The 50,160-nt window shown below is 63.1% G+C and carries 42 protein-coding genes and 3 pseudogenes; 25 read left to right on the top strand and 20 right to left on the bottom strand.

All coding sequences use genetic code 11. The features are described from left to right. Positions 1–267: 267 nt before the first annotated feature. The 7 genes from rpmG to V5B39_RS10045 form a co-directional block, all read right to left on the bottom strand. Positions 268–423, bottom strand: a complete 156-nt coding sequence (gene rpmG, locus V5B39_RS10075; RefSeq protein ID WP_034928807.1) for a 50S ribosomal protein L33 — start codon at positions 421–423, stop codon at positions 268–270. A 14-nt stretch (positions 424–437) separates the two neighbouring features. Continuing rightward, positions 438–671, bottom strand: coding sequence for a 50S ribosomal protein L28 (gene rpmB, locus V5B39_RS10070; RefSeq protein ID WP_332342760.1), 234 nt, complete (start codon positions 669–671; stop codon positions 438–440). 667 nt (positions 672–1,338) lie between these two features. Beyond that, the gene (locus V5B39_RS10065) at positions 1,339–2,196 is read right to left on the bottom strand and encodes a sulfurtransferase (protein ID WP_332342758.1); all 858 of its coding nucleotides are present in this window, start codon (positions 2,194–2,196) and stop codon (positions 1,339–1,341) included. Beyond that, a complete protein-coding gene (locus tag V5B39_RS10060) occupies positions 2,193–2,552 on the bottom strand; it encodes an STAS/SEC14 domain-containing protein (protein WP_332342757.1) in 360 nt (119 codons plus the stop codon). The genes V5B39_RS10065 and V5B39_RS10060 overlap by 4 nt, the downstream gene beginning before the upstream one ends. Positions 2,553–2,880: 328 nt before the next feature. Beyond that, entirely contained in the window at positions 2,881–4,269 is a 1,389-nt protein-coding gene (locus V5B39_RS10055) for a serine/threonine-protein kinase (RefSeq protein WP_332342756.1), read from the bottom strand. Positions 4,270–4,287: 18 nt separating this feature from the next. After that, positions 4,288–5,160 (bottom strand): Tll0287-like domain-containing protein, encoded by an 873-nt coding sequence (locus V5B39_RS10050; RefSeq protein ID WP_332342755.1) that lies wholly within the window; start codon positions 5,158–5,160, stop codon positions 4,288–4,290. 194 nt (positions 5,161–5,354) lie between these two features. Continuing rightward, positions 5,355–5,807, bottom strand: coding sequence for a hypothetical protein (locus V5B39_RS10045; RefSeq protein ID WP_332342754.1), 453 nt, complete (start codon positions 5,805–5,807; stop codon positions 5,355–5,357). A gap of 174 nt (positions 5,808–5,981) precedes the next feature. On the opposite strand from V5B39_RS10045, the gene V5B39_RS10040 reads away from it, so the two are divergent. From V5B39_RS10040 to V5B39_RS10010, 8 genes and pseudogenes are all read left to right on the top strand, one after another. Then, entirely contained in the window at positions 5,982–6,233 is a 252-nt protein-coding gene (locus V5B39_RS10040) for an acyl carrier protein (RefSeq protein WP_332342753.1), read from the top strand. Between the two features lie 242 nt (positions 6,234–6,475). Further along, entirely contained in the window at positions 6,476–7,660 is a 1,185-nt protein-coding gene (locus V5B39_RS10035; RefSeq protein WP_332342752.1) for a lipocalin family protein, read from the top strand. A 231-nt stretch (positions 7,661–7,891) separates the two neighbouring features. Beyond that, on the top strand, positions 7,892–10,264 hold the full coding sequence (locus tag V5B39_RS10030) for a site-specific DNA-methyltransferase (RefSeq protein ID WP_332342751.1): 2,373 nt from the start codon (positions 7,892–7,894) through the stop codon (positions 10,262–10,264). An 842-nt stretch (positions 10,265–11,106) separates the two neighbouring features. Continuing rightward, positions 11,107–14,166, top strand: a pseudogene (locus V5B39_RS10025) (DEAD/DEAH box helicase); the annotation flags it as partial. A 609-nt stretch (positions 14,167–14,775) separates the two neighbouring features. Continuing rightward, a complete protein-coding gene (locus tag V5B39_RS10020; protein WP_332342749.1) occupies positions 14,776–15,672 on the top strand; it encodes an IS982 family transposase in 897 nt (298 codons plus the stop codon). Positions 15,673–15,929: 257 nt separating this feature from the next. After that, positions 15,930–16,169 (top strand): transposase, encoded by a 240-nt coding sequence (locus V5B39_RS22175; RefSeq protein ID WP_434735679.1) that lies wholly within the window; start codon positions 15,930–15,932, stop codon positions 16,167–16,169. A gap of 72 nt (positions 16,170–16,241) precedes the next feature. Next, entirely contained in the window at positions 16,242–16,487 is a 246-nt protein-coding gene (locus V5B39_RS10015; protein ID WP_332342748.1) for a FitA-like ribbon-helix-helix domain-containing protein, read from the top strand. Beyond that, positions 16,484–16,879, top strand: coding sequence for a type II toxin-antitoxin system VapC family toxin (locus V5B39_RS10010; RefSeq protein WP_332342747.1), 396 nt, complete (start codon positions 16,484–16,486; stop codon positions 16,877–16,879). Before V5B39_RS10015 ends, V5B39_RS10010 begins: the two co-directional genes overlap by 4 nt. 225 nt (positions 16,880–17,104) lie before the next feature. Here the strand turns inward: V5B39_RS10010 and V5B39_RS10005 are convergent, their stop codons facing one another. Together V5B39_RS10005 and V5B39_RS10000 are read right to left on the bottom strand one after the other, a co-directional pair. Further along, positions 17,105–17,368 carry a hypothetical protein gene (locus tag V5B39_RS10005; protein ID WP_332342746.1) on the bottom strand — a complete coding sequence of 88 codons (264 nt, stop codon included), beginning with the start codon at positions 17,366–17,368 and terminating at the stop codon, positions 17,105–17,107. Between the two features lie 219 nt (positions 17,369–17,587). Beyond that, positions 17,588–18,112, bottom strand: a complete 525-nt coding sequence (locus tag V5B39_RS10000) for a periplasmic heavy metal sensor (protein ID WP_332342745.1) — start codon at positions 18,110–18,112, stop codon at positions 17,588–17,590. 199 nt (positions 18,113–18,311) lie between these two features. Here V5B39_RS10000 and V5B39_RS09995 point away from each other — a divergent pair, with 199 nt between their 5' ends. From V5B39_RS09995 to V5B39_RS09975, 5 genes and pseudogenes are all read left to right on the top strand, one after another. Continuing rightward, on the top strand, positions 18,312–19,034 hold the full coding sequence (locus tag V5B39_RS09995; protein WP_332342744.1) for a response regulator: 723 nt from the start codon (positions 18,312–18,314) through the stop codon (positions 19,032–19,034). Continuing rightward, complete coding sequence (locus V5B39_RS09990; RefSeq protein ID WP_332342743.1) at positions 19,031–20,356, top strand: ATP-binding protein; 1,326 nt, start codon at positions 19,031–19,033, stop codon at positions 20,354–20,356. Before V5B39_RS09995 ends, V5B39_RS09990 begins: the two co-directional genes overlap by 4 nt. 97 nt (positions 20,357–20,453) lie before the next feature. Continuing rightward, a pseudogene (locus V5B39_RS09985) lies at positions 20,454–21,434 on the top strand (DUF533 domain-containing protein); the annotation flags it as partial. Between the two features lie 78 nt (positions 21,435–21,512). Beyond that, entirely contained in the window at positions 21,513–23,069 is a 1,557-nt protein-coding gene (locus V5B39_RS09980; protein WP_332342742.1) for a protein adenylyltransferase SelO, read from the top strand. Positions 23,070–23,096: 27 nt separating this feature from the next. Beyond that, positions 23,097–26,000, top strand: coding sequence for a VIT domain-containing protein (locus tag V5B39_RS09975; RefSeq protein WP_332342741.1), 2,904 nt, complete (start codon positions 23,097–23,099; stop codon positions 25,998–26,000). On the opposite strand, the gene V5B39_RS09970 is transcribed toward V5B39_RS09975, so the two are convergent. Continuing rightward, positions 25,994–26,314: a hypothetical protein gene (locus tag V5B39_RS09970; protein ID WP_332342740.1), complete on the bottom strand. Its 321-nt coding sequence runs from the start codon at positions 26,312–26,314 to the stop codon at positions 25,994–25,996. The genes V5B39_RS09975 and V5B39_RS09970 overlap by 7 nt on opposite strands. 136 nt (positions 26,315–26,450) lie before the next feature. Further along, on the bottom strand, positions 26,451–27,494 hold the full coding sequence (purM, locus tag V5B39_RS09965) for a phosphoribosylformylglycinamidine cyclo-ligase (RefSeq protein WP_332342739.1): 1,044 nt from the start codon (positions 27,492–27,494) through the stop codon (positions 26,451–26,453). 144 nt (positions 27,495–27,638) lie between these two features. Between purM and hda the strand changes: the two genes are divergently transcribed. The 7 genes from hda (at position 27,639) to panD (ending at position 33,850) form a co-directional block, all read left to right on the top strand. Beyond that, the gene (gene hda / locus V5B39_RS09960; protein WP_332342738.1) at positions 27,639–28,295 is read left to right on the top strand and encodes a DnaA regulatory inactivator Hda; all 657 of its coding nucleotides are present in this window, start codon (positions 27,639–27,641) and stop codon (positions 28,293–28,295) included. An 18-nt stretch (positions 28,296–28,313) separates the two neighbouring features. Beyond that, entirely contained in the window at positions 28,314–29,042 is a 729-nt protein-coding gene (locus V5B39_RS09955; protein WP_332342737.1) for an HAD family hydrolase, read from the top strand. Positions 29,043–29,190: 148 nt separating this feature from the next. Then, positions 29,191–30,546, top strand: coding sequence for a polynucleotide adenylyltransferase PcnB (pcnB, locus tag V5B39_RS09950; protein ID WP_332342759.1), 1,356 nt, complete (start codon positions 29,191–29,193; stop codon positions 30,544–30,546). A 118-nt stretch (positions 30,547–30,664) separates the two neighbouring features. After that, on the top strand, positions 30,665–31,156 hold the full coding sequence (gene folK / locus V5B39_RS09945) for a 2-amino-4-hydroxy-6-hydroxymethyldihydropteridine diphosphokinase (protein WP_332342736.1): 492 nt from the start codon (positions 30,665–30,667) through the stop codon (positions 31,154–31,156). A 497-nt stretch (positions 31,157–31,653) separates the two neighbouring features. Then, positions 31,654–32,466: a 3-methyl-2-oxobutanoate hydroxymethyltransferase gene (panB, locus tag V5B39_RS09940; protein WP_332342735.1), complete on the top strand. Its 813-nt coding sequence runs from the start codon at positions 31,654–31,656 to the stop codon at positions 32,464–32,466. Positions 32,467–32,560: 94 nt separating this feature from the next. Next, the gene (gene panC / locus V5B39_RS09935; protein WP_332342734.1) at positions 32,561–33,406 is read left to right on the top strand and encodes a pantoate--beta-alanine ligase; all 846 of its coding nucleotides are present in this window, start codon (positions 32,561–32,563) and stop codon (positions 33,404–33,406) included. Positions 33,407–33,466: 60 nt separating this feature from the next. Further along, positions 33,467–33,850 carry an aspartate 1-decarboxylase gene (panD, locus tag V5B39_RS09930; RefSeq protein WP_332342733.1) on the top strand — a complete coding sequence of 128 codons (384 nt, stop codon included), beginning with the start codon at positions 33,467–33,469 and terminating at the stop codon, positions 33,848–33,850. Between the two features lie 101 nt (positions 33,851–33,951). On the opposite strand, the gene V5B39_RS09925 is transcribed toward panD, so the two are convergent. Continuing rightward, complete coding sequence (locus V5B39_RS09925; protein ID WP_332342732.1) at positions 33,952–35,346, bottom strand: NYN domain-containing protein; 1,395 nt, start codon at positions 35,344–35,346, stop codon at positions 33,952–33,954. Between the two features lie 65 nt (positions 35,347–35,411). Beyond that, positions 35,412–36,194 carry a peroxide stress protein YaaA gene (gene yaaA / locus V5B39_RS09920; protein ID WP_332342731.1) on the bottom strand — a complete coding sequence of 261 codons (783 nt, stop codon included), beginning with the start codon at positions 36,192–36,194 and terminating at the stop codon, positions 35,412–35,414. 149 nt (positions 36,195–36,343) lie between these two features. Between yaaA and V5B39_RS09915 the strand changes: the two genes are divergently transcribed. The 5 genes and pseudogenes from V5B39_RS09915 (at position 36,344) to V5B39_RS09895 (ending at position 41,332) form a co-directional block, all read left to right on the top strand. Beyond that, positions 36,344–38,329: a site-specific recombinase gene (locus V5B39_RS09915; RefSeq protein ID WP_332342730.1), complete on the top strand. Its 1,986-nt coding sequence runs from the start codon at positions 36,344–36,346 to the stop codon at positions 38,327–38,329. A gap of 190 nt (positions 38,330–38,519) precedes the next feature. After that, complete coding sequence (locus V5B39_RS09910) at positions 38,520–38,924, top strand: DUF2934 domain-containing protein (RefSeq protein WP_332342729.1); 405 nt, start codon at positions 38,520–38,522, stop codon at positions 38,922–38,924. Positions 38,925–38,982: 58 nt separating this feature from the next. Further along, positions 38,983–39,453, top strand: coding sequence for a carbohydrate-binding protein (locus V5B39_RS09905; RefSeq protein ID WP_332342728.1), 471 nt, complete (start codon positions 38,983–38,985; stop codon positions 39,451–39,453). A 144-nt stretch (positions 39,454–39,597) separates the two neighbouring features. Further along, a pseudogene (locus V5B39_RS09900) lies at positions 39,598–40,774 on the top strand (IS3 family transposase). 270 nt (positions 40,775–41,044) lie between these two features. Next, complete coding sequence (locus V5B39_RS09895) at positions 41,045–41,332, top strand: hypothetical protein (protein WP_332342727.1); 288 nt, start codon at positions 41,045–41,047, stop codon at positions 41,330–41,332. A gap of 82 nt (positions 41,333–41,414) precedes the next feature. Here V5B39_RS09895 and V5B39_RS09890 read toward each other — a convergent pair whose 3' ends face one another. The 7 genes from V5B39_RS09890 to V5B39_RS09860 all read right to left on the bottom strand — a co-directional run. Beyond that, the gene (locus tag V5B39_RS09890; RefSeq protein WP_332342726.1) at positions 41,415–41,672 is read right to left on the bottom strand and encodes a hypothetical protein; all 258 of its coding nucleotides are present in this window, start codon (positions 41,670–41,672) and stop codon (positions 41,415–41,417) included. A gap of 1,217 nt (positions 41,673–42,889) precedes the next feature. Then, on the bottom strand, positions 42,890–43,468 hold the full coding sequence (locus tag V5B39_RS09885) for a hypothetical protein (RefSeq protein ID WP_332342725.1): 579 nt from the start codon (positions 43,466–43,468) through the stop codon (positions 42,890–42,892). Positions 43,469–43,473: 5 nt separating this feature from the next. Next, positions 43,474–44,478 (bottom strand): hypothetical protein, encoded by a 1,005-nt coding sequence (locus tag V5B39_RS09880; protein WP_332342724.1) that lies wholly within the window; start codon positions 44,476–44,478, stop codon positions 43,474–43,476. Between the two features lie 113 nt (positions 44,479–44,591). Beyond that, on the bottom strand, positions 44,592–44,747 hold the full coding sequence (locus V5B39_RS09875) for a hypothetical protein (RefSeq protein ID WP_332342723.1): 156 nt from the start codon (positions 44,745–44,747) through the stop codon (positions 44,592–44,594). 301 nt (positions 44,748–45,048) lie between these two features. After that, positions 45,049–46,704 carry a hypothetical protein gene (locus tag V5B39_RS09870; protein ID WP_332342722.1) on the bottom strand — a complete coding sequence of 552 codons (1,656 nt, stop codon included), beginning with the start codon at positions 46,702–46,704 and terminating at the stop codon, positions 45,049–45,051. 74 nt (positions 46,705–46,778) lie between these two features. Then, the gene (locus tag V5B39_RS09865; protein WP_332342721.1) at positions 46,779–48,728 is read right to left on the bottom strand and encodes a CHAT domain-containing protein; all 1,950 of its coding nucleotides are present in this window, start codon (positions 48,726–48,728) and stop codon (positions 46,779–46,781) included. 358 nt (positions 48,729–49,086) lie between these two features. Next, a partial coding sequence (locus tag V5B39_RS09860; protein ID WP_434735678.1) for a hypothetical protein occupies positions 49,087–50,160 on the bottom strand: 1,074 nt, incomplete at its 5' end.

Below are 50,160 nucleotides of genomic sequence, written 5' to 3'. Positions count from 1 at the left end.
CTGTCGCCGTCGCGGAGCATCCGCCTGGCAGTACCTCGGCACCGTCATCGCAGCCGCTCGCAAAGGCTTGCAGCTCCCCGCCATCCCCGCCATCCCGGCAACCGTGTAGGGGGAGTGAATGATTACCCCGATCATGAAAGTCATGACCGTTTCCCTCTCCCCCGGCCCTCCCCCGCGAGTGGGGATGGGAGATTCGTGAGTCGCTGACGCGACTTTCACATTAACAACGGTCATGACTTTTCCGCCATAACCGCCCCACAGAACCGCTTAACGCAGCTTGATTTCCTTGTAGATCACGTGCTTGCGGGCTTTGGGATCGTATTTCTTGATCTCCATCTTGCCGGGCATCGTGCGCTTGTTCTTGGTCGTGGTGTAAAAGTGGCCGGTACCGGCGGTCGACTCAAGCTTGATCTTGTCACGCATGGCTGCTCTCCTTGTCAGATCTCGCCGCGGGCACGCAAGTCGGCGAGCACGACGTCGATGCCATTCTTGTCAATCGTGCGCAAACCGGCGTTCGATACGCGCAAGCGCAGCCAGCGGTTCTCGCTCTCAATCCAGAAACGGCGATACTGTAAGTTCGGAAGGAAGCGGCGCTTCGTTCTATTGTTGGCATGGGAAACATGGTTCCCTGCCATCGGGCCCTTGCCCGTAACCTGGCAAACACGCGCCATGATGTTGCTCCAATTGATTTTTGGGAAGAAAGCCCGCGATTCTAGCCCATGCAGGCGGTCGATTTCAAGCAATTTTCTGCCCGTGGGATTCTGCTCGGTAATCTGGATGCGAACGATCCGCCCATAGGCGCCGGGATGGACATCGCCTGCGGCACGGCAGGTCTCGGCGCCTGGGCACATACTCCCGACGTAAGCCGCCGTGCAACGGGACTTCAGCGTGTCTCGATCGGCTTCGCACCCCTGAAAGACTGGGTTCTGCACTTTGCCTGTCTGCGACGTGGAGTGGGGTGAAAGTTCATGGCCAGTGAATAAACGACCGCTGACGGGCGGAAAACAGGCCCGAAACTGGGGTCAGCAATTTCTGCTCCCATCTGAAACCCAGTCATGACAAGGGTGCAAGGAGCGAAAAGGCTTCAATTAATGTGACAGTCGCGTCAGCGACTCACGAATCTCCCTCCCCCTCGCGGGGGCGCAGGCGGGGTTTCGCGGAGCACTGCTCCGTGCCGCCGTAGCCGGCCCGCGATGCCGCGCGGGCCGTGGAAGGGGCCGAGGGGTGAGAGGGGGAATTTGCAGAGCCTGCTCTGCGCCCATCGAACGATTCCGGCGTGCAAGGAAGGGAAACGGTCATGACTTTCATGATCGGGGGTGCCTGGAAAAGTCATGACCGTTAGATTGCGGAAGCCTGGCAGGCCACCGGCCGCGCCGGGTCACTGCACCATTCGCTCCACGAGCCGGCATAGAGGCGCGCGCCCGGCAATCCGGCGACTTCCATCGCCAGCAGGTTGTGACAGGCGGTGACGCCGGAACCGCAAGACATCACCGCCTGCGCCGGCGAACGATCGGCCAGCAGGGCCAGAAACTCGCGACGCAGTTCACCGGCCGGGCGAAAGCAGCCGTCGGCGTCGAGATTGTCGCGGAAGAAGCGGTTGCGCGCGCCTGGAATATGCCCGCCGACCGGATCGAGGGTTTCATTCTCGCCACGAAAACGGTCAGGAGAGCGCGCATCGATCAGGCAGAAACCGCTTTGCCCAAGACGGGCGAGTACTGCGTCGCTGCTGGCCAGCAAGTCGTCACGCAGATCGACTTCCAGCCCCCCCGGCGGCGAACACGGCGAATCGGTGGCCAGCGGCCGTCCCTCTGCCCGCCAGCGATCGATGCCACCGTCGAGAACCGCGACGCGATCATGGCCAAGCCAGCGCAGCAACCACCACAGCCGGCAGGCAAAGGCGCCGCCGGCGTCGTCATAGGCGACCACCTGCGTGTCCATGGCGACGCCCGCAGCGCCCAGCTTGTCGACAAGCAGGCGCGGATCGGGCAAGGGATGACGGCCGTTGCGACCATTCATCGGTCCCGACAGATCCTGATCGAGATGCAGGAAGAAGGCGCCCGGCAGATGAGCATGCGCGTAGGCCCGACGGCCCGCAGCCGGATCGCTCAACTGATGACGGCAATCGAAGACACGCCAGCCGGGGTCGATGAGATGATCGGCAAGGACTGCGCTGCTGACCAGCGTCGTATAGCTCACGCCAGTCCCTCTTCTTCACCCAGCCAGGTACGTGCCTCGACTTCCTCATCGAAGACGCGCATCTCGGCATCAACGAAAATCTGTGACAACCAGGCGCTCCATGCTACCCACTGGCTATGCGTCAGGACGGCAATACGGCTAAAATCGTTGGCGTGCGCACGCGCAAAGACGATATCTTCCCAGGCCACGTCGAGCGTGAAGTCGGCCATTTCGCGCAGATCGAACCACAGGTCGACCGGCCCCTCGAACTGGATCGCGAAATTGACGGCATTCTCGAACTCCTTGTAGTCGGCAAGCGTGAATTCCGCATACACCGTGACTTCGACCCGCTTCGGCTGTTGTTCGATGACAATCATGGCAGACTCCATTTTGCGATGCGTCAGTTTAATGTGAAAGTCGCGCATGCGACTCATGAATCTTCCCTCCCCCTCGCGGGGGCGAAGGCGGGGTTTCGCGGAGCACTGCTCCGCGCCGCCGCAGCCGGCCCGCGATGCCGCGCGGGCCGTGGAACGAAGGCGGGGTTTCGCGGAGCACTGCTCCGCGCCCATCGAACGATTCCGGCGTGCAAGCCGGAATGCGCCCGGCAAGGGAGGAAAACGGTTATGACTTTCATGATCGGGGGTGCCTGAAAAAGTCATGACCGTTAGCACCAGTCCCGCCCGGCGAGTCCGTGCAACCGACCGGTCAGGCCAAACCATGGAGAAAGGCCGCACGCTCGGGTTCGGAGTCGATATGCTCGGCGAGCTTTCGGTAGAGTTCCTGGACGTTGCCTGAATCGTTGGTTGCCCGCTTGACAAGCACTCGAGCGAGCGGTCCAACGTACTGCGCGAGGCGTTTCTCGACCGCGGCAAGTGTCGCAGGATCGAAAACCACCGATGTTGCCGATGTCGGTTCGGGTGGTTTGGGCGACCTGGACGGCAGCGATGCGGAAGCGGCCTTTTTCAATCGCTCGATACGCTTCAGGAAATCGGCACGTTCAACGCCTTCGGGAACGTTTTCGGCGAGCGTGGCGCAGAATTCCTCGATACTCCTGGCCTCGATCATCCCCTTGCGCACCAGGTGTTTGGCGACCGGACCGATCGACCTGATCAGCGAAGACTCGATTTCTTCCAGTGTTTCCTGGGGCAGCGGCAGAGGCGTTGATGCGCCCGTGGAGCGCGTGCCGGCGCTGCCACTCCTGGCGCCACCGGCGACCGGTTCGGGCGGCAGGCCGTCGGTGTTGCTGCCAGAGGGCTTGGGCACCGGCTTGCTCCGGATGAAGGCTGCCAATAACGCATTGTTGAATTCGCGTGCGCTCTGGAACCGTTTGTCAGGTTTCTTCGCCAGCGCGCGCGCCAGCAGGGTGTCGAAAACCGGTGGCAGCGAAGGTACGATTGCCGACGGGGGGACCGGCTCGACGTTCATGACCTTGTGCATCACCGCGACCGGCGTCTCGGCGAGAAATGGCCCATGCCCGGTCAGCATTTCGTAGAGGATGACCCCGGCCGACCATAGATCGGCACGGTGGTCTGCAGGCAAACCCAGCAATTGCTCGGGAGAGATGTGCGTCGGCGTACCGATCACGGTGCCCACCTGCGTGAGCGACGAGCTTTCGATCTTGGCGATCCCGAAGTCCATGATCTTGATCTTCATCCCGCCCAGTACCATGACGTTGGTCGGCTTGATGTCACGATGGATGACGTCGTGCTGGTGCGAATAGTCGAGTGCTGCGAACAGTTGCTTCATCACCTCGAAAACGTCGATCGGATCGAAGCAACCGCGCTCACGCATGCACTGGCGCAACAACTTTCCCTGCACGTACTCCATGACGATAAATGCCCCTGTTTCGTCCTCTCCGTATTCGTATACACCGACAATGCCTGGATGCTGCAGTCTTCCTCCGGCCTGCGCCTCCTGCTTGAAGCGTGCCACTGCGGCATCCGATTCAACGTTGGCCAGGTACTCGGTGAGAATCGTCTTGATCGCCACCGGACGTTTGATGACCGGGTCGAAACCTTCGTAAACTGCGCCCATCGCACCCTTGCCAAGTTCGCGGCGGATCTCGTACTTGCCGATGAATTCAGGGAGGGGCATGGCGTGGTCGCTCCGCTCTCAGCTCTCGATCAGCTTGATCGCCTTTTGCAGGCTGCGGCGCATGCGGTTGAAGGAGTTCGCCAGAACGTCGATCTCATCCCCGGTGTGCGACGGGAATTCCGGTACCGAAAAGTCGCCGGTGGAAATCCTGTCGGCGGCTGCCGACATGCTCGAGATGGGTCGGATGATGAGCATCGACAACATGATGTTGAGGACCACGAAAGTCGCCAGGAAGATGCCGCCGAGCGAGAGCATGAAGCTGTTGAAGGTGCGCCGCGCATTGGCCAGCGGCACGGACATCGGCACTGAAACCACCTGTGCGCCCACCGTCTCCAGGTGTTTCCAGCCGAAGCCGTTATTCGGGCCGTAGATTCTGATCATCGATTCCGGTGCGGCGTCGGGAACACTGTGGCAGACCAGGCACGCCGGGTCGGTGATGGTAATCGGCCGCGCCAGGTAGAGCATGCGGCCGGTCGGTGTTTCTCGCTCGCCGGCAAGCTCTCTGGCACTGCCGTCGGCGCGAAATTTCTGCACCAGATCACTTTCCCATTCCACCGCGCGATCGCGCGGGTTAGTAGGATTGAGCGTCGCCTCCTTGTAGGTGAAATCCGGATACTTGACGGCCAGGTTGCTGAATACCTCTGTGGCAGCATAAGCAGGCACCGTCTGTGGCAGGAAAGTCTGTTCCAACTGGGAATCGAGAAGCGGTTTCACCTGCCTGACCGTGTAGCTGCGCATCGAGAGCGCGGACTCCATCATCAAGCCGGCATTGCGCAGCGTCTCCTGCTTGGCGTTCTCGTCGAGCAGGCGGTGCGAAACATACGCCGACATGCCCATGCCGGCGCCAAAGACCAGCAGGAGCACCAGGTTGAATTTCAGTCGCAGACCCATGAGCACGGTCCCTAGCAAGGATGGGGATGAAAAACGCAATGGCAGCGCCAGAGTATATGTTCCCCCATCAACTGTGGTCAATTCATGGATTTTTTTCTGGGCGCCTGCCGGCGATGCCCCGACCCGTGAGCAGAACCGGGTCAAACAGGCTTCCTTGGCGCGAGCCTCCCGCTACTGGGAGGCTCCTGTTTCCATCAACCGAGGATCATGATTCTCAAGCGTTGAAGGAAGCCAAGGCTCTTCCACCAGAGCAGGCCGTTCTCCAGAAGCCGAGTGCCGGACTCGGTCAAGGCGAGTTTTCGGGCCCCCAATTCGGTCACCCCGGTATCGGCGATAAAGCCAGCATTCATCAGGTACTTGGCGATCACCGGCTGAATCTGTTGACCATCGAGCAACCAACGGCTGCCATAGCCATCGTCGTCACCCGTCAGCATCAGCATGGGCCGACGCTGCCGCAAGAGCCGGAGGACCGCAAGCGTCTGCGCCCGATCGGGAATCAAGTGGGTTGAAGAGGCGTTCATCGAGCGTTCTATTATGAACCCCTGGAGCGTTGTCGTGCAGGGCTGGATCGACCTGGTCGCGGTAACGACGTGACCTATTGCACAAAGTGCCCTCTTTCGACCGGTATAATCGCCGCTAACGGTCATGACTTTTCCAGGCACCCCCGATCATGGAAGTCATGACCGTTTCCCTCTCCCCCGGCCCCGCCCCCGCGAGGAGGAGGGGAGATTCGTGAGTCGCTGACGCGACTTTCACGTTAAATTATCAGCCTTTCTTGCCAAGCGGGCGGCAAGCGGGAAAATCCCCTGACAGGAGCTTGTATGGACATTAAAAACGAAGTGGTCGCCGTTCTTGACGAGGTCCTGAGCCTCAAGGGCCGAGCGAGTGAGTTCGCACTCGACACCCCCTTGCTCGGCGCAATTCCTGAACTTGATTCGATGGCGGTGGTTTCCCTGATTACCACGCTCGAAGAACGTTTCGGGTTTACGGTCGAAGACGACGAAATCGACGGATCGGTGTTCGCTTCGCTGGCGACGCTGATCGACTTCGTTGAGGGAAAACTGGCCGACTGAGCATTCACCCACCAGGCCGTTGCCACTGGCCTCCTCTCGCCGGCGAGTATTGGCGGAAAGATCGGGGGCGATACAGACGCCACACATACCGGTCGAACACCGACGACAGGATCTGTGCATGTGAAAGTCGCGTCAGCGACTCACGAATCTCAACTCCCCACTCGCAGGGGAGATGTCGGAGGAGATGGAAATGATCATGCCGTTCATGATCGGGAGTGCCTGGGAAAGTCATGGCCGTTCGCATGAGCACTGAAACGAATCGCTCGTCTGGAATTCGGCAACACCGCCGTGGCAAGGCCCGTCCCGGTTCGTCGCGCTGGTTCAGGCGTTATCGCTGGCTGGTCATTGCCGGCTGGTTGATCATGATGGCGGCGGTCGGCTGGGTTTTCTTCACCCGCTCCGACAGGATACCTCTGGCGGCAAGTGCCGGTGGGGCGACCGAGCAGCCGGCGACCCTTGTGTCCGCCACGATGCCGCCGGTGAAGCTACCCGCCGACGATGCTGCACATGAAATGCTCACCGAATGGTGGTACTACAGTGGCCACCTGCAGACCGACTCAGGCGAACGTTATTCGTTTCATATCGCCTCCTTCCTGCGCAAAGGGACTCTCACCCACACCGTATTCCACGGATCACTACTCGACCATCAGACCGAGAAGCTGTATACCGAGCAGGCACGCACCGCAGGCAACCCATCAGACGGTCGCCGTGACGGATTTGCTTTCCAGTTCGGTAGCTGGCAATTGCAGGGCGATGGCGCGCAACATGCAGCGAAGATGGCCGGCAAGGATTTTGCGATCGATCTGCAGCTCAATGACAGCCGCCCACCACTCCTGCACCAGGCACCGGGTACGCCGGTTGCCGGCCTGCTGGATTTCGGTGCCGCCGGCAAGAGTTATTACACTTCGCGCCCACGCATGGCTGCACAGGGAACCCTGACCATTGGCGGCACGGCCAGGAAGGTGCATGGCGAAGTCTGGTTCGATCATCAGTGGGGTGATTTCGAAGCGGCGAAGCTGCGCTGGAACTGGTTCGCGCTGCAACTGACGGATGGTGCCGACCTGATGATTTTCGAACTTTTTGATCGCCAGGGCGAGCCAGTACTGCGCATGGGAACCTATAGCAAGGATGGCAAAGTCAGCGCGCTCGGCGCATCCGACTTCGAGGCGACCTCCCGCGGCACCTGGAAAAGCCCCTCTTTAGGAGGGGTCATATATCCGGTCCACTGGACGATCACAGTACCCGCCCAGGGACTCAAACTGAAAGTCGACCCGGTGATCCGCGCCAGTGAGTTCGACGCCCGGACGACGACGCTGAACGTCTACTGGGAAGGGGCGGTCAAGTTGAGTGGCTCGCATCACGGCGTCGGCTTCATGGAGCTGAGCGGCTACCATCCGTCAGTCCAGCAAACGGCGACCAGCCGGTAAGCCGGCAGATGCCGGCTGGCTGCCCGGAAGACATGGGGTGTGAATGAAAGTGTCGGGAGGTCCCGATAGGCTCCCCTCCCCCTCGCGGGGGCGATCACCGATGTCAACGCCTCTCCATCGAACCAGTGACCTCGACCAACACTTTCATTCGCCCCCCAGTGCCGGGTCGAGCGTGACGGCTTTTCTCAGCAAGCGTATCCTGCGAGATCTAACGATGGCGAGGTCCGCACCATGCTGAACAAGAGAGAGACTGACGCTGCTGCGCCGGCACATGCGGGCGATTCCATTGCTTCCCTCAAGTATCCCGCCAAGCGCAAGAACATTCCGCCAGCCGGGCTGGAAGCGCAGGGCGTCGTTCAGCAAGCGCCCAAGCTCCGCTACGAATACAACCCGCACCTGCCGCCGATGCTGCGCTCGGCGACGGACGCCGCAGCGGCGGACAAGCTGCCCGAGTTGCTGGCGATTGCCCGGCAGCGGGCGCTTTCGGCGGACGAGGCGCAGGTGCTCGCGGACGCGCTGCGCCGGCACGAGCCGTGGCTGGAATGGAGCGGCAAGCGCGAGAAGCCGTGGTTCGAGGTCGAGCCGGTCGCCCTGCACATGCACGAGCGCATCTCCACGCAGGCCATCCTGCGCGTGCTGGCACGCGAGGATGTCGAGCGCGATCTCTTTGCCGATCCGCAGCACGACTATGCGAAAGCCGTGCAGTTCTATCAGCACGACGTGGACTGGGCGAACCGCATGATCCTCGGCGATTCGCTGCAGGTCATGGCCAGCCTCGCCCGGCGCGAAGACCTCGCGGGCAAGGTGCAGATGATCTATCTCGACCCGCCCTACGGCATCAAGTTCGCCTCGAACTTCCAGCCGCAGCTCGGCCAGCGTGACGTGAAGGACCGTGAACAGGACCTCACCCGCGAACCGGAAATGGTCAAGGCGTACCGCGACACCTGGACGCTCGGCATCCACTCGTACCTCGCCTACCTGCGCGACCGCCTGGCGATGGCCCGCGAACTCCTCGCCGATTCCGGCAGCATCTTCGTGCAGATCAGCGATGAGAATCTGCATCGGGTGCGGTGCGTGATGGATGAGGTGTTTGGAGAGGACAGGCAAATCATCACGTTCTTGGTGAAAAAGAAAGGGGCACAGAAAAGCGGGATGATGGACCCGGTGAACGACTATCTGCTTTGGTATGGGAAATCGCCGCGTGACTCAGAGAAGGTGAAATTCAGGGAGATCTTCGTAGAGCGAGAGGTTGATGAGGAAACGTTGACGGAATTCCGCACCGTCCAGTTTCCCGATGGTGCTCAGTTTCCAATCAATGCTACTCCAAATGCCGACGGGCAGCCGCACGACTACAGACGGTCGCCAAAGCAGTTGTTCAAAGATCATCCTACCGCCCGGATTTTCCGGGCGTGGCCAATCACGAACGGGGGAATTCGGGCGACGCAGATGGACGAGATTCTGTTGGAAGGTAATGGATTCAAGCCGCCTAGCGGTCGCTGCTGGTCTTTCCGCAGCACCAAGCAGGGACCCGAGCTTACGCCGATGGAACGCCTCCGCGAAGCAGACCGACTCTGCGCCGCAGCGAGCTCGCTAGATGGCAAGCGGTTCCTAAACGATTTTCCTTTCAAGATTCTAACGAACTGGTGGGATGGCCTCGGCGGCGCGAGCGATCCAGTTTATGTCGTCCAGACTAACCCCGAAATCATCGCCCGCTGCCTGCTCATGACCACTGACCCCGGCGACCTGGTGCTCGATCCGACCTGCGGCAGCGGTACCACGGCGTATGTGGCCGAGCAGTGGGGCCGGCGCTGGATCACCTGCGATTCCAGCCGCGTGGCGCTGGCGCTGGCCAAGCACCGGCTATTGACAGCGAAGTTCGATTACCACCAACTGCGACCGTTGAGCGCGGAGGACGTGGCGCGCAATCCGAATGGAACCTGGCTCACCGACCCGACAGGCCAGGTTCCTGACAAGGCCACCTTTGCCTGCAAGACGGTGCCGCATATCACGCTGAAAAGTATCGCCCGCAATACCTCGCTCGATCCCATCTTCGCCCGCCACGAGCCGATTCTTGCCGAGAAGCTGGCGACACTGAACGACGCGCTCACCGGGGTGGACGCCGCGTTGAAAGGAAAGCTGGTCGACAAACTGATCGCCAAGCATCGCCAATCCGGTGCCAACGCTGTCACCGATGCCGACATGCGCCGTTGGTTGGTGCCGGAGACGCAGGCTGCCTTGATCCGCTCGTTCCCGGCGCGTTCGCCCCTCAAGGGCCTGACCACCGAAGCAGGCCGAGGCTTATCGCACCACGATTCCGAAAGGCGGCTGGAAGGAATGGGAAGTGCCCTTCGACACCGACCCGGACTGGCCGCCCGCGCTGCAGGAAGCGCTTGCCGCCTACCGCGCCGCCTGGCGGGCGAAGATGGACGAGGTGAACGCCTGTATCGCCGCCAACGCCGAAATGGAAGAACTGGTGGACAAACCCGAGCCGGCCAAGGGCGTGGTGCGCGTGAGCGGCCCGTTCTCGATGGAGGGGGTCATCGCGGTGGAAGACGGTCCCGACACGCCGATCGGCGGCGCGCCGGACGAGCTGGATGCCTTTGACGGCGCCGCGGCGGTGAGCAACGCCGAGGCGCACCTGGACAGGATCATTCGCCTGCTCAAGGCCAGCGGCGTCGATTTCGCCGGCAACCGGAACATGAAGTTCGGCCGGCTCGATCCGCTGACGGGTGCGGCGCTGCTGCACGCCGAAGGCGAATGGATCAACGGCGACCAGAAGGAACGCCGCGTGGCGGTGAGTGTCGGCCCGGAAATCGGCAGCGTGTCGGCGATGCAGGTGGAAGACGTGATTCGTGACGCCAACCGCAAAGGCTACGACGACGTGGTCTTCGCCGGTTTCGGCTTCGACGCCGCCGCGCAGGACGCCATCGAGAGCGGCAGCCATCCGAAGCTGCGCCTGCACATGGCGCTGATCCGTCCCGACGTGGCGATGGGGGATCTGCTGAAAAGCCAGCCCGGCAGCCAGCTTTTCACCGTCTTCAGCGCACCGCGGGTCAAAGGCCCGACGCCGCAGGCTGCCGGCGAATTCACCATCGAGGTCGAGGGTATGGACGTCTATGACCCGGTAAGCAACACGCTTTTTCCCACCGACAAGGCGCGCATCGCCGCGTGGTTCCTCGATACCGATTACGACGGACGGACGTTCTGCATCTGCCAGGCGTTCTTCCCGGACAAGAGCAAGTGGGCGAAACTGGCCAGGGCCCTCGGCAACGCCGGGGTGATCAAGGAAGAGGCCTTCGCGGCCTTGAGTGGGCTCAAGAGCCTGCCTTTTCCCCGACCGGCGCGGCTGGGCAAGGGCGAAACCTGGCGCGTGGCGGTGAAGGTCATCGATCCGCGCGGTAACGAGGGCATGCGCGTGCTGCAGTTCTCGGAGCGCTACTAGACCCATGGCACAGCCACTGCCGATACCGATTCAGCCGGTCGAGAATCCGATCCTCTGCTCGCCGTACCGGGAGCCGGACCAGCACTGGCTGTACGACACGACGACCGGCGTGCCAACGAAGACACCGGGGCGACGCCCGGCAAGTTACTGGTTCAAGAGCGAACGAACGGGCAGTGCTCAGCAACAGATGTCGTTCCTGGCGGAAGAGGAACGCGACGATCTGCCCTTGGTGAATGCGCTACGCGACGACGTGCGACGCTGGCGGAGCAGTAACTGGGAAAACGCGAGCGAGACAACGAAGAAACTGTTGCGCCATTGGTCGCGCGAAGACCGCGGGCGACGGCTGTTCTTCTGTCAGGTCGAGGCGGTGGAAACGATCATCTACTTGCAGGAGATTCTGGCGCTTGGCAAGAAACCGCGCTGGACGCCGAAGCTGACACTGAACGAGTTCCAGACACTCAGCCAGGGGCTCAATCCCCGCCCGCAGGACTGGAAGGCGAAGGTGGCGCAGCATCCGAAGCTGGCCGACATTCCGAACGAGGCCGGCGCCAGGGCGATCCCCCGCTACGCCTGCAAGATGGCGACCGGCAGCGGCAAAACGGTGGTGATGGCGATGCTCATCGCGTGGGCGTTCTGCAATCGTGGCACCAAGCCGGGCGATCCGCGCTTTTCGCGGCGTGCGCTGGTTCTCTGCCCGAACCTGACGATCAGGGAGCGACTGAACGTGCTGCGGCCGGGTGATCCGCACAACTACTTCGAGCAGTTCGACCTCGTGCCGTCGTCGCTGCGTCCCGAACTGGCAAAGGGCAAGGTCTTGGTGACCAACTGGCATTGGCTGGCACCCGAGGCCGAAGTGCAGAAGGTGGGCGGTTCGCCGATTGTCCAGCTCGGGGTAGAGAGCGCCGAGGCGTTTGCGCGCAACCGGCTGGGCGACCTGTGGGACGACGAGCCGCTGCTGGTGCTCAATGACGAAGGCCACCATGCTTACCGGCCGGCCCCCGTCGGCGCCGAGGTGAAGCTGACCGCCGACGAAAAGGCGGATCGCGAAGAGGCCACGGTGTGGGTCAGCGGGCTGGACAAGATCAACGCCGCCTGCGGCATCGGCCTCTGCGTCGATCTGTCGGCGACGCCATTCTACATCCAGGGCAGCGGCTACCCGGAAGGCTCGCCGTTTCCGTGGATCGTCAGCGATTTCTCGCTGGTCGATGCGATCGAGAGCGGCATCACGAAGATTCCCCGACTGCCGGCGATGGATAACACGGGTCGGCCCGATCCGATCTATTTCAAGCTGTGGGAGCACATCACTCGTGACCTCAAGGCCGGGGAGAAACTCACCGGCGGCAAGCCAAAGCCGTCCGTCGTCTACCGCAAGGCACAGCCCGCTCTACTGACTCTGGCGGGCCAGTGGAAGCAGAAACTCGAACAGGTCACCGCATCGGCACCAGGCTACGACCGAACGCCGCCGGTGATGATCGTTGTTTGCGACAATACCGATATCGCCAAGGAGTTGCACCGGGCGATTTCCGGCGAAGAACTCATCGAGGCGGATGTGCCCGATGAAGACGAAGGTGAAGATGGCGAACAGGGCGCGCCGCAGCAGCGCAGGAGAAAACCCAAGGCTCGGAAACACTATGGAACCGGCTTGCCGGGCTTCCCCGAACTCTGGAATCGAGCAGGCGCGGAAGTCACGCTGCGCATTGACTCCAATCTGCTCGCCGCTGCCGAAAGCGAAGACCCGAATGCGACCAAGAAGGAAGCGGCGGAGGAACTGAGGAAGCTGGTCTCGACGGTGGGCCGACTGGGCGAAGCGGGCGAGCACATCCGCTGCGTCGTCAGCGTGAATATGCTCAACGAAGGCTGGGACGCGAATAACGTGACGCACATCCTCGGCCTGCGAGCGTTTCACAGTCAGTTGCTTTGTGAGCAGGTGGTGGGGCGCGGCTTGCGCCGGATGGATTACACGCCAGACCCGAAAACCGGACTGCTGACGGCCGAATACGTGGACATTTTCGGCATTCCCTTCTCGCTGATCCCGTTCAAGGGGCGCGAGCCGGACAGCAGTGTGCCACCCGATGACCAACCGAAGCACGAGGTGCTGGCGCTGCCCGAGCGGAAGGCCTTCGAGATTCGCTTTCCAGTGGTCGAGGGCTATGTCGTCGCACTGAAACGCAATCGCGTGACCGCCGATGTGGGCAACATCGAGCGCACTGCTCTGGATGCCTGGCGCGTGCCTGTAGCGGCTTTTGTCCGCCCGCAGGTTGGCTATCAGGTCGGCCACCCGAGTGCGCACGGCGGATTCGGTTTCGAGCTGGTTGACCGGCAAGCCTATTACGACTCGATCCATCCGCAGACAATCGAGTTCGAGATCGCCCGCGAGATCGTGCGTGCGCTCACCGAAGCGGCGCATCCGGGCAAGGAACGTCTGCGACGCGAAAGTCGAAGCGCGCTGTTCCCGCAGGTACTGCAGATCGTGCAGCGCTATATTGGCGAGCGGGTGGACTTCAACGGGCTGCATCCGTGCGAGGTGGGTTTGCAGACCTATGCGCAGCGGATCATCGGGCTGCTGATTGCCGCGATCACCCCGGACGACAGCCAGGGCGAGGCGGCATTGCTGCCGAGACTGAATCGCTACAAGCCGATCGACAGCACCGAGCGGGTTCGCTTCAAAACCGTGAAGCCGGTGCAGATCACGGGGGCAAGCCATCTCAACTTCGTAGCCTGTGATACCAACTCATGGGAGCAGGCGGCAACCTTTCAGCTTGAGAAGCTGGCGAAAGAGGGAATCGTTTTCTGCTACGCGCGCAATGACCGACTGGAGTTCAACATTCCCTATGAGCTTTACGGCAACCCGCAAGTCTATGAACCGGACTTCATCGTTCGGCTGACCAACTCGCTCCAGGTGGTGCTTGAAATCAAGGGCAAGCCGCATGAGGACACGGACGCCAAGCATCAGGCGGCGAAGCGCTGGGTGGCGGCGGTGAATCATTGGGGCCGGCTTGGTGAATGGGACTTTCTGGTGTGCCGGGAACCGCAACACCTGGCTCAAGCCCTGACCCAACTGATCGCGGTGCGCAGTAAACACGTCCGTGCCGTCGCTGCTGAGTTGCCGGCGCAGGCGGAGGGCGAAGTGGAGCGCTCCTTCGGCGGGACGCGGGCTGATTTCGCTCGGGCACTCAAGGGACTCCTCGAAACGAGGCGGGCCGACTAACGATCATTGCAGTTGCGGCCCCCCGGGATGATGAAAGAAGATCCGAGTTGGGAAGCGGCGGGAAGAGGTCGCGCCATATTTTGGCGGCTTGGCCCCGCAAGCTCACGGGACCCGCTGAACCGACTCGTACCCCGGATGGCGGCCATCGAGCGCACCCATTAATGATAACGTCAGTTCGGGATAACGAAGCCGGAAAAGTGGCGCTAACCTGTTGATGAGAAACCGATGGGCGTCGCCGCATAGCCTTATACACAACTCATTCAGCATGGGCAAAAAGTGACCTAACGCGTTGATTTGTAGATGAAACATGCTTAAATGAGCGGATTTTTATGCAATTCGGTAACCTGATGTTTTGTATAGGTATTTATGATCCCAGATGAGTTGTGTATAAGGCTATGGCGTCGCCGTTGTCTGGGTAAATTGGGTGCATGACCTAATCACTCCCGTTATACAGAGGGCCTCATCATGGACGAGATGACCGACACTGACTGCCGGATAGACGACTTTTACAAAGCGGCCGAACCCCAACTCAAGGCCCGACTGCTGACCGATGGCAAGCGTCACCGGTCACGGAAAGGCAGTCTTTCCCTACCCGAGTTGATGACGCGGGTGGTGCTGTTCCATCAGATTCGCTACCGGCAGTTCAAGTCCTTCTACCTGATTCATGTGTGCCCACACCTGCGCGCTGAATTTCCCCGGCTACCGACGTATCAGCGGTGTGTCGAGTGGTTGCCGCGCTGCGCGATAGCGCTGGCCGCTCTGTTCGAGGAACTCACGGGCCAGTGCACGGGAGTGTCGATGGCCGATTCGACGCCCCTCACCGTCTGCGAAAACCTGCGGATTTCGTCTCACCGGGTCTTCCAGGGCATGGCGGCGCGGGGCAAGAGTTCTACCGGCTGGTTTTTCGGGTTCAAACTCCATCGGGTCATCAATCACTTGGGCGAACTGCTGGGCGTCAAGCTCACTCCGGGCAATGTCGATGACCGCAAACCCTGGTGCCACTTTGCGGAGCGGCTCTTTGGCAAACTGTATGCCGACAAGGGCTATATCGCCAAATGGCTTACCGCCTTCATGAAGGACCTTGGCATTGATTTTGTGACCAAGGTCAAGAAAAACAGGAAGCCCGTCGCCCTGACTCCCTTTGACGAGGCGATGCTACGGCAGCGATCGCTCGTGGAAACCGTCATCGACGAACTGAAAAACCTCTGTCAGATCGAGCACACCCGCCATCGCTCGCCCATCCATTTCGCCGTCAATCTGCTGGCCGGCCTCATCGCCTATTGCCTCATGCCCAATAAGCCAAAATTGTCGCTACAAGACGTCCGTCGGCTCTCTCAATCCCCCACGCTTATCCCGAACTGACGTTAATGATAGGTCAGTCTACTGGGCAAGACGCCCAACTAATGATGGAGCACGCCATGGCTCAACGCAATCGAAGCCTCCGCCTCAAGCCGGGTCAGTCCCGAGTGGCACTGACGATCCCCCCTCAATGCGGCAAGAATTGACATTGGCAGCGCGGCGCATTTGGTGGTCGTACCACCGAACCGGGACGAGGAACCGGTGCGGGAACCGGTGCGCGAGTTTCCCAGCTTCACGGTTGGCCTCAATGCCATGGCTGATTGGCGCCAAGCCTGCCGGGTGGACTGGCGGTCATCAGCGAGACCGGGGCCGACAGGTCACGCTTTCCCACGGAGGGCCACTTCGCGAGCGGGCTGGGTTTGTGCCCGGGCACCCAGATCATCGGTGGCAAGGGGATGAGCGGCCAGACCAAGCGTTGTGCCAACCGCGCGGCCCAGGCTCTGCGCTTGGCCGCCGCAGCGCTGAGAACCCGCCAGTCCGCGCTCGGCGCGTACTCTTGAGAGGTATCAGCACGTGCTTGCGACGGAACCCAGAAGATACCATAATGGTTTCTGCTGACTCCTGGAGGCACCATGCCAACGACCATTACCCTCAAAGGAATACCCGACGACGTTTACGACCGCCTGAAGTTGTCGGCCGAGGCAAACAGGAGAAGCGTGAACAGCGAGGTGATTGCCTGCCTTGAGACTCTGCTTCTGCCGAAGAAGACTACGGCGCTTCAGCATCTGGCTGCCATTCAGGCTCTTCGCGCGAGGCTGCCGAAGGATGCGTTCAAGCACGAGGACATTGATCGTCTCAAGCGGGAAGGTCGGCCGTGATCGTTGTCGACACGAGCGTGCTGGCGTATCTACTGATTCCGGGCAAGTACACGCCGAGTGCCGAGAGACTGTTGGCGACCGACTCAGACTGGGCAGCCCCTCGCCTGTGGCGCAGTGAGTTGAGGAACATTCTCGCGACGTACGTGCGGAACCAGCTCATGGAAGTCGCGGACGCGGCGGCGCTGCATCATCGAGCGGCAGCGCTCATCGGGACCGAGGAGTACGAGGTGCAGACAATGGACGTGCTCCGTCTGTCCAGAAGTAGCGGTTGCTCAGGCTACGACTGCGAATTCATTGCGCTTGCCGACTTCCTGGACGTCAAACTTGTGACCACCGACGCGAAGTTGGCGAAGGCATTTCCCGCGCGCACGAGTCTTCTTCCTGATGCCTAAGGAATGAAAGGGACGGCCTCGTCCCAAGCCAGCCGTGCGGATTGAGCCTGGAGACGGCCACGAAGTGCCAAGATGGGGTTTCTGACAACGCTCATCAAGCAAATTTTCGTCCCAGCTCTCGCAAGCACGAGCGCATCACAAAGTTTGCAGTGATTCAATTTTCGCAACCACGAAATGCCAGGGCCGGGAAAACCCGGCCCTGAAATTACCCGATCGCTGGCTCGGTTACTTCCAGCCGGCCTGCTTCTCGCAATCCTTCATCGCCTTGGGGTTGGCCTTTTCCCATACCGAGATGGAGCGAGTCTCGTTTTCGTCCATCTTGTCGTTCATGCATACGCAGTACTTGCGGACTACCTCAGCGGTGGCGCCTTCTCCCTTGTTGTCCTTGATACACTGAGAAATCCACTTCCTGTCATCGGCATCGGCAAAAGCTGCTCCGCTGAACAGCATGGACAGCAGGAGGCACGTTGCGCTGATATTCAATTTCATCTGACTCTCCCAAAGTGGGTTGCATGAAAGGAGCCGCCATGCTAATCATTATGATGGCAAAGTCAAGCGGGAGATCCGGATGATTTTATAGGCCTCTTCAATCGCCCCGCAACGATCATCGATGCCGGGGTGGCCGTGCTGGCACACAGCCACCTTCCCCTGCGCCCTCCCCGCGAGAGGACGCGGGGCACCTGTCGGTGGAAGGGGAAGCCTTGTCGCTCAGTCGCCAGCCGGGCCACGGGGACCACGCGGCCCACCTGGTCCGAAGTGGCCGCCCGGCCCCATCCGTTCGATCTTGCTCTTGAAGAACAGGCGCGCTTTTTCCTTCTGCGCGGCGTCGAAGCTGTCGTAGACCGCCAGCCAGCGGTCGCGGCCGGCCTCGCGCTGCTTGCGGCCGGCATCCCTGAGTTCATCCATCTGCCTGACGATGGCGCGCAGGTCGGCACCCGGTTTGCTGACGCTGGCCAGGACTTCTTCGTGGTGCTTGCGCATCTGCTCGCGCATCTCGCGCATGCCGGTCTTGCTGAACTGCTCGGCTTCCTGCCAGAGCGCTTCCTGCTTGGCGTCCAGCTTGAGGTCGTCGTGCAGGCGCGACATTTCCTTCATGTGGTATTGCATCCGTTGTTCCATCCGTCCGCCGGGCGCGCCACAACGTTCGGGGCTCATGGCGAAAGCCGCACCGCCGACGCCGAGCGCCAGGACCAGTGCAGTGACGAGAATACGCGGCGAGAATTTCGATTTCATGGGATGACTCCTGTCAGTGAGGTTGATCGATCGCGGCGGGCGCGGTTGTTGTCTGCCCTCTCGCGATGTCGCCATTGTGCCCTGCCTGGCATTGCAAACGATTTCATCGCCGTGGTGTTGCGTTGCAAATTGTTTCTTCCAGCCAGAGCAAGGCCGACAACAGCATAGAATGCGGGCAATCGCCACAGCCGCCACGATCATGAAAAAAATTCTCCTCATTGACGACGACGCCGAGTTGCGCCAGTTGCTCGCCACCTATCTCGGCCGGCACGGTTTCGACACCCTGCTGTTGCCCGATACGCGCCAGCTCGATGCCTTTCTCGAACGCTACCAGCCGCAATTGCTGATCCTTGACCTGATGCTGCCTGGGGAAGACGGTCTGGCGGCGTGCCGGCGGCTGCGCGCGCGTGGTGAGACGCGACCGGTGATCATGCTGACCGCGCGCGACGAGCCGGTCGACCGGGTGATCGGCCTGGAGATGGGGGCCGACGATTATCTCGGCAAACCTTTCGATCCGCGCGAGCTGGTCGCCCGCATCGAGGCAGTGCTGCGGCGTGGCACGCGCTCGCCGGCGGCAGCACCCGATTCCGCAGGCGGCGTCACACATTTCGGCGAATGGCTCTTCGACCGGGCTGCGCGCCAGTTGTCGAGAAACGGCCAGGCGGTGGCACTGACCAGCGGTGAATTCGCGCTGCTGAACACCCTGATCAATCACGCCAACCAGGCGATGAAGCGTGAACGTCTGCTCGAGTTGACGCGCGGCGACGCCAGCGAGTCCTTCGACCGTGCCATCGACGTTCAGATCCACCGCCTGCGGCGTCTGATCGAGGCCGATCCTACCCACCCGCGCTACCTGCAGACGGTGTGGGGAGTCGGCTATGTCTTCGTTCCGGATGCCGCCAGCGACGCCGACGCAGAATGAGACTTTTTCCCGCTTCGCTGGCCGGACGGACGGTACTGCTGGTGATTGCCGTCATCGCCGTCGCGGAAATCGCCACCTTCTCGTTGCTCGGCCATTTCCGCCGCAGCTCGCACGTCAATCAGACGGTGCAACTGATCGCCGGCCAGGTGCGTCTGTTGCAGGTGGTGCTGCCGGGGCTCGGCGATGATGCTCGCCAGGCCCTGAGTGCTGCTGATGCCGGCGAGCAGGGGCTGCAGGTGCGTCCGGACAGCAGCGGTGTGCCGACTCACCAGCCGCTCTTTCCTTTCGCCCGCCGTCTTGCCAATGACCTCACCGAACGTCTCGGCGAACCGGTATTGCTCCGGCACGGCGGTCCGGGGCAGCGCAGCGGCCTGTGGATCGGTTTCCTGGCCGGCAACGAGCGCTGGTGGCTGCTGCTGCCGCCACCACGCTTCGAGCCGCAAGCGCTGCCCTCCGATCTGTGGTGGTTTCTGGCGCTGACGCTGGCCGCCGTGCTGTTGATCGCCGGCCTCTTCGTGCACGGCATCGTCGGACCACTGGCCCGCCTTGGCGATGCCGTCGCGGCAACCGGCGACGGAGCGGCACGCACGGCAACGCCGGAAGGTCCGCGCGAGGTGCGGCGCCTGGCCGAGCGTCACAACACCATGCTGGGCCAGTTGGCGGCAGCGGCGGCCGAGCGCCGCGAGATGCTCGCCGGCCTGACGCACGATCTGCGCGCACCGCTGACACGCTTGCGCCTGCGCCTGGCGCTGCTTGCCGGCGATCAACAGGAAAGCGGTGATTGCGCCGGCCTGGTGCGCGACGTCGACGACATGGAACGGATCGTCGGTCAATGCCTGGCTTTCCTGCGTAGCGAAAACACCGAGGGGGTGGCGCCCGCGCCGCTCTTCATCGCGACGCTGCTGCACGAGGCGGTCGCGCGCCAGCGCGAACTCGGCCGCGCCGTCGAATTGACGGTCAGCGCCGCTACGGCGCAATGCCGGGTGGCGATAACCACCGGCAATCTGCAACGGCTGCTCGACAACCTGATCGACAACGCCCTGCAGCATGGTGCGCCACCGGTCGAAGTACAGTTGGCATGGGACAGTACCGGCGTCGCAGTGCTGCGCGTGCGCGACCACGGGCCGGGAATTGCCGGCGCGGATCGCCCCCGCGCCCTCGAACCCTTCGCCCAGCTCGAACCGGCGCGCGCCACCGACGGCAGTTGCGGACTCGGTCTGGCGATCGTCCGGCGTATCGTCACCGGCTGTGGCGGTGAGCTACTGTTGGCCGACGCGCCCGGCGGTGGCCTGGAAGTCCTGGTTCGCCTGCCGACTCGCTGAACAGGCCCGAGTGCAGACATCGGCAATGCATGCACCTTGATCGTGATGCGGAACTTCCGGATACTCATCCGGCCAAACCACCACTTTACCGGAGACCCTTCACATGAACGAACAGGAACAGCAAGCCATTCTCACTCTCTGCCTGATGGCCGCCTTTGCCGACGGCCACAAGAACGAATCCGAGCGCGCCGAACTCAAGCGCATCGCCGACGCCCTGGCTGGCGAGGGATCGATCAACCTCGCCGCGCTCTATCAGGACGTGCTGCTCAAGCGCGTCTCGATGGCCTCGACAGTGGCCGCTCTGACGACCCCGAACGCGCGGCAGCTCGCTTTCGAAATGGCGGTCTGCGTCTGTGACGCCGACGGCGTGCAGAGCGCTGCCGAACAGGCTTTTCTCGCCGACCTGCAGAGCGCTCTCGCGCTTGACCTGCAGCAGTCGACAGCCTACAGCCGGCAGGCGGAAACCATCGCAGCACTGCCACTCGGCGCAGGCGCAAGCGGCAGCACACCACCGCCGCCGGCACCCGCTCCTCTTTCTGCTGTCGAGCATGCATCGACATTGAGCGAGGCGGAAATGGACCAGCTGATTCTCAATGCGTCGATCCTCAATGGCGCACTCGAACTGCTGCCGGAATCGCTGTCGACGATGGCGATCATCCCGCTGCAGATGAAACTGGTCTATCGCATCGGCAAATCCCATGGTTTCGAACTCGATCGCGGCCATATCAAGGATTTTCTTGCCACGCTCGGGGTCGGGCTGACCTCGCAGTACCTCGAACAGGCCGGCCGCAAACTGCTCGGCGGTCTGTTCGACAAGGTTGGCGGCGGCCTGTTGCGCGGTCTTGGCAAACAGGCGGTCAGTTCGGGAATGAGTTTCGCCAGCACCTATGCGCTCGGGCACGTCGCCAAACGTTACTACGCGGGCGGTCGCAGCTTCTCGGCGCCGATGCTGCGCACCGCTTTCGACGACATGCTCGGCGAGGCCAAAGGACTGCAAAGCCGTTACCTGCCCGAAATGCAGGCCAGGGCACGGACGCTCGATACAGCCCGGATCATCGAACTGGTCAGGCAGGGCTGATTTTCTGCTACGTTCACGCGCTCCACACGGCGCAGCGATGCCGCCGGCTCGTCACCGCTCTTCCGACACGATCTCCCCATGCTCACCTTCGATAATCGTTTTCTGCGCGAACTGCCGGGTGACCCCGAGCGAAGCAATGTGTCGCGGCAGGTCTTCGGCGCCTGCTGGTCGCCGGTCGATCCGACGCCAGTGACCGCGCCGAGACTGCTCGCACATTCGCGCGAGGTGGCGGCGGCGCTCGATCTCGACGAACAGGCGATGGCGGCACCGGAATTGCTCGCCGCGCTGTCCGGTAATGGACGGCTGCCGGGCATGGCGACCTATGCCAGTTGCTACGGTGGCCACCAGTTCGGGCAATGGGCCGGACAGCTCGGCGATGGCCGTGCGATCCTGCTCGGCGAAGTACTCAATCATCAGGGGCAGCGCTTTGAACTGCAGCTCAAGGGAGCCGGCCCGACGCCCTACTCGCGCCGCGCCGACGGCCGTGCGGTGCTGCGCTCGTCGATTCGCGAGTTCCTGTGCAGCGAAGCGATGCACCACCTCGGCGTGCCGACGACACGCGCATTGAGTCTCGTCGGGACCGGTGAGACGGTCATCCGCGACATGTTCTACGACGGGCATCCGGTCGCCGAGCCGGGTGCGGTGGTCTGTCGGGTTGCACCCTCATTCACCCGGTTCGGCCATTTCGAGCTGCTGGCAGCGCGCGGTGATCGTGTCCTGCTGCAGCGCCTGGTCGAGTTCACCCTGGCGCGCGACTTCCCCGAACGGGCCGCCGCCGGCACTGCGAACAACTTGGCGGCCTGGTTCAGGGAAATCTGCGAACGTACCGCGCGCCTGATGGTGCACTGGATGCGCGTCGGCTTCGTACATGGGGTCATGAATACCGACAATATGTCGATTCTCGGCCTGACCATCGATTACGGCCCCTACGGCTGGGTGGACAATTTCGACCCCGGCTGGACTCCGAACACCACCGACGCATCGACCCGGCGCTACTGCTTTGCCCGGCAACCAGCGATCGCGCTCTGGAATCTCGAACGACTGGCCGAAGCGCTGGCGATGCTGATGCCTGAACCTAACGAGCTGGCCGACGCCCTCGAACATTATGGGGAGGTGTATGCCAACGAATTCCGCGCTGCCTACGCAGCCAAATTGGGCCTCGAATGCTGGCAGGATGACGATGTCGATCTGCTCGAGGACCTTTACGGGCTGATGCATCGGGCGGAAATCGACATGACCGAGTTTTTCCGCAGCCTGGCCCGCCTGGACATCGGGCAGCCGAGCGTCGAGGTCGTGCAGGAATCATTCTACCGTCAGGACCTCCGGCAGCGCTTTGCCGGCGATCTGCTGCAGTGGCTGCAGCGCTACGCTGCCCGCCTGCGACAGGAGGGACTGCCGGCAGATCGACGGGCGGCACGGATGAATGCCGCCAACCCGCGTTACGTCCTGCGCAACTACCTCGCGCAGCAGGCCATCGACCTCGCCGAACAGGGCGACATGCAGCGGGTCGATGAACTGCTCGAGATCCTGCGCCGGCCTTATGATGAGCAGCCGGGGCGGGAAGCATTCAGCGCCAAGCGGCCCGATTGGGCGAGACACCGGGCGGGGTGTTCGATGCTCTCCTGCAGTTCGTGAGAAAGTTCGCAAAAAAGGAGTCCAATCATGAAAGTCGTCAAAGCGCTGGTCTTGCTGGCACTGTTCTGCGCTGGACAGGTCGCGGCTGCCCAGAACCTGCTGATCAGCGAGCCGCCGCCGAGGGTCGTCCCGCCCATCCTCCTGCGTACGCCGGAAGCGGCACAGCCGGTTCGGCTGACCCGCGTCAACGTCGATGTGGTGGTGCTTGGCCGCCTGGCGAAGAGCACCGTCGAAATGACCTTCCACAATCCCAACGCCCGCGTACTCGAAGGCGAACTGCAATTCCCCCTGCTCGACGGTCAGGCGGTCAGTGGTTTCGCGTTCGATTTCGACGGCAAGTGGCGACCGGCAGTACCCGTCGACAAGGCTCGCGGTCAGGAAGTCTTCGAGGAGGTGACGCGGACACGGGTCGATCCGGCCCTGCTGGAGGCCACCCAGGGCAACAACTACAAGTTGCGTATCTACCCGATTCCGGCGCAAGGCGACCGCAAGGTATCGCTGACGATCAGCGAACATCTGCCGGGAAGACGTGATGGGACGGCACGGTTGCGCCTGCCTTTGGCATTCGGCGAACGGCTGGGGAATTTCGATCTACGGATTCAGGCGCCCGGACTCAAAGCCGATGCGGCCAGGGTAGTGCGCGGCCTGAGCGGTGCCCGCTGGGAGAACCGTGAAGGTGGGGCAACGCTGACATGGCATCGCCGCGATGATCAGCCGGAACGGCTGGCCGAAGTGAGCTTCTCGCCACCCACGGGTCCACTGGTAACGGTCGAGGAGTTCGACGGCAAACGGTACTTCTACGCCGAACTGCCGGGGCCCGGGGTACCCTCTGCCGCACGACCGAAACCAGGGCAGTTGGCCCTGGTCTGGGACGCTTCGGGTTCCGGTGCCGAGCGCGAGCACGGGCGCGAATTTGCCCTGCTCGACGCCTATTTCAAGGCCCTCGGCAATGGCCAGGTGCGGCTGACACTGGCCCGCGACAGCGCCGAGGACGGCGGCAATTTCGTCATCAAGGGAGGCGACTGGTCGAATCTGCGCGCGCGCCTGGAACAGGTAAGCTATGACGGGGCGACCAACATGGCGGCTTTTCGCCCCCCCGCCGCGGCGGATGCCGTGCTGCTCTTCTCCGACGGCCTGGGCAATTTTTCTGCCCAGAGCATGCCTGATTTCGACCGGCCGCTGTTTGCCGTCAGCGCCGCAGCAGCGGCCGATGGCGAGCGTTTGCGCCAGGCGGCGACAAAAAGCGGTGGCGTCTATATCGATCTGCTCGCGACTTCGCCGGCGGCGGCGGTGACGGCGCTGCGCAGCATCGGCCCAGCCCTGGCCAGCCTACGTTCCAACGGCGCGCGCGAACTGGTGGCGGCGCTGCCCGATCCGGAATCGGGGCGCCTGGCGGTGGCCGGCGTCCTGACCGAGCCGACGGCGGTGCTCGATCTGGAATGGCGCAAGCCCGGCGGCGGTATCGAACGTCAGCAAGTCCGGGTCGGCAGCACGAACGCACTGCCAGCCAGTTTTGCGGCGCAGGCCTGGGCACGCCTGCGGCTACAGCAGTTGTTGCCGGAGCGGAACATCCATCGGACAACCATTGCCCGCCTCGGCAAGTCCTTTGGCCTGGTCACACCGGGTACTTCGCTGATCGTCCTGGATCGCGTTGAAGACTATGTGCGCCATGAAATCCCGCCCCCTGCCGAGCTGCGTGACGACTACGAGCGGCTTGCGGCAAGCCGTCGGCAGCAGGTCGAACGCGACCGCGCCAGTCACATCGAAGACATCGCGCGTCGCTTCAAGGAAAAACAGGCCTGGTGGGAACGCGACTTCCCCAAGGGAGACCGCCCACAAGCGAGGCAGGAAGCCAAAGTGGCAGCGGCCGCAGGAGCCGCACCCGGCATGATGATGGAACGAAGTCAGCCCGCTTCGGCAGCACCACCGGCGCCTGCCCCGGCCGGCGTTGCGCCGATGCCGCGAATGGCAGCCGCCGCCCCGGCGAGCAAGGCGAAGCTTGCCGATGCCGAAGCACCCGTCGCCAGGATCCAGCTCAAGAAGTGGCTTCCCGACGCTCCCTATGCCGAGCGCCTGCGCAAGACCGAAGCCGACCAGCTTTATCGCGTCTATCTCGACGAGCGACCCGCTTACCTGAACAGTACGGCGTTCTTTCTCGACGCGGCCGACATTTTCTTCGAGCGTTCCCGCCCGGAACTGGCGCTGCGCATCCTTTCCAACCTGGCCGAGATGGATCTCGAAAACCGTCACATCCTGCGCATTCTGGGCTACCGCCTGCTGCAGGCGAAACGCGCCGACCTCGCCGTACCGGTGCTGCAACGCGTCCTCGATCTGGCGCCCAACGAACCGCAATCCTGGCGTGACCTTGGACTGGCGCAGGCAGAAGCCGGCGACCGGCAGCAGGCCGTGGAGTCGCTCTACCAGGTGGTGACGCGCCCCTGGCACAACCGCTTCCCGGATATCGAACTGGTGGCCCTGGCGGAAATGAACGCGCTGATCGCCACTGCGCCATCAGGAATCGACACTTCGGCGATCGACCCGCGTTTTCTGCGCAATCTGCCGCTCGATTTGCGCGTGCTCCTGGCCTGGGATGCCGACAATACCGACATCGACCTCTGGGTCACCGACCCCAACGGAGAAAAGGCCTACTATGGCAACCGCCTGACCTATCAGGGCGGCGCGATGTCACGCGATTTCACCGGGGGTTACGGACCCGAGGAGTTTTCCCTGAAAAAGGCCAAGCCTGGCCGCTATCTCGTGCAGGCGCAGTTCTACGGACACCGCCAGCAAGTAGTCGCGGGAGCGACGACGCTCAGTCTGCGCCTGTACACCGCTTTCGGTAGCGCCGCCCAGAAGGAAGAGTGGCTGACCCTGCGGCTCAAGGGGCAGCGCGAGGTGGTGACGGTGGGGGAATTCGTAGTCGGTCAGTAACGCCGATAGGATTCAGCAGGTTGCCCGACGTTGCCCTGCTCCCCGCTGTGGGTAACGTCGCCCTTGCCCTGATAGCTGAAAGGGAAGTCGTCGCCGTGGGTCAACACCGCCCCGGCCTGCACCGGCAAGGTGAGCACATCGAGTACGGTGGCAAAGGGCAGCAGAAAAAGGCCGGCCAGTTTCCGATCCTGGGTCTCTGCTGGAACGTTCACGCCCAGGTAGTTGCGGTCCACGGTTTGCGACAGGATGCACCCGGTATTGAGAAGTACGGTGCCGACGACCAAGGTCACGACCCGCATCAGACGGTTAGGCATTTTCTCTCCTTCAGGCGACGACCAAGCCAGGGGATCTGGTCGGCCACCCGGTGAATAATCATTGAAGAAACTCGGCGTTGCCGCCGTCGATCAGGGCTAGGGCCTTGATGACTATACCACTATTCATTGCCTACCCCTACCCGGAAAAGACGACCGTCGCCGCGTCACCGGCCGCTCTGGGTTTGATCGCCCCGATGACCATCGCCGCTTCACCGGCTGCATGCAGGATCTGCAAGGCCTGTTGCACGTCCTCGCGAGCGACGACGACGACCATGCCGATACCGCAGTTGAAGACGCGGTGCATTTCGCTGTCGGTGACGCCGCCTTCGCGCTGCAGCCAATCAAAGAGCTTCGGGCGCGGCCACGCCGCCTGCGCGATCTCGGCCTTGACTGCAGGCGGCAGGATGCGCGGCACGTTGCCGGTGAGACCGCCGCCGGTAATGTGCGCCAGGCCCTTGACCGGCAACGCCTGCAGCAGCGCCAGCAAGGCTTTCACGTAGATCCGCGTGGGCGCCAGGATGGCTTCGGCGAACGTCGTTTCGCCGTCGAAGGCCTGCGTCAGGTCCGGCTGTGCGCGACTGATGATCTTCCTCAGCAGAGAATAGCCGTTGGAATGCGCACCCGATGACGGCAGTCCGAGCAGCACGTCCCCCGGAATGATCGTCGAGCCATCGATGATCGCCGCTTTCTCGACGACGCCGACGGCAAAACCGGCGAGATCATATTCGCCTGCCGGGTACATGCCCGGCATTTCGGCCGTTTCACCGCCGATCAGCGCGCAACCGGCAAGTTCGCAGCCTCTGGCGATGCCCTTGACGACGTCCGCAGCGGTCTCGACGTCGAGCTTGCCGCAGGCGAAATAGTCGAGAAAAAAGAGCGGCTCGGCGCCCTGGACGAGGATGTCGTTGACACTCATCGCCACCAGATCGATGCCGACGGTGTCGTGCCGCTGCAGTTCGAAAGCCAGCTTGAGCTTGGTACCCACGCCATCGGTGCCGGAGACCAGTACCGGCTCGCGGTAGCGTCTGGGAACTTCGAAGAGCGCACCAAAACCGCCGATGCCGCCGAGTACGCCCTCGCGCAGGGTCTTTCTGGCGAAGGGTTTGATCCGTTCGACGAGTTGATCGCCGGCGTCGATGTCGACACCGGCATCACGATAGGAGAGAGATTCTTGGGTCATGAGTTAGGGGATCCGGAGCAAGGCTGGCAGGTGCTGTGCAGTGGTAGAATTCGCCATTAATGAACGTCTGAAACTCAATCTTATCCGAAATGGCTCTTTCGCGTGCCGATCGCAGCGCCTACGCCTCCGCTTGAACCCCGTCCGATGCGCCAGTTGATTCTTGAACTGCTGCCTGACGCGCGCCCCAGCTTCGACAATTTTGTCGCCGGCAGCAATGCCGAAGCGTTGACCGGCCTGGCCGCCTGGCTGGCGCCAGCCAACCGCGAACCGGTGTTCCTCTTCTGGGGAGAAGCGGGCGCCGGTAAATCACATCTGCTGCAGGCCTGCCAGGCCGCGTACAGCGACGCACGCGTGGACCCCGATCTGTCTCGAATGGCCCCCACAGGCGAGTTCTACGCCGTCGACCATGTCGAGGCGCTCGGCGAAACGGGCCAGATCGTCCTCTTCAACCTGATCAATCGCCTGCGCGCCATCGGCGGCCGTCTGCTCGCGGCCGCCGATGCGCCGCCGCTACGCCTGGCCCTGCGCGAAGACCTGCGTACCCGGCTCGGTAGCGGCCTGCTCTATCGCCTGCTGCCGTTGAGCGACGCCGAGAAACTGGCGGCGCTCGCCGAACAGGCCAGAATGCGCGGTCTGGTGCTGCCGCCGGAGGTGTTCAGCTACCTGTTTGCGCGGGCGCCGCGCGATATGCGCAGCCTGGCGGCCTTGCTGGTGGCGATCGACCGTTATTCGCTCGAACAGAAGCGCCCAATCACCCTGCCCTTGTTGCGTGAGGTCTTGCAGACCTCGGTGACTGGCTGACCCGCCCGAAAGTAAAGCATGGACCTGGCCCTCTTCGACCTCGACAATACCCTGATCGCCGGTGACAGCGACTTTGAATGGGCGCAGTTCCTGATCGGCAAGGGAATTCTCGACCGTGCCCTGTATGAAGCCAAAAACATTGAATTCTACGAGCAGTACAAGGCCGGCACCCTTGACATCGACGTCTTTCTCGATTTCCAGCTCCGACCGCTGGCGGCCCATCCCCGCGCCTTGCTCGAATCCTGGCAGCGCGAGTTCCTTTCCCGAAAGATCCGGCCATTGGTCGGCGAGCAGGCGCGGCAGCTGGTTCGCGGGCATCTCGATAGTGGTGCCCTGTGTGCCATCGTCACGGCCACCAACAGCTTCGTCACCGGTCCGATCGTCCGCGAGTTCGGAATCGCGCATCTGATCGCCACCATTCCGGCACAGGAGAACGGCCAGTTCACTGGTCGGCCACGCGGCCTGCCATCGTTTCGGGAAGGCAAGATCATCCGCGTCGAGGCCTGGCTCGAAGCGCTCGGACTGTGGTGGAGCAGCTTCGAGCGGAGCTGGTTCTACAGCGACTCGCAAAACGATCTGCCCTTGCTGTCCAAGGTCAGTAACCCGGTGGTGGTCGACCCCGATTCGACACTGCGCGCGCACGCCGAAGCTGCGGCCTGGCCGATCATGAGCCTCCTGCATGAGCAAGTCGCGTCAGCGACTCACGAACTTCCCCTCGCTCGCAAGCGGGAGATGGGTCGAGGGTGAGGGAAACGGTCATGGCTTTCGTGATCGGGGGTGCCTGCTGCAACAGCCATGGCCGTTGGGTGAGCACATCAGAAAAACGTCGGCCGCCGGCCATGGCAATATCCATTATCATGCGCTGCGCCATCGCAGCGAGCAGAAACCACCCGCAATGATCCGCAAGTTCATCTCCCGCGTCCTCGGACGCCATCACCCGGACAAGCACAATGAGCCGGCCATCATCGCCGCCGCCCAGCATGGCCTGCAGCGCGAGGACATCAGTCGTGGCTGCCGGCGCACTATCGAAACCCTCCAGGAAAATGGCTACCAGGCGTACATCGTCGGCGGCGCCGTGCGCGACCTGCTGGCCGGCCTGACGCCGAAGGATTTCGATGTCGCCACCAATGCGACGCCGGAACAGGTCCGCCACTGCTTTCGCCGTTCGCGCATCATCGGCCGCCGTTTCCAGATCGTGCATGTCAGCATGGGCACGGAAATCATCGAGGTGACCACTTTCCGCGGCCACCACGGGGAAGAGGGCAGCAACAAGGCACTGACTGACGCACAGGGCCGGGTGCTGCGCGACAATGTTTTCGGTAGCCAACTGGAAGACGCCGCGCGCCGCGATTTTACGGTCAACGCCCTGTATTACGACCCGACGTCCGAAACCATCGTCGATTACCACCATGGCGTGGCAGACCTGCGCCAGAAAACCCTGCGCATGATCGGCGACCCGAAAACCCGTTACCGCGAAGATCCGGTGCGCATGCTGCGTGCCGTCCGCCTGGCGGCAAAACTGAGCCTGTCGATCGATCCCGAGGCGCGACGGCCGATCCGCGAGATGGGCAGCCTGATCGAGAACGTTCCGCCCTCACGCCTGTTCGACGAGATGCTCAAGCTGCTCACCTCGGGACATGCCGTTCGCTGCGTCAGAGAGCTCCGCGAAGAGGGACTGCACCACGGGCTGCTGCCACTGCTCGACGTGATTCTCGATCAGGCGCTCGGCGAACGATTCGTCATGCTGGCGCTGGAAAGCACCGACCGCCGCGTTCGCGAAGGCAAACCAATCTCGCCCGGCTTCCTTTTTGCCACCCTGCTCTGGCACGAGGTGCTGGCCAAATGGGAACCGCTCAAGGCGCGCGGCGAACCGGCCATCCCGTCCCTCTTTCTGGCGATGGATGAAGTCCTTGATGTGCAGGCCGAAAAACTCGCGATCACCCGCCGGATTGCCGGCGACATCAAGGATATCTGGGCTTTGCAGCCCCGCTTCGAGCAGCGCTCCGGCAAACGTCCCTACGGCGTCCTGCAGCAGCCGCGCTTCAAGGCAGGTTACGACTTCCTGCTGCTGCGGGTCGAGTCCGGCGAAGTCGATCAGGCCGTCGGCGAATGGTGGACCGCTTTTCTCGATGCCAGCGACGAGGCACGCGCCGCCATGCTGCTGCCGGCAGCTCCCGGCGAAGCCAGAAAACGTCGCCGGCGGCGTCGCCCGCCGGCCGGCAACGGGCAGGATGTCACGCACCCGGAATAAAGCGCTGCCCACCGGCAAAGTCTCCCTGGCTGGCGCTACCGCAGTGGGAGAAGAGACCCTGACGGATAGCCCGTGCTCTGATGCGGGATCGCCGGATGGCGGCAGGTGGCCACCCAAGGTGTCTGGCGTCTCACACCTGGCTTTCGTCGCGCTCGGCGCCAATCTCGCCGATCCGCGGGCCCAGTTGCGCGCCGCCGCAGCGGCGCTGGCCGATCTGCCCGAATCGCGACTGCTGCAGATCTCTTCGCTTTATCGCACGGCGCCGGTGGGGATCCGTGGCCAGCCCGATTTCATCAACGCCGTAGCGGCCATTGAGACCGTGCTTGACCCGCAGCAGTTGCTCGAAGTGCTGTTCGTCGTCGAGCGTCGCTTCGGTCGCCGTCGCGAGTTCCACCATGCCCCGCGCACCCTCGACCTCGACCTGCTGCTCTACGATCAGCGGGTGGTCGATAGCCCACAACTCAGCGTGCCGCACCCACGCATGCACCTGCGCGCTTTCGTGCTTGCCCCCCTGCTGGAGATTGCGCCACTCTGCCGCATTCCCGGCCGAGGGACCGCCGCCGCCTGGCTGCCGGCAGTCAGCAGACAGACCATCGAGAGGCTCGAATGATCGCCGACTGCACGAAGACATTCCGGCGTGCCAGCCGGAATGCGCCCCGCCAGAGAGGGAAACGGTGATGACTTTCATGACCCGGGATATCTGGAAAAGCCCTGACCGTCAGTAGCCACGATAACGCGGATACCAATAACGATGACGATGGCCATAATCTGGCCTTCCTGGTACCACCACGGGCGGTGGGTAGCCATACACGCGTGCTGGTTCGACCACCACCACAGGGGGGTTGACATACGCGCGCGGCGGCCCGTAATACCCTGGTTGAGCGGGGGCAACGACGCAGCCCGCCGTGGCGACAGCAACAAGAAGTGCGAGGACAATCGTTTTCATGAGGGGTCTCCGATAAACCATGCTCCTTTAACGCGCCAGGCGCCGATTGGTTCGTCGTTTTTTTGTATCAGCGTAGCGTTGAAACTTGCCCATCGGCTGGCCGCTCTGTGTATCCTAGGCGCGCTTTGTCCATCGTCCATTCAACCGGGGAGAGTAAGCCCATGTCCACCCACGTTGTGACCCGCCGTCTGACGCACATCGACCTCGCCAAAATGCGCGTCAATGGCGAAAAGATCGCCGTCCTGACCTGTTACGACGCGAGTTTTGCACAGTTGTGCGATCGCTGCGGTGTCGACGCACTGCTCATCGGCGACTCGCTTGGCATGGTCCTGCAGGGTCACGACTCGACGCTGCCGGTAACACTGGCCGACATTGCCTACCACACTGCCAGCGTCGCACGGGGCAGCCGACGGCCATTGGTGATCGCCGACATGCCGTTCGGCAGCTTTCAGGAAAGCCCGCGACAGGCGCTGCGCAATGCCGTGGCGCTGATGGCTGCCGGTGCGCAGATGGTGAAAATAGAAGGCGGCATGGACATGGCCGAGACGACCCGCTTCCTCTGTACGCGCGGTATCCCGGTCTGTGCGCACGTTGGCCTGACGCCGCAATCGGTGCACCAGCTCGGCGGCTATCGGGTTCAGGGCCGCGATGATTCCGGTGCTGCCCGGCTGCTTGCCGACGCGCTCGCGCAGCAGGAAGCCGGCGCCAGCCTGATTGTCCTCGAAGCCATCCCGCAATCCCTGGCGGCGGCAGCCACCGGCCAGCTCACGATTCCGACGATCGGTATCGGCGCCAGCCGGGAATGCTCCGGCCAGGTACTCGTCCTGCACGACATGCTCGACATCTCGGCAGGCAGAAAGGCTCGCTTCGTCAGGAACTTCATGGCCGGTCAGCCATCGATCGCGGCGGCGATCACAGCCTACGTTGCCGCCGTCAAAGAGGGCTCGTTTCCAGGTCCTGAACACTGCTACTGAGCCGCGACAAGATTGTCGACCCCGCTACGAATACCCGCACAGCCGGGCGCCAGGCAGCCTGTCATTCCAGTTCTAAAGAGGTTCAGCAAACACCATGCAGATTCACACGTCGATCCCCGAACTGCGCGCAGCGCTGCAAGCGCGTGGCCGTATTGCCTTTGTCCCGACCATGGGCAACCTGCACGCCGGGCACATTGCGCTGATGAACGAGGCGCACAGCCACGGCGATTGTGTGGTCGCCAGCATTTTCGTCAATCGCCTGCAGTTCGGGCCAAACGATGACTTCGACCGCTATCCGCGCACCTTGCAGGCTGACTGCGAGAAGCTCGCTGCAGCCGGTGTCGAGATGCTGTTCGCACCGAGCGAGGCGGTGCTCTACCCCGAGCCACAGCAGTACCATGTCGAGCCGCCCGCGATCCAGCATCAACTCGACGGAGAATTCCGTCCTGGCCATTTCCGTGGTGTCGCCACGGTGGTCCTCAAACTGTTCAACATTGTCCAGCCGCAAGTGGCACTGTTCGGCAAGAAGGATTATCAGCAACTGATGGTTCTGCGCCACATGACGCAGCAGCTCGCCTTGCCGATCGCGATCGTCGGTGGCGAGACCGTGCGGGCCGCAGACGGCCTGGCACTGTCTTCGCGTAACGCCTACCTGTCGGACAGTGAACGTGCCGAAGCACCGCGCCTGCATCGCCTCCTGAAGCGTCTCGTTGCGGCGGTGCATGCCGGCGAACGCGACTTCGCCAAACTCGAACGCGAAGCAGTCAGCGAGCTCGACCAGAATGGCTGGAAAACGGACTATGTGGCCGTGCGCCGACAGGCTGACCTGCAGCTCCCGCAAAACTCCGATGAGCGGGCACTGGTGGTGCTTGCAGCCAGCCGTCTGGGTACTGCGCGACTGATCGACAACGTCGAAATCGGGCTGGCGGGTGGCCATTGACAGGTAGCCATGAGCCGCTACAATTCGCTTCCCCGAACAACTCTCAACCGGTGAAAATCCATGCAGAGAACCATGCTGAAGTCGAAGCTGCACCGCGTCAGCGCGACCCACGCCGAGCTTCACTACGAAGGGTCATGCGCGATCGACGAAGACCTTCTCGATGCCTCGAACATCCGTGAGTACGAACAGATCGACATCTGGAACGTAAACAACGGCGAGCGCTTCACGACCTATGCGCTACGCGCCGAGCGCGGCTCCGGCGTCATCTCGGTCAATGGTTCAGCCGCGCGCCGCGCCGCGCCGGGTGACATCCTGATCATCGCCAGCTTCGCGACATATACCGAAATCGAACTCGCGAAACATGCTCCTCAACTGATCTACGTCGATACGCAAAACCGGATCGTGCGTATCGCCGGTGAAATCCCGACACAGGCTGCCGCCTGAGTATCAGGCCCGCACCGAAAAGCCGCGACACCTGTCGCGGCTTTTTTGTGGTGCGTCGCTGACACGGCTCGGCCAATAACGGTGCGGCCGCGACCGGCAGATCAGACTGTTTCCGGCGGCACTTTCGGTTTGCGCGGGCGACGACTGCGCGTGGCCGGCTTCTTGACTGCAGGGCCTTCGGCGTCATCAGCGACCGGCACGGCGGCTGTCGCCGCATCGACAAGCACTCCCCCAGCCACGGGAATGCTTGCCTGGACGGCTTCGGCAAATACTGGCGCCGTTGCGCCGGTCGGCGCTGCCGCGACTTCCTGAATGACCTCGCCCGGCTCCGCTGGCAGAACTTCCTGAACGGCCTCGACCTGTTCCGCTGGCGCGACCTCCTGAATGATCTCGACCGGCTCCGCTGGCGTCACTTCGGGGAACGCAACACATTCTGTCGACACTTTCTCGACGGCGTCGGTCGGCGCCTCTTCCGGCTTGGTCGCCCGTGGCTCCCGGACCCGTTTGCTCCCTTTCTCGGTCGCCTTGCGCCGGCTTTCGCCCTTACGACGCGCAGCCGCCGGCTCGTTTGTTTCTTCGTTCATGGCCACCTCGGGTTGAATCGGTGCAAGAGGCGGCGGCACGGCCGGCAGTGGCTCGGCAACGACCTCGGTGATGGCTTCAGGTCGAGCCACCATCCCGTTGCTGCGAAAGACGTAAGTCCCCGATTTTTCATCGCGACCGATCTCGAGCAGACCGCGTGCCTGAGCCTCCTCAAGCAGGTTGCCGAACGCCCGGAAGCCACAATACGACTCGCTGAAATCGGGCTTGCGCCGTTTGATCGCTTCCTTGAGCATCGACGCCCAGATCTTGCTGCTGTCGCCACGCTCGGCAAGCAGTGCATCAAAGGTGGCAACGGCCAGTTCGATGGCCTTGCTGCGGCGCCCCTCGAGTTCCTGCCTGCGTTGCGCATCCTCCTCCGGCGAACGCCTGACCACCGGCTGCGCCTCCCTCGAATCCCGTCGCGCGGAGCGCTGCATCTCGCGCACGAGGTCATCATAGAAGATGAACTCGTCGCAGTTGCCGATCAGCAGATCCGAAGTCGATTGCTTGACACCGACACCGATCACGTATTTGGCATTTTCCCGCAACTTCGAAACCAGTGGCGAAAAGTCCGAATCACCGCTGATGATCACGAAGGTATCGACATGCGACTTGGTGTAGCACAGATCCAGGGCATCGACGACCAGCCGGATGTCGGCTGAATTCTTGCCCGACTGGCGCAGATGCGGGATCTCGATCAGCTCGAAGCTGGCCTCGTGCATGGTGGACTTGAAACCCTTGTAGCGTTCCCAGTCACAATAAGCCTTCTTGACGACGATACTGCCCTTGAGCAACAAACGCTCCAGGACCGGCTTGATGTCGAACTTGTCGTACTTGGCATCGCGAACGCCAAGGGCCACGTTCTCGAAGTCACAATACAGCGCCATGATGGCGGTTTCGGGCGCAACGGCCATGATTCATTCTCTCCCCAGGTTGATCCGCCACGCGCAAGCGGGGCGACTTGAAACGCTTGCCGAAGTCAGGCCGCCAGGCGGCGCCGAAACACCCAGACGCTATCGCTCGCGGATTCTTCTGCATGCATATAGACATAGCCGTCGCCAGTAAACTCCTTCAGGCTGGCCGCTGTCGTCAGGCGATTGACGATTGCATAGCGTGCCATCAACCCGCGTGCCCGCTTGGCGTAGAAGCTGACGACCCGGAACCTGCCGCTGCTCCAGTCTTCGAAGACCGGTCGAATCACCGGCACCGAGAGCTGCTGCGGCCGGACGGCCTTGAAGTACTCCTCCGAGGCAAGATTGACCAGGACTTTTGCGTGCGCATCGTGCACCGCGGCATTGATCGCGTCGGTGATGCGCTCGCCCCAGAAGGCGTAGAGGTCCTTGCCGCGTCGATTGGCCAGGCGGGTGCCCATTTCCAGCCGATACGGCTGCATCAGGTCGAGCGGGCGCAGCAGTCCGTAGAGACCGGAGAGGATGCGCAGGTAACGCTGCGCAAACTGCAGCTCATCGGGTACCAGCGACCGCGCGTCGAGCCCGTCGTAGACATCGCCATTGAAAGCCAGGATCGCCTGTTTGGCATTGCCGGGCGTGAACGGCCGCGCCCACTCGGCGTAGCGGGTGACGTTGAGCACCGCCAGTGGATCACTGATCTTCATCAGGCTGGCGAGCTGCACCGGCGACAGCGCACGCAACTCGTCGATCAACTCTTGCGAGTCGTCGAGAAAGCGTGGCTGGCTATGCTCGGCGAGCGTCGACGGCGTCTGGAAATCGAGACTCTTGGCGGGGGAAAGGACGATGATCATCTGCTGGTTCCAGGCAGGGGGGATTCCCGGCACGTGCTAAGATGGAGCCATTGTAATCGACGGCGATCGAACGGCGCGGCTTCCCGCTCGACTTCTGCAATACCCGCTTCTATCCCGCTTCGATCCCGCTCTGTGAAAACGCCTACGCCATGGAACAACTCCTCAACCGCCTCCTCCTCCCGGATGCTGATCTTTCCTTGCTCGCCCTCCTGGTCGACGAAATCCGACCCGCGAAGGCACACGACTTCGAGACCGCCAGGCGAAATCTGCAGGCCCTCTGCTACCTTCTCGGCATCCACCCCGAGTTACGATCGGCTTTGCGCGCTACCTTCAACACGCTGCTGAGAACGCATCGGCACATCGAGTTGTACACCACCACCGGCATTCTGCCGAATACCGGATTCGCCCCTGAAGGTTTCCGCCGCATCGGCCACAAGCTTCTGCCCGAGGTGCTCGACCCCGGTTTGCTGCGCAGCGTCCTGCGCCGAGCCTTCGACCGGCCGAGTGACCGGCATTGGGTGGTCGGCGTCGGCGACGATGCCTGGTTGCGACTGATCGAAGCCATTCGTTTCGACGAGGAACCGGCCAGCGAGACCTTTCCACACTCGCTGCTCGAACTGCTCCGCTCGCTGCGCGTGCTGTCATACGGGATTGCCGCCTGTGGCATGGAACCGGAACTGTTGCGGCTGGAACCGTCACTGGTCACTCACGAATCGCCCTTCGTCGCACAGAACCTGGAGATGGCCGACTATATTGAGGCCTACCCGGAGAACCGGAACCAGCCCCACTGCGAAAACTGCGACGATCGGCAGCTGCGTGTCCTGTTCAGCCAATGCCAGGAGGTGATTGAACGGGTGCGCAGGAATGCGGCCCGCAATGGAACCAGCATCCGCCTGACCTATCAACTGCAGCGCCTGCGGCAACTGTTGCGGCGCAGTGAGCATCTGCTCGACATTCTCGCCGGCCTGCGCAGCAGAGGGGAGCAGGCGTCGGCCTATCCGCCGATCGTCAGCCTGTTCACCCGCCTGGTCAGCGACGAATGCCAGCGCAACAATCTCGGCAGACACTGGCGGCAGAATACCGAACTGATTGCCTTGCGGGTGACCGACAACGCCAGTCATCATGGCGAACATTACATTACCGAAACGCGCGCGGAGTACTGGTCGATGGCACGTTCGGCGATGATCGGCGGGGTGGTCATCGCCGGCATGGCCTGCCTGAAAATCCTGCTCGCCAAGGCGGCCCTGCCCCCCCTGACCGGTGCGCTCGCCTTCTGCCTCAACTATGGGCTTGGTTTCTGCCTGATCCACATCCTGCATGGCACGGTCGCCACCAAACAACCGGCAATGACCGCCAATGCGATTGCCGCGAGCCTCAGTCACAGCGGCGACAAATTGCGCGACATCGAGGCCCTGACCGACCTCATCGCGCGCACCTGCCGCAGCCAGATCATCGCCATTCTGGGCAACGTCGGCGTTGCCATTCCGCTTGCCGGCTTGCTTGCCTTCGTCATCTTCAGCAGCAGCGGCGAGCACTTCACCAGTCCCGAGAAATCGCTGCATCTGCTCGAAGAGCAAAGCCTGGTGCACAGCGCGGCCGTGTTCTACGCCGCCATCGCCGGCGTCTGTCTGTTCATCTCCGGACTGATCAGCGGCTATTACGACAACTACGCGGCCTACAACCGCATCCCCGAACGTATCCTGCAACTCGGCTGGCCACAGCGCCTGTTCGGCGAAGCGCGCATGCACCGTATCGCGGCCTACATCGGCGATAACCTCGGTGCGCTCGCCGGCAATCTGCTGTTCGGTTTTCTGCTCGGAGGAACGACCTTCTTCGGCCTGCTGGTCGGGCTGCCGATCGACATCCGCCATGTCGCCTTCTCATCGGCATTCATTGGTATCGCTTTTGTCGGCCTCGATCTGGTCCCCGATCTGTGGTTGCTTGCCTGGGCGGTGCTCGGCGTTGCCGCGATCGGGTTCATGAATCTCACGATCAGCTTCGTGCTGGCGCTCAATGTCGCCCTGCGCTCGCGGCAGGTCGCTGATCCACAGTGGAAGAATCTGGCGCGATCGGTCATCGCACATCTGCGCCGGCAACCCCGGGATTTCTTCATGCCGCCGAAGAAGACGGTCTGACGGCGGCGTCTGCCAAGGAGGCCGGCCATTGCAAGCGGATCATCGCCAGGTCGGGAGCCCCGGATTTCTCGATTCGCCTTGACCACCAAGCGGTATTTTCCTATCCTGCGGGAGTACCCATGAACGCTTGATCCACGCCTGCAGCCCCCCCATTCACCCCACTCCACCGCCTTAACAGCAAGGAATAATCATGACTGAAGCAAAGAGCACGACCAAGAGAGCACCCGCTGCCCCAAAGACGACCAGCGCGACGACAACAACCAGTCCCGCCGTGAAAACACCGGCGACCAAAGCGGCGACGGTCAAGAAACCGGCAACCGCTGCTGCTGCCACCGCAGCGCCTGCCTCCGAGAAGAAGTCCTCGCCGAAACCGGCCGTCACCCCCGTGGCGACCGACATCGAGGTTCTGCAGTCCGCTCCCACCGAGTGCGCGACACCCGCCGCCATACCGCTCAGGCCCAGCCCCGAGGACCGCTATCGCATGGTTCAGTCGGCAGCGTACTTCATTGCCGAGAAGGACGGTTTCCGCGGCCGCGACACCGACTACTGGGCGCAGGCCGAAGGTGAAATTGCCGCACAACTTGGCGAAGCCTGAACGTGCCGTAGCCCCTCCACCGTTCCCACCAAGACCTTTTGAAGACGGGCCCCACCCCATGCGCAAGCGCCTGATTGAAGAAGAAGACCGGCTGCGGACCGCCCCAGCGGACTGGCTGAAGCTCGAAGATCTGGCAGAGGTCGAAATCAGTTCGGAGGACGCCCGGCATCCGATCGAATCGGCACTCCTGGCCGGGACAGGCAGCGGCTGGCGTGCTGCCGTTCCCGGCCAGCAGACCATCCGCCTGCTTTTCGCACCACCGCAGCAGCTCCGTCGTATCCGCGTCCGCTTTGTCGAGACCGCCGTACAGCGTACACAGGAGTATCTGCTGCGCTGGTCTGGAGAGGCCGGGCAATCGTTCCGCGAAATCGTTCGCCAACAGTGGAACTTCAGCCCGGAAGGTTCAGTGACGCAGACCGAGGAACACCGGGTCGATCTCTCCGGCGTGACGGTGCTTGAGCTGATCATTACGCCGGATATCGGCAACAGTCATGCGTTCGCTTCGCTGGCAGAACTGCGAATCGCCTGAAGCCCCCCTGAAGTTCTTGCCCAGCCGGCGGCACGCTTGCACCACCGTCTGGAGTTGCGCATCGCCAAATCTCCTGTTGAGCTTCCCCCGAAATTTCGTCTGCCCAGGGTGACCTAAAATTGAGTCACTTTTGGAAGGCCAGACATGAAGATGACGAAGCCGGCCGATACGACCGAATGCAAGGAACGGGCGGTCCAGCGGGTCAAGGAGGGTCAGCGCATCCGTGCCGTGGTCAAGGAACTTGGGCTGGGCGACCCGACCTTGCGTCACGGGATAAAAGCGTCAGCAGAAGGCCAGCTCAATGGAGCGGGACGCGGAGTGGTGACGCCGGCAGAAAGGGAACTCTCCCGGCTACGGGCCGAGCACATCCGGCTCAAGCGGGAGAACGAAAGACTAACAAAAGCGGCGGCGTCCTTCGCGAAGGATGCGCGGTGAAATCCGCCTGGATCGATGCGCAAGGCAAGGCATTCGCGCTGTCCGAGAGGTGCGGGCCCTGGAGGTTAGCCTGAGCGGCTACCGGGCCTGGAAGCGGGGCGGCACCGAGGACTGCCGGCGGCTGACCGACCGCCAGAGGCTGGCGTTGATCCGTGCCCTCCCTGCCGAACTCAAAGGCGCCTACGGCAGTCCGCGCAGGGTGCGGGAATTGCGGGCTCGCGGCTTCCCGGCCAGCCAGGAACGGGGGGAGCGACGGATGCGAGCGCATGGCCTCCGTGCCCGCCACCAGCGGCGCGACAAGGTGACGACGGACTCGAAACACGGCCGACCGGTGGCGGAGAACCTGCTGGATCGGAACTTCACGCCGAGTGCGCCGAATCCAGCGTGGACGTCGGACATCCCGTCCCTGTGGACCGAGGAAGGCGGGCTCTCCTTGGCCATCGTGCTCGATCGGTTCCACCGCGAAGTCGTCGGCGGGTCGCTGAAGCCGCGCCTGACGACAGATCTCGTGACGGATGCGCTGACCCTGGCCTGGTTCAGGAAGCGGCCGGCAGCCGGGCTGAGGCACCCCTCCGACCGGGGGAGTCAGTACGCCCGCCCTGCGTTTCAGGACCCACTCAAGGGGTATGGCATGACTTGCTCGATGAGTCGAAAAGGGAACGGCTGGGATAACGCACCGACACAGAGCGGGTTCAACCGCTTCAAGAACGAGCGGGTGCATGGCGTCCAGTACGCCACCCCTGCCGACATGAAGGCCGCCAGTTTCGAGTACATCGAGGTGTTCTACAACCGGAAGCGGCAGCATTCAACCCTCGGTGACCTGTCGCCGATCCCGTTCCTGGAATGCTGGGTCAGCCAGCCGCATCCGGAAAATCTGGTCGCATGAAGCCCACCCTTTGGCAGACGAAAAACCGAGGGAACCTCATCTTAGCAACAGGCGAGTGAAAGTCCCAATGGGATCCGGGCTTTGACTGGCGAGGTCTGCGGTACTCATCTCCAACTCCTTGGTGCGGCGGGGTGGTTTCATTCTCAGCCAGTCGGTTCAAGCTGCAGCAGGGAATTCCGATGGCCTCGGTTACCACCACTCGATTTCGTATCGAACCTGCTCTTGTGTCACTTGCTCCCTGTCGAGAAGCACGCAACTCGCCGAGCCTTCATGCTGGAAGAGCACCGTGTTGCCGTCATACTCGAGGATGCGAAGCGCACATGCCCGCACGCCGGCGAGCGATGTGCGGTAGACCCCCTGGCGTTCAGAATCCTGAAGGATGAAGAAGAAAGTGCTTGGTTCTTCGAATCCGCTGAGTACACGCTCCAGGGCTTTCTGCAAGGCGGCGGTACAGTCACAGGTTTCAACCTGGATGCGCCGGGATGCCTGGGCCTCGCGATATCGCTCAAGCGCCGCCTGTGCGCAAGCGCAGCCAATCTCGAAAGTGAGCAGTTCTAGCGGATAGGGCGCAAGTCTGCACACAAGTTCTGCCTGTGATTGCTGCGAACGAATCGTCCAGGCGATTCGCGACCCGATGCCTTTATTGTCCATAGTTGACCTTTGCTTTCTGGTTGGTGACACGCAGGCGGCCGAGAGCATCACTGCGCTCCGGGATCTTGACGGGTCCCGCTTCCCAGTGGGGTTGATGGCCGGCGACACGGTCGGTTCGTTGGTTGGTGACCACCATCTTCTGGGTTCCCGACCCTGGTTTGGGAATACCGTAAGCCAGTTGCCGGCCGGATGAGGTGCTGACTTGGGACGTTGGCTGCTGGCTGGTCGGAATTCCCGCGAGGCGCATCGACTCTCGTCTCGCTTGCCGCGAATTGAGTTGCGGAGATCCGCTGCCTTGGCCACCTGTCACCACGGGCAAGCGGGGTTGGCTGGACGCCTTGGCGGGCGAATGGTACGAGGGACGGGCCGGCGATGCTGCTCCGACTGAAGGTGGTGCTTTGGTCACGGAGACGGTTGGTCGAACTCGTGCCGCCTCGGCGTTTGTTGTGACGCAGAGCAGTGCGAGCACGCACGCCAGCACCGAGACTGCGCAGCACACTGCGTTCCGCGCCAGTGTCCAGAGAGGTCTGGGAGACGGCTTCGCTGGATCCCGCCAGAAGCATTGCGAGACCCCGGATACCCGGAACAGGCGAGCGTTCATGGTTGCCTCGACGGCTGCTTGGCTGGCCTCGGGTAAGGGCCCGAGCTGTTGCCGGATTCATCAAAGTAGAGATGACTGGCCTCGCAGGAATGCACGATTGATACGAACAACGCGAGAAGAAACGTGCGGTATATCCACTTAATGAGAAATATCATGGCTGGCTCCTGGTTGGTTGCAGCCACCATGGTGGACGCGGATGCGCAAGCTGCAGCAGGGAATTGATTGGACTCGCGGCCGTATCCAGCGCCGCTGCTGCGTGCCCCTTCGCTGACGAAACGCACGGTCAGACCCGCCCCGGCCGTCCTCGACAAGGCCCGTTCTTCCGATCAAACGGTCATGACTTTTCCAGGCACCCCCAATCATGAAAGTCATGACCGTTTCCCTCTCCCCCAACCCCTTCCACGGCCCGCGCGGCATCGCGGGCCGGCTGCGGCGGCGCGGAGCAGTGCTCCGCGAAACCCCGCCTTCGCCCCCGCGAGGGGGGAGGGGAGGTTCGTGAGTCGCGTACGCGACTTTCACAGTAACCGCTGCTCCCGTGCCACCAGTAGAGGTGCGCGCTCTCGCCTTCTGACCGTAGCCATGACCATCGATGGCTGCGACAATCCGCTTGCCGTTGCCAAACCTGTCATCGATCGAGCCATGGAACGATCTGCTGGCCTTGAGAAACGGGACGGGTCGCCACGCCCCCAGCCGTAACCGTCGAACTCGGCGAAACGAGTTTCAAGTGCGACCAGCAACTGGTCCCGCGAGGCAAGCAGGCCGGCGGCGTGTCGCACAACATGGCCCAGCAGGCCACGCGAGCTGTGCTGCGTGCCCTGCCGGGACGGTAACGGAGTGAGAGATCACGGCGGGGCGCCTCTGGATCACTTCCTGTCAGCAACCGAAGAACGGGAACCGGGCAACCGTGGCCTGTACCAGGAAGCTGAGGACAACTCGATCAAGAGACTATCGGCGTTCACTGCGTCGATGCGCCGAACGGAAAGCAACGCTTGCTCCAGACATCTCGAATCCCTGTTCCGTGCGCACGCATCGACATTGAGCAAAGCCTGGTCAACTGCCAGTCTCGCGGCTTCGACGCGCTCGAAGACTGGACTTTGGGCAACGCCTCGATCCAGCCTCACAGCTTCATTGATCCGCCGGATCGCCCAGCTCACATGGGCTTGATCGAGGTCTGCGTTGGCCAGTGATACCAGGCGGACTGCGCCCTCAGCTTGCTGTTCGAGCAGCCGATCGACTCGCTTCACGAGGGCTTGCGGACTGTCTTTCTGGCTCGACGCGGCGCGCAACGCGTCACGTGCGGCGTCCAGGTCGCCCGTACGCACCTGCTCCAGCACGGCATGTAACGGATTGGCCTTCGAGTGAAGCACCGATTCGCTTTCCGCTGTGCCCGTGAACAGCAGTGCGGCGAGACAGGCCAAGATGTGGGGGTGCCCCTTGTTCATTTGGTTCATCCTGGTTTGGCGGCTTCGGCCGGATCGCTGGCGGCAAGAGAAGACGCCTGCTCGATCATCGGTTGCTTGTCCTTGCTGTAGTCGAAGAGACGACCGAGCGAGTCGATGAGGTGGAGTCCGCGCCGTGAACGACAGCTCTCGGCCCGCGAGAAGAGGATCTGCGCTGCATCCCGACCGACTGACGATCCAACCGCGACACTGTTCTGGACATCTCGTTTGACCTGTTGGTACGCCTTCATGCCATGCTCCAGCCAGCCCGCGAAGCTGCGATCACCGGCTCCGTGCACCGCACCGCCAAATGCGTCCGACACCGTCTCGCTGATCCTTGGCAAAGCCTTGACCATCCGACCGGGAACCTGTGCGCGCACCGGCGCGAGGTAGGTTTCCAGGCCAGTGTCGAAGGCCACCGAGCGAATGCTGGTTTCCCACTTCGAGCAGAGCTGGTCGATGGCCGTTGCCATGCCGGCAATGCGTTGGCGGTTGAGAAGCGTGTCATCGATCTCATGGAATCTTCGGAAATACAAGGCTCGCCACAGATCCTCCTGTTCGACGCCGTGGAAGGGAAACTCGCGGTCCTCGAGCCGCCTGAGCACCGTGTCCGCACCGCTGATCGATCCAGCAACGGCGCGCGCGGCGGCTTCGTGGGCAGCCGCCAAGAGATTCGCATCCAGAGCATCGTAAGGCGCGTCGGAAGTACCAGCCTGAACCTCGAGTTGGTTCGCCAAAGCCAGATAAGCCGAAGCGTCTCCCGCGGCTGCCGCCTCGAGCATGAGGTCGAACTGGAGTTCGCCATCGAATGAGGCGAACTGCGCGGCAATCATCGCCGTCTGTTCTGATCCTGTCGCGGCTGCCAGCGCCAGACGGCAAATGCTTGCGATCTCCTCGCCGGGCTTCGCGCTGCCACGTTGTGCCACGGCCATGGATGCCCGGCAAACCGTCGCGGCTTGGGTCATCGTGCGCTGCTCCAAGGTGCCGAGGATCAGCTCAAGTTCGGATATCATCCCAGGCGCCGCCAACCCGGTTGGCCTGGACAAGGCGCTGCCTTCGCGATCAGAAGACCCGCAGGCGACGAGAAGGAGTCCAATGGCGGCAAGGCTGAGCATCGAATGGCGAATCATCGTTGCCTGCCCTCCCCGGACGACGGTTTCAACGGTTTCGACTCGCTGCTTCCTTCATCAAAATAGAGATGACTTGTACCGCAGAAGTGCATGGCGGACGCGATCAGCGCCAGCAGAACGCTGCGGTACAACCACTTGAAAAGAGTTGTCATGGCCGGCTCCAGTGAGGGTGGTGCGACCATGATAAGGAAGGGAATCGGGCGGGCAGCAGGGAATTGACCCAGCGGCTGAACGGGTGGCGATGATCCCTGACGACGGTGCCAGGTGGTGTCGAATGCGGTGACGAGAACAACAACGCACCGGTCGGCGCGCTGCGATGCTCAGCGCACGACCGGCCCGGTTTGCCTGTGGAAGGGAGGTGCAGCCGCCTTGGCTGCCGCATCCTCCGACGTCTCCGGCGACGGCGGCAACCTGTGGCCGGCGCAACGCAGATCGCCCTACAGTCGTTCCTCTTCAGAGCGGGGAGGAGGCTGCCAACCCGTCGAGATCAAGGACGGCTGACAGAAACGCCGCATGGCCGTGCGTGCAAAAAGCCCATTCGCTGCGCACCATCGCCTGGCGCAACGTGCTGAGGGGCCAGCGCTGTGCATACTCAGGGAACAGGGTGACCAGCAACCTGTCATCCGTGTTCGACTCCTCGTCGTCGTCTGCGCTCGAGTCTTCGTCAGTGCATGCCGGCAAGACAGTCCACTGGCCCGCTTGCCGCACGATAAACGCGGTATCGACCGCATACACCTCCTCACCCAGTATCCCCAAAGGCAGGCGAATCACGCCGATGCCATGCTCCCCGAGATCCGGGTCGGCGGAGGAGCACAACACATGTCTGGCGGGAAGATAGCTTACGTCCGTCGGCCAGAGACCTGGGCCGAACATCGCCTCCAGCGTTTGCTTGCTGGCGGTATTCACAAACCACTTCGTGGAACGGGACCCCGGTCGGTCGATCCGACCTTCCTTCAGAGCAACGAGTGCTGCACACGGCTTGATCTGGCCCGGAATCAGCTGATTCGCCAGTGCTACCGGCAAGTCTTCGGGCGTTTTCTCAACGGATTGATGTTTATCCATGCTTTGCTCCTCGGGGTCAGGCGTCAACATCTCCCCGAGACGTTGCGTGAGAACGATCAAATAAAGGTGTGCCAGATGACGGCCATGGTAGAACGTCATGCGGCTACTGGATTCACTCCTGATATTCCGGATCCAAACGCGGATGGCACTGCAGTCATGTGCGCGGGAAGTACGCCAATGGTCCGGGCTGTGCTGAAAGATCTGGCACAGCACAGGAGTGGCCACCAAATCAAGGCGCATCGATTTGTCCCCGGAAGGAAGCGCCACATGTCCTCGCGACATACCTTTTCGATTCACGAGCCGGGGAAACTTTTGCATGGTATTAACCGTCTTCCGAGTCTTCTGCAACGACCCCGTTCCCCAGCTGACCAGATACTCCAGTGCCACCGCCTCCACCGCCCGCGTCCATAAGCGGTTCCACAGCTCAGGACTGGCGGAGCGGGCATCTTGCGGCAGGAGTTGGCTAAACTGGCTACCCGCCTGGCCATACTCGTTATCCAGCCGTGTGAAAAGCTTGCCCAAGTGCTCTTTGACGAACGCCTGGCCTTGTAGGCTATCGGCGTGGACCTGTGTGTAAGTCTTCTCGCCATTTTCCGGATCCGGTTCCCCGGGAATGCCGACCTTTTCCATTCGAATCCCCCAGGGCGCTTCGAGCGGCTCGCGGCTGAGGCGTGAGATCAGTTCTGGCAAAGTGAGGTCCGCGTCGTCTCCTCCCGACCGTTTCCCGTTTCCGGATAGGTAGCGATCCAGCAACGAATGGATCGCGATCTTGAACATCGATTCGCGATCCCGTTCTGCCTCTAGTGCGGCGCGGGGCATGACACTCTCCCCGTTCCTGTTCGGCTCACCCGGAAATCGAGAGCCGATTCCCGTCTCCCCCTTTTGCAGTGCCGAGCAAACCCGCTCGGCGTCTTTGAGCGCAGACGTGAAGCTCTGTGAGATCTGATCAGGACGCTCCTTCGCCAACGCGCGATAGCACGCGATGGTCCTATGCCAAGGATCGAGATGGGCATGGATGCGTTGCCATTCCGCAGCGGAAAAACTCATCTTCCTCTCCAAAAGTGAACAAAAAAATGATCCAAGCGCCTTCGCCGCCACGCTGAACGGCGGCGCCGGCTGGGCTAGCCGCGCCGTGATGGTCGGCGAAATCGCTGGACGAGCTCTTGCCACCACCCTCGGAGCGGTTCCCTCGCTCCCAGCGGAGCTTGCGGCAGCGGCAACGGCGGCGCGTCGCCCAGCAAGGCGAACTGCACCCAGGCCAGCGGATGGGAAAACGGCTTCTCGGCGCCATCCGGCAGCAGGACGCTCAACACATGCTGCTCGATCGCCGCCCGCTGGCTCGGATCGGTCACCGTCTGCGCGATGCGCTGCCGATACTCCGCCATCGTCATCGTGCGCAGCCGCTGCTGCGCCTGCGCCAGCGCCCGGGTGGCCGGCAGTTCCCGGCGGGCCTCGTACCACAGCGGGTAGAAGATCAGCGAGACCACCGGGTCGAGCTTGCCCAAGGGCCCGATCACCGTACGGGCGCCTTGCGCCCGCAGCAACGGGCCGATGCCCAGCGCGCCGTTCCAGGCCGACTCCGCGCGGGCTCCCGGACCAACCAGCATCCCCTCGCAGGCCGACAGCGCGACATCCCCTTGCACCGCGCACCCGTGCAGCAGCCACAGTGGCAGGGCATCTTCCTCTTCCTCGCCGCTCAGTGAGAGGACGCTCGACAGCGGATCATCGGTGTCGAACCGCCCATGCACGCTCAAATGCGCCGGCCCCGGCGAGAGCAGCGCGCGCAGAAGTTCAATGACGCCGCCGGCTTGGACGGCCCGGCCGCCGAGCAGCGATGCCACACGCCGGGCCTCGAGTTCGCCAAAGGGTTGTTCCGCCAGCGGCAGCGGCGTGTAGACCGCCTGCGCCACGTGCGCACCGGCGTCCGGAGGGGTGGCCCGCCGGGCGAGCCACCAGGCGCTGACGCTGGCTTCGAGCACCAGCCGTCCGGGGGCGAAGTCCGGCTCATCGCGGCGGCCGGCGACCGCCCGGGCCAGCCAGGGAAGACACGCCAGCTCGGCCGGCAGGATCAGGATCAGCCGGCCGCCATCCGTCACCGCCGGGTCGGCCAGCAGCCAGCGCAACAGGCGGCTGGCGGGTGACTCCTCGGCGACGAAGGCCGCCCAGGCCTGCGCGATGACCTGCATCGCCGGGTCCGTATGCATCACCGGCGCCGCCGGTGTCTGTCGCAGGTAGCCCGCGGCATCCCAGGCGGCGCCCGTTCCCGCGCGCGAGGCGGCCCAGGTCTGCAACAAGGGCTGCCAGGCCGGCCGGGCGAGCGGTTCGGGCAGGACCTGGGCGGCCAGACCGGAGGCGCGCAGGATCAGGGCATGGCCACGACCGCTGCCGTCGAACCAGAGTTGCACCAGCGTTTCGTCGGCCTGCAGGGCGGCGGCGACGGCGGAGGGAGCGGGCAAATCCAGGTGGAGCCCGAGCCGCTCGCACTGGCTCTCCAGCGCGTCGAAGACACCAAACGCGTAGGCGGTCCGCTCGCCGGCGTCGTTCCCGTCGGCGGCATAGGCGTCGAGGCGGGTGGCGAGCGCGCCTTGTTCGGCGCCCAGGGCTGCCAGCAGAAGCGTTTCGGCGGCGGTGATCGCCTCGCTCGGTGGAGACCACTCGGGCTGCAGCGTCGCCGCGCTGGCCAGCGCAAAGCGCTGCAATTCGAGCGTGGGCCAGCGTGAGGCGGGGTCTTCGTCGGCTGGCGGGGGGCCGGCGTCGGACAGAAAGCGATGCAGCAGCGACCGGATGCGCGCCTGCGCCGGCGCCGGCCGCAGCGGCGGCAGCCCGGGAATGCCGCGCAGCAGTTCGGCGATGAGCGTGTTGAGCCCGGCGTCCCGGCTGGCTTCGTCCTCACCGCTCAGCGGCTGCAGACGGGTGCTGAGCCAGGCCGCCGCGGCGGACTCGAGCACCGGCCGGGCATCGCCGTAGATCAGCGCTGCACGCGCCTGCGCTTCGGCATCGGCCTGGCCGAAGGCGTGCAGGGCTTGCGGCAGCTTCGTGCCGTCGGCGGTAGCGACCAGCGTGCGGTGCAAGTGCTCCCAGGCGCCGTCGAGCAGGGCTTGCGCCGGCGCCGGGTCGCCGGTCGCGCCAGGCGCGCAGTGCGTCGATCAGTTCGCCGGCGTTCTGGTTGGCCGCTTCGCCAAAGGGGGCGGCGTCAAGCCGGGGATGCCTGGCCTGCGCGAGCCACCAGTAGAGCGCGCGGCAATGCCCGTCGGCGAAGAACAGGGAGTCGACGTCGATCGCCCTGCAGAGCGACTGCGTGTCCTGACGCCACGGGCGCTGTTCCGGCCAGCCGCCGGCATCGGCGGCGCTGGCGTACACCCGCGCCAGCAGCAGGGCGGCCGGGTGATCGAGGGTCGCCAGGCCCTGTTCGGGGACGACGGAGCACACTCAGGGAAGCAGCGCGGCAGCCCAGCGTCGCGCCCAGTCGGCGGCGTCATTGGCGGCAAGCGGTGTCGCCAGGAGCGCCTGCCAGCGCTGCTGGCGAGCGAACGCGTCGCGCACGCCGGGGACGACCAGGGCTTCCGCCAGGTGCCGCACCTGGCGGCGCTCGCCGGGATGCGCGAAGCGGGCCGGCCAGCCACCCAGGGTGTCCAGCCACCAGTCGGCCAGCGCGAGGGCTTCGGACAAGCGGAAGGCGGGGAGCGGGGCGCGGCTGGCATTACGAAACGTCGCCAGGTTTGGCGCTTCGGCGACGAGCAGCGGGCTGTACGCTTGCAGGTAGAGCAGGCGGCTCAGGTGCTGTCGGCCTTGGCGGCTCGGGAATCCCGCCCTTAAGGCGGCGTTGATCCGGGCCGTGAGCACCTGGGCGCGGCCGTCGGCCTCGAGGGCGTCGAACACCGGTTCGCCGAGTTGCGCGACACGGGCGTACTCGGCGAGCTCGCCGGCGGCGGCGTTCAGACGGCCACGGGTGACGCCCGCGTTGCCTCGCGCGCGGAGCACCTCGGCGCGGCCGACGGCCTCGAGGGCGTCGAACACCGGTTCGCCGAGTTGCACGACACGGGCGTACTCGGCGAGCTCGCCGGCGGCGTCGTTCAGACGGCCACGGGTGACGCCCGCGTTGACTCGCGCGCCGAGCACCAGGGCGCGGCCGGCGGCATCGAGGGCGTCGAACACCGGTTCGCCGAGTTGCGCGACGCGGGCGTACTCGGCGAGCTCGCCCGCGGCGTCGCTCAGACGGCCACGGGCGACACCCGCGCGGCATCGCGCGCGGAGCACCGCCTCGCGGCCGTCGGCATCGAGGGCGTCGAACACCGGTTCGCCGAGTTGCACGACGCGGGCGTACTCGGCGAGCTCGCCCGCGGCGTCGCTCAGACGGCCACGGGCGACACCCGCGTGGCATCGCGCGCGGAGCACCGCCTCGCGGCCGTCGGCATCGAGGGCGTCGAACACCGGTTCGCCGAGTTGCACGACGCGGGCGTACTCGGCGAGCTCGCCCGCGGCGTCGCTCAGACGGCCACGGGC

This window comes from Accumulibacter sp. (assembly GCF_036625275.1).
GTDB lineage: Bacteria > Pseudomonadota > Gammaproteobacteria > Burkholderiales > Rhodocyclaceae > Accumulibacter.
The sequence above is the reverse complement of the archived record's forward strand: the minus strand, read 5'-3'. Positions and strand labels throughout refer to the sequence as shown.

Bases quoted from the DNA above. Each gene is read 5' to 3' on its own strand.
- yaaA (WP_332342731.1), bottom strand. From the start codon at position 36,194: ATGATCATCGTCCTTTCCCCCGCCAAGAGTCTCGATTTCCAGACGCCG.
- V5B39_RS10055 (WP_332342756.1), bottom strand. From the start codon at position 4,269: ATGCCCCTCCCTGAATTCATCGGCAAGTACGAGATCCGCCGCGAACTT.
- V5B39_RS09910 (WP_332342729.1), top strand. From the start codon at position 38,520: ATGACTGAAGCAAAGAGCACGACCAAGAGAGCACCCGCTGCCCCAAAG.
- V5B39_RS09905 (WP_332342728.1), top strand. From the start codon at position 38,983: ATGCGCAAGCGCCTGATTGAAGAAGAAGACCGGCTGCGGACCGCCCCA.
- V5B39_RS09895 (WP_332342727.1), top strand. From the start codon at position 41,045: ATGCTGGAAGAGCACCGTGTTGCCGTCATACTCGAGGATGCGAAGCGC.
- panB (WP_332342735.1), top strand. From the start codon at position 31,654: ATGTCCACCCACGTTGTGACCCGCCGTCTGACGCACATCGACCTCGCC.
- V5B39_RS10005 (WP_332342746.1), bottom strand. From the start codon at position 17,368: ATGAAATTGAATATCAGCGCAACGTGCCTCCTGCTGTCCATGCTGTTC.
- V5B39_RS09955 (WP_332342737.1), top strand. From the start codon at position 28,314: ATGGACCTGGCCCTCTTCGACCTCGACAATACCCTGATCGCCGGTGAC.
- V5B39_RS09915 (WP_332342730.1), top strand. From the start codon at position 36,344: ATGGAACAACTCCTCAACCGCCTCCTCCTCCCGGATGCTGATCTTTCC.
- V5B39_RS10030 (WP_332342751.1), top strand. From the start codon at position 7,892: ATGCTGAACAAGAGAGAGACTGACGCTGCTGCGCCGGCACATGCGGGC.
- V5B39_RS09975 (WP_332342741.1), top strand. From the start codon at position 23,097: ATGAAAGTCGTCAAAGCGCTGGTCTTGCTGGCACTGTTCTGCGCTGGA.
- V5B39_RS09890 (WP_332342726.1), bottom strand. From the start codon at position 41,672: ATGCGCCTCGCGGGAATTCCGACCAGCCAGCAGCCAACGTCCCAAGTC.
- V5B39_RS10015 (WP_332342748.1), top strand. From the start codon at position 16,242: ATGCCAACGACCATTACCCTCAAAGGAATACCCGACGACGTTTACGAC.
- V5B39_RS10045 (WP_332342754.1), bottom strand. From the start codon at position 5,807: ATGACCGTTAGCGGCGATTATACCGGTCGAAAGAGGGCACTTTGTGCA.
- V5B39_RS10020 (WP_332342749.1), top strand. From the start codon at position 14,776: ATGGACGAGATGACCGACACTGACTGCCGGATAGACGACTTTTACAAA.
- V5B39_RS10040 (WP_332342753.1), top strand. From the start codon at position 5,982: ATGGACATTAAAAACGAAGTGGTCGCCGTTCTTGACGAGGTCCTGAGC.
- panD (WP_332342733.1), top strand. From the start codon at position 33,467: ATGCAGAGAACCATGCTGAAGTCGAAGCTGCACCGCGTCAGCGCGACC.
- pcnB (WP_332342759.1), top strand. From the start codon at position 29,191: ATGATCCGCAAGTTCATCTCCCGCGTCCTCGGACGCCATCACCCGGAC.
- V5B39_RS10000 (WP_332342745.1), bottom strand. From the start codon at position 18,112: ATGAAATCGAAATTCTCGCCGCGTATTCTCGTCACTGCACTGGTCCTG.
- hda (WP_332342738.1), top strand. From the start codon at position 27,639: ATGCGCCAGTTGATTCTTGAACTGCTGCCTGACGCGCGCCCCAGCTTC.
- V5B39_RS09875 (WP_332342723.1), bottom strand. From the start codon at position 44,747: ATGACAACTCTTTTCAAGTGGTTGTACCGCAGCGTTCTGCTGGCGCTG.
- V5B39_RS09995 (WP_332342744.1), top strand. From the start codon at position 18,312: ATGAAAAAAATTCTCCTCATTGACGACGACGCCGAGTTGCGCCAGTTG.
- V5B39_RS10060 (WP_332342757.1), bottom strand. From the start codon at position 2,552: ATGATTGTCATCGAACAACAGCCGAAGCGGGTCGAAGTCACGGTGTAT.
- V5B39_RS10050 (WP_332342755.1), bottom strand. From the start codon at position 5,160: ATGGGTCTGCGACTGAAATTCAACCTGGTGCTCCTGCTGGTCTTTGGC.
- panC (WP_332342734.1), top strand. From the start codon at position 32,561: ATGCAGATTCACACGTCGATCCCCGAACTGCGCGCAGCGCTGCAAGCG.
- V5B39_RS09880 (WP_332342724.1), bottom strand. From the start codon at position 44,478: ATGATATCCGAACTTGAGCTGATCCTCGGCACCTTGGAGCAGCGCACG.
- V5B39_RS09970 (WP_332342740.1), bottom strand. From the start codon at position 26,314: ATGCCTAACCGTCTGATGCGGGTCGTGACCTTGGTCGTCGGCACCGTA.
- purM (WP_332342739.1), bottom strand. From the start codon at position 27,494: ATGACCCAAGAATCTCTCTCCTATCGTGATGCCGGTGTCGACATCGAC.
- V5B39_RS09980 (WP_332342742.1), top strand. From the start codon at position 21,513: ATGCTCACCTTCGATAATCGTTTTCTGCGCGAACTGCCGGGTGACCCC.
- rpmB (WP_332342760.1), bottom strand. From the start codon at position 671: ATGGCGCGTGTTTGCCAGGTTACGGGCAAGGGCCCGATGGCAGGGAAC.
- V5B39_RS09990 (WP_332342743.1), top strand. From the start codon at position 19,031: ATGAGACTTTTTCCCGCTTCGCTGGCCGGACGGACGGTACTGCTGGTG.
- rpmG (WP_034928807.1), bottom strand. From the start codon at position 423: ATGCGTGACAAGATCAAGCTTGAGTCGACCGCCGGTACCGGCCACTTT.
- V5B39_RS09925 (WP_332342732.1), bottom strand. From the start codon at position 35,346: ATGGCCGTTGCGCCCGAAACCGCCATCATGGCGCTGTATTGTGACTTC.
- V5B39_RS10035 (WP_332342752.1), top strand. From the start codon at position 6,476: ATGAGCACTGAAACGAATCGCTCGTCTGGAATTCGGCAACACCGCCGT.
- V5B39_RS09885 (WP_332342725.1), bottom strand. From the start codon at position 43,468: ATGAACAAGGGGCACCCCCACATCTTGGCCTGTCTCGCCGCACTGCTG.
- V5B39_RS09870 (WP_332342722.1), bottom strand. From the start codon at position 46,704: ATGAGTTTTTCCGCTGCGGAATGGCAACGCATCCATGCCCATCTCGAT.